This is a genomic window from Winogradskyella arenosi, assembly GCF_003337305.1.
Lineage (GTDB): Bacteria > Bacteroidota > Bacteroidia > Flavobacteriales > Flavobacteriaceae > Winogradskyella > Winogradskyella arenosi.
Map to the genome: position 1 here is coordinate 942,216 of NZ_QPJO01000001.1, position 57,671 is coordinate 999,886.

The following is a 57,671-nucleotide window of genomic DNA, read 5'->3' on the forward strand; positions in this document are numbered from 1 at the left end:
GAGCAAGTATTAAGAACCATTACCAGAAGCTCTAAACGTACTCAGGCTAAGAATAAGAAAGAACGAAAGGCTTTAGAGGAGGAGGCTGTTGTACCTGATGTAGACAGTGATAAAGATGAACGTCAACAAGCCTTAGACGATCGTAAATCGGAGCGTGAAGCACAACTCGCCGCTAAACGCGCAGAGCGTGAAAAAGCAATTGAAGACCGTAAAAAAGCACAAGAAGCTTTAAGAGAAGAGCGAAGAAAAGAGGCTGAAGAACGTCGTATTAAAGCAGAAGCCTTAAGAAATGGAACGGAAACTTCTGAAGACTCAAGTACTAAAAATGCTGAGGTTGCTTCTAAAACCGTACAAACGGATAGTGTTTCGACTCCTTTGAAGCTGATAAAATCAGACAGTACAAAAGTAGAGGCGGTTGTTAAAAAGGATTCTGTAAAAACAGAGAAACCCAAAACAGCTGCAGAGTTAGCCGCAGAACAACGTGCTAAAAAATTAAAAGAACGCGAAGCACGCCAAAAAGCCTTAGAAGAGCGTAAACAAAAAATAATTAATCAAAGGTTACAAGCGCGTAAAGAACGCGAAGAACAAGTAAGAATAAGCGATTCTATAGCCAAAGCTAAGAAAAACCAAGACAATAATTAATAACAAGTAATACATTAAAATCAATTTAAATCAAATGAAACATTTAAAATCTTTATTATTTGCAGCAGTACTTTTTATCGGAGCTACAAGTTTTAGCTCAGCGCAAAGCAGTGTTGCCCATATTAATAAGCAAGAGTTAATTAAATCAATGCCAGCTTACGCTCAAGCACAAGCTGAGATTGAAAAATTAGGGAAAACCTATGAAGCGCAAATACAATCTTCAATTAAAGAATTGGATACGAAGTTAAAGCAATACAATGCTGAGGCAGAATCTAAGACTGAAGAAGAAAACATGAAGCGTATGCAAGAGGTTGAAGGGATTAAGCAGAGCTTAGGTGAGTTTCAGCAACAAGCACAAAAGGATTTACAGGAAAAAGAATTTAACCTTTTAAAGCCTATCGTTGCTAAAGCAGATAACGCGATTAAAGCCGTTGCTAAAGCGCAAGGAATTAAGTACGTTGTAGATGCTGCAATGTTAATCGTTGCCGATGGTAAAGACCTTATGGCAGATGTTAAAAAACAATTAGGAATGTAATCCTGATTAAAATAAATATTTAGAAAGTCGCTTAAACTTAAGCGACTTTTTATTTTTGTACCCATGAGTAATAAGCAAGCTATAGGACTATTTGATTCGGGCATTGGTGGAACCTCCATCTTTAAGGAAATCCATGACTTATTGCCTTATGAATCTTGTATTTACTTAGCCGATAGTAAAAATGCCCCTTATGGTAACCGCTCTAAAGAAGATATTCTTCGTTTAAGTATTAAAAACACGGAATACTTAATAGATCAAGGTTGTAAAATTATTGTTGTGGCTTGCAATACGGCAACTACCAATGCTATTGCGTATTTAAGGGCAACTTATAAGCTGCCTTTTATTGGCATTGAACCCGCTATTAAACCGGCGGCCCTAAATACCCAAACTAAAGCTATTGGAATTTTAGCTACACAGGGAACGTTGAGTAGTCAGCTGTTTCATAAAACAACAGATCTTTACTCTAAAGGAATTAAAATTATTGAACAGGTAGGCGATGGTATTGTTTCCCTTATTGAAACCGGGAGGTTAGAGTCTGATGAAATGAAAGCATTATTAGAAATCTATTTAAAGCCCATGTTAGAGGCGGATATAGATTATTTAGTCCTTGGTTGTACGCATTACCCGTACTTAATTCCTACACTCTCTAAAATGCTGCCTAGCCATATCAAGATTATAGATTCGGGTAGAGCTGTGGCCCAACAAACTAAGGCAGTGTTGGCACAAGAAAACTTATTATCAAGTAACACACAGAAACCAAATATTCAGTTGTTCTCAAATAGCGATACCTCGATTTTAGAAGCTATTGTTAAGTATCAATATAAAGTTTCTTATTTAGATTTTTAGTAAGGTTTTAGTCCTTTGTAACACTAAGGAAGCATGACGTTACTTTTTGTTTATAATGCGAACTCCGGAAAATGGAATGGTTTATTTGATATGGGCCATAAGATTTGGAGCCCTTCAACCTATTCCTGCCAATTGTGTTCCCTAACGCATGGCCTGTTTACAGAGCATAAGCTTTGGAAACGTTTTAGAGCAGAGAGTGTTGTAGACATGCAGTTTTATCATAAGGACGAGTTTGAGGCTAAATATCCAAATTTAGAGTTCAGCTATCCTATAATATTACGTCATGAAAATAACGCCCTTCAGCCATTTTTAGAGGCGGAGCGTTTAAATGCTATGGCTTCCTTAGAAGAATTGATAGCGAGCTTTGAAAAAGAGCTTAAATAAGCCGAGGTGAAAGGCTTAGTCTTCCTTAAACCAACTCGAGTATTTTATATAGTTATTAGCAATACGATCAATCTCACCTGAGATTAAATCTTCGCTGATATCTTTTACTTTTTTTGCCGGAATACCAGCGTAAATACTTCCAGATTCTACATGGGTGTTTTTTGTAACCACTGCACCTGCGGCGATAATACTATTGCTCTCCACAACACAATCGTCCATAACAATACTTCCCATCCCAATAAGCACGTTATCTTTAATGGTACATCCATGGACTAAGGCATTATGACCAATAGAGACGTTATTTCCAATTGTGGTTGGTGATTTTTGGTAGGTTGCGTGGATTACGGCACCGTCTTGTATATTAACTTTATTGCCTATAATAATGCTGTGGACATCACCTCTAATTACGGCGTTAAACCAAATACTACACTGTTTACCTAAACTAACATCGCCTACAATAGTAGCGTTTTCTGCAACGTAGCAATCTTCTGGAATTTGTGGGTGTTTCCCTTGTACTGGTTTTATAAGTGGCATAATGGGTAGGTTTTAAATAGACCCTTAAAGATAAAGCTTAAAACCCAATTTTATTTCAATTTTAAGCAAAAAAAAGAGTAGCGTAGGCTACTCTTTTTTTTAAATGCTATAATGAGAAAACTATACGTTTTCTGCGTCCCTTAAGCCTTGGATGTACTCAGCTTTCTGAACTTCTCTTCTTCTCTTTACAGAAGGTTTAGTGAAATAACGAGACTCTCTAAGGTTCTGCATAATTTGCACATTTCTGTGTTTACGCTTGTAACGCTTAAGTGCACGTTCTATATTTTCTCCTTCTTTAATTTCGATTTTAATCATTATATCGATATATTTTTGTTAACTAATTCTTGCAAATGGTCGGCAAATATACTCTAACTATTTGAAAATAAAAAATTAATTGAAACTTTTCAATATTTATTTTCAAAATTGCATATTTCACTACAACTAAAAGTTAAAAGCGTCGTGGTGAAAGTACTATGCTTAGGGTATGGGCTTTGTTTTCAGAACTTATCTAAATAACAAGGCCAAGCCTATGCTTTACCCTAAATAGGTCTTTAAGATTTTACTTTTACTCGCATGTCTTAATCTACGAATCCCTTTTTCTCTAATTTGTCTTACACGTTCGCGCGTTAGGTCGTAAATACTTCCAATTTCTTCTAAAGTCATTGGGGGTTGATCACCGATACCAAAGTTTAATCGGATGACATCACTCTCTTTTTGCGTTAAGGTTTCTAAGGCACGTTCAACTTCAACATTTAAAGATTCGCGCATTAAATCTCTATCAGGTCTTGGAGACTCTCCAGAACTTACAACATCATATAAACTAAAGGTTTCACCATCTTTTAACGGTGCATCCATAGATAAGTGACGTCCCGAATTCTTCATGGATTGCTTTACTTCTCGAACACTAAGGTCAAGTTCTCCGGCAATTTCATCAGCATTTGGTGGTCTTTGGTTAATTTGCTCTAAATGTGAAAAGGCTTTATTAATTTTATTAATAGTCCCAATTTTATTCAACGGCAAGCGCACAATACGCGACTGTTCTGCTAAGGCTTGTAAGATGGCTTGTCTAATCCACCATACGGCATAAGAGATAAATTTAAAACCTCTTGTTTCATCAAAACGTTTTGCCGCTTTAACTAATCCGGCGTTACCTTCATTAATTAAATCGGGTAGTTTTAAACCTTGATTCTGATATTGCTTAGCAACGGAAACAACAAATCGTAAATTGGCTGTTGTTAATTTATCTAATGCAGCTTGATCACCTTTTTTAATAAGTTGTGCTAATTCCACTTCTTCATCAGCAGTTATCAACGGAATCTTACTTATATCTTGTAAATACTTATCTAAAGATTTGTCTTCCCTGTTGGTAACTTGCTTGGTGATTTTTAATTGCCTCATGTATTCTTTGAAATTTTGTGAACCTTCAATGTAATCTAATTATTAAGAATTCCAAAAAATTATAGATTTATTAACATAGTTTGAATGAAATTTGTTATTTTTTGCAACCATCAATTGGTTTTAGTGCTATCCTGAGCTGTGGTTGTTTTCTTACTACCGCCTAAAAGTCCGCCTAAAATATTGCTAACACCCTCTTTTACTTTATCTTTCGTGGTTTGATCTTCAGTGGTTTCTGTTGCCGTTGCCGTAGAATCTGTTTTAGTGTCCTTATTATTTCCGTTGGTCAATCCACTTAATAAGTTCTTAACTTTGTCTTTTCCTTGATCAATTAATTTCTGTTTTTCAATTTCAATTAACTGTTTGGTTAAATTGGTTACACCAGAAGCGAGGTCGGTTTGCACGTTAGGGCTAGAAAAAGTTCCGCCTATATTAGCCGTAACAGGGATGCTTAAGTTGCTAACTTCACTATCGTTAATTTTTCCGATTAACTGATTTACATCTCTACCCAAATATTTTGCGGGTACCTGTAATACGGCATTATAGTTCATAGTATTACTAAAGCTATGTGATCCTGAAATTTCAATAGGAATGTCTTTATAGCTTAACGTAAAAGGTTTTACGGCCACATTACCATTTTTAAAACTTAAGTTAGCTACAATGTCCTTCAGGTTTAAACCCTCAAGATCTATAAAATCTAATTTGCTGTCTAAGCTGGTGAGTAATGGGCTATTGCTTGTGTTTATCTCATCCGTTAATATTTTTGCTAAAGCACTACCAGAAATTGTACTTAAATCTGGTGCAAAGCTATCATCTAAATAACCGCTGATATCTATAGTGGAATTAAATTTACCTTGTAATACCTTGGCAATTGGAGCGAGTGCTTTAAGCATTTCTAAGTCTGAAAAAGATTGAGAGATATCAAAGTTTTCCATTCCTAATTGAACATCAAAGGTTGGTTTCTCGCCCTTGGTAGAAACATTTCCGGTAATCCCTAATTGGCCATTAAAAATATCTGTAGTCATATTCTCTAAGCGTGCCGTTTGATCTTTGATGACTAATTGCCCTTTTACATTTTTTAGATTTAAGTTATCGTAAACCACTGTTTTTGCATTAGCCGAAATGGTACAATCTAAAAAGGCCGGAATTTTAAGGGCTTCAGCATTAGCCGAAGTCGTTGTGGTGTTGTTTTCTGAAGTTTCTTGTGTTGTGGTCTCTTCTGTCATAAAATCGGATAACGCGAAGGTATTCGAATTTAAGCTGAAATTTCCCTTTAAGTTTTTATCGCTTAGCATAAAACCAAGTAAGTTATTGATGGTTCCTGTCGCTGAGAAATCACTATTTCCGGTATAGGCATCAAAACTATTAAGACTAACGGTTCCGGGTTTAAAGGTTAAGTTGGCGCTGTTGATTTGAATGGGGTTTAAGATTTCTTCCGAAGAAAACACAAAATCAGAAAGTCCTATTTCACCGGTACTCTTAATACGTTGGTAAGCGTTGGTCTCAATGGCTTCCATGTCAAACGAGGTACTCATATTGGCTTTTAATATTCCGCTGAGCTCATTCTCTAGTTCTATAGGATAAGCTTGAGACAGGTGCCCTAAGTTTAAAACACCTTCTAATTGAGCTGCCACAAGCATGTTTTTAGTCACATTTTTAAGCGAAGCTTTGGCCTTAAAAAGATCTTCATCGATCTGAAAATTAAATTTGTCTATATTCACAAAGGTGTCATCAACATTCCCTGTACTGTTTTTTATAGAAACGTCTATCCCAATATTTTTAACGCTCTTAGGAAGTTGAGGAAACTTAAAAGATGCATTTTCAGAAAGTAAATTAATATCTAGGGTAGGAATGGTTTCTTCAGAAACTAAACCTTTAACGATGCCATTAACAGTAAAGTTTCCGGTAGTACTAACATCGGCAACATCTTTAGCGTAGGCTTCTGGGATAAGCGCTAGGAAATCTTTAAAGGTAGCGCCTGGATTTTTAAAACTCAGGTCTATTTGTTGTCCGGCTTCAACCAACTGTATATAGCCGTCAAACTCTAAAGGCAGCGCATTGATGAAGGCTTTGTTTTCTTTAAAGGTGTATTTCTGTTGGTCTAAATCTAAATCGATTAAGGCGTCTAGCTTTACGGTATTATTACTTAAATAAGCGGTGCTGTCCATTACAAAACTAACATGAGCCTCTGTTTCGGTATCTAGCTCTGATGTGTTTCCTGAAAAAATACCGGTTCCAAAATGATTAATTTCAGTAAGATAAAAGGCCATATTAGAAGTGTCATCTATATAGGTAAAGGCGCTATTGTTTAGCTCGTAATGCTCAATATCAAAACTAAAACTTGCAGTGCTTTCAGATGCTGTGGTAGTTGATTCAGGGGTTGTACTTTCCTTCACAATATCGTAATTCACGGCTCCGGTATTATTTGTTTTAATCACTAAAAGCAGTTCGTTAGCAATAATTTCATTGACTTCTAATGGGGTATCGGTACCATTTAATAATTGCATCATGCCCATTTCAAACGAAAGTGACTGTGCTGTGGCTAAGGTTTCACCTTCAAAAGGCGCACGGTTTATAATCTTTAAATTGTCTACGCTGATTGAGGCTTTAGGAAAACTACTTATGAGACTAAGACTAATGTCATCAAATGATAAATCTGCATTTAAGTTTTCATCGGCATAATTTTGCACAATGCTGTCTATTTTAGATTCTAAGACGAAGGGTATTGCAATTAGAATGGCTAAAAATAAGACGGCTATAATTCCAATGATTTTTAGTAGTTTTTTCATAAGGTCTATTAAGTTGTTGAATTTTCATTTGTAATATATACGCAAATTTCTGTACAAAAGTTGCTTGTTTTACGAAGTTTAAGAAGATTTTAATGATTTATTCGCTCTAAAAAATGTTTCGTCTTTATTATAAACGGGCTTATAGAAGATTGTGCTCTTAAAGCAAATCTATTTCTTGATTTATTCTAAGGTGGAAGCGCTTGCGGAATAGAAACACACCTAAATACAGAAACGGCGTGTCTAATATAGCGACAATCATTTTAAAAAGAAAGCCACTAACAAGCAAACCTTTAAAGTTGTCCCAATCAATAATACCAAAGCTACAGAGTAGCGTAACAATGGTTAAGGTGTCTATAAATTGTGAAAACCAAGTTGAAAAGTTATTTCGAAGCCATAAATGTTTGCCTTTGGTAAGGCGTTTCCAGAAATGATAAATCTGAATGTCTACAAATTGAGCAAACAAATAGGTGAGCATGCTCGCAAACACTGCAATGGTTGTGTTTCCAAAAACGGTATAAAATAATTCATTGTCTACATAAGACCATTCCGTAGCCGGGACCTGAGCCGCCACATAAATGATGAGTAAGGAAAATAAAGACGCAAATATACCGACCACCACTATATCATTAGCGCGCTTTTTACCATAGATTTCGCTGATAAGATCTGTAATAAGAAAAGTGATTGGGTAGGGCAGAATCCCCACAGAGATTTCAAATAATTTAGTGCCAAAGATTTCTATATCTAAAGGGTACCAATAAAAGAATTTCTGAAAAATTAAATTTGAAACAACAAGAGACGTAATAAATAGACCAGCAAGTAGCAGATAGATGCGTTGTGCTAAAAGTTTGTCTCTTAATGTCATTGAGATGCTATTGAAGTGAGGTGTAAATATAAAGAATTTGTTTGAGCCAGTGCGTCGTTAGGCCAAGTGACTCATGCGGAGTTCTTGTTCCTTGGGGTCAAATTCTAAAGTTGTAGGATTTATCTTGTTGATAGCCTTGTGGGTAGGGGTTTGAGTGGGGTGTTCTTTTTTATAGGCTTTAAAAGCCTTGTCTTAATTTTTTATTTTTTATTTGAAAGAACAGTGCTGAAATCATTAGCATAATAGGTTTAGTTTTAGTTATTTTGTCCCTCCCGATTCGTCATAGAAACGGCATCCATTTATGAAGCCAAGCAAAACCATTCACATCGCATTAGGAAGTAACAAAGGGCAGAAATTGCAGTATTTGCAACAGGCCATTGATGCTGTTTTTGAGCATGTAGGTGTGGTTAAAAAGATCTCTTCAGTATATAAAACCCCAGCCTTAGGATTTGATGGTGATGATTTTTATAATGCTTGCATCACGGTTGAAACAGAATTAAAGCCCAAGAAGGTTTTAAAGGCTTTGCAGTCTATTGAAACGGCTTTAGGAAGACAATCTAAAACAACGGAAGGGTATGCCTCTCGTGAAATTGATTTAGATATTTTGTTTTTTGAAGATGATATCCTTCAAGAGAACACCTTAACGATTCCGCATGCCGAGTTACACAAGCGTAAATTTGTGCTGCAGCCGCTAAGAGATATCACTACCGATTTTCAACATCCTGTGCTTCAAAAATCATTAGAGCAATTATGGGAAGAATGTGAGGATCCTTCGGTGATTGAACCACTTAATGATCAACTTGAAAACCCTGTAGATTCGTTTCGCTTTAAACGCTATAATTATATTGCTATTGAAGGGAATATAGGGGCCGGTAAAACCAGTTTAACACATAAGATTGCAAAAGATTTTAATGCTAAAATTATTTTAGAACGCTTTGCAGATAATCCGTTTCTGCCAAAGTTTTATAAAGAACCGGAGCGTTATGCCTTTACTTTAGAGATGTCATTTTTAGCCGATCGCTATCAGCAGATCAGTGATGATTTGTCGCAGCTCGATCTCTTTAAGGATTTTATGGTGAGTGATTATGATGTGTTTAAGTCCTTAATCTTCTCTAAAATTACCTTGGCTGAAGATGAGTTTAGGTTGTATAGAAAATTGTTTTACCAAGTTTATAAAGATATTGCCAAACCAGATTTGTATGTGTATTTATACCAAAACACAGAACGTTTACAGGCCAATATTAAAAAACGCGGACGTAATTACGAGAAAGATATTAAAGACGATTACTTGGATAAAATTAATGCAGGTTATCTCGATTTCTTGAAGAGCCAGCCAGAGATGAACGTGAAAATTATTGATATCTCTGATAAGGATTTTGTAAAGTCTCGTGAAGATTATTTATGGCTTTTGAATCAAATTAGTGAGGCGGCACTTGTACCTCAATCTTAATAATCACGTTAAGGCTAGACCTCGTTTTGATAAAGTAGTGTTACAATTTGTCCTTTTTGATTTGTGGGAAGGCTTACCGTGAGTTGCTCTACATGCTTTACGTTAAGATGAAACGGCGGTTTTAAGAGGTTAACACCACTGTTTTGCTTTAGTCGAATTCCTAAACTTGAAATTTTATCTTTATTAGCTTCAAAATCACCTTGTGGGATATGTTCGGTTAAGATAATATAGGGGTAGCGTTTTAATTTCTGAACAATTTTAAGGATTTCAGCATTAGATAAATGTTGAAGCACCTGCCGAATGATAATGCAATCGGCTTCAGGTAAATCATTCTCTACAATGTTTAAACAGCGGAATTCTAAATTTTCAGCTTTAAAGACAGTTTTGTTTCTTTCAATTAAGCTTTCAACAATGTCAATACCAATATAAGTCTTGCTGTATGGTATAAGCTGTTTTCCAATATTAAAATCACCACAACCCAAATCGCAAACTGTTAAGTTGTTATGATGTGCTTTTAGAAAGGAGGTCACGGCCTCTATATAAGGTTCGGTAATGGCGGTGTGATGCGAGCCTTCTCCAGAATAAAAATCAAAGTCTTTGCCGCCCCAAAGGTGCTGCTCGTAAATCTGTTCCATGACAGCTTTAGTGGGCCAAGGTGTTTTCATTTCTTTTATTTATAGTCTTGCTATTATTTAGAACCTTGCTATTTTGAACAACCAACATTTAAGAACTCACCTTTAACTTCGAAAATACATCCCAAATCACCACACCACAACTCACTGAGATATTTAAAGAATGTTTTGTACCGTATTGCGGAATTTCTATAACAACATCACTAGCGTCAACAACGTCTTGGGCAACACCTTTAACCTCGTTTCCAAACACAAACGCATATTTGTTTTGCGCTTGCGGTTTAAACTGATCTAACATGGTCGCGTTTTCCGCTTGTTCAATGGCACAGATTTGAACCCCGTCTTGCTTTAATTTTTCAATGACCTCTAAAGTGTGTTCGGCATATTCCCAAGCTACGGTTTCAGTACTGCCTAAGGCTGTTTTTCTTATATCGTTGTGCGGTGGTTGCGCCGTAATACCACAGAGGTAAATCTTTTCAATTAAAAAAGCATCACTAGTTCTAAAAACCGACCCAATATTGTTTAAGCTTCTAATATTATCAAGTACAATAATAATTGGTGATTTTTTAGCAACTTTAAATTCTGAAACTTCTAATCGGTCTAACTCTTCGTTTTTTAGTTTTCTTTTCAATTGAGCTTAATTTTTTAATTTAATTTATAAAACAAGCCTAAAGCCTCTTTAAGGGGATAATGGTTAAAACTACCGTTTGGATTTTTTTAACCGTAACATTGAGACTGTTCCCAATAGGGAGCTTTAGGGTTGTCATTTTTTATTTTACGGGACCCCTACGGTTTTAAAAACCTTAAAGGTCTGAAAAGTGAAATTATAAACATCTGTAAATAACTTCTAGTCTTTCGGTTTCAATAAGCCTTAAAATATAAGTAATTTAGCAAACTTGCAATGTTCAAATATTTACAAGACAAAAATATAACTTAAAACCAGATTACCATTGGCTAAATCCGCAAAAAAAGTAACCCCGTTAATGAAACAATATAATGCCATAAAGGTGAAATATCCTGATGCTTTATTGTTGTTTAGAGTCGGCGATTTTTACGAAACATTTGGTAGTGATGCTGTTAAAGCATCTCAGATTTTAGACATTATTTTAACTAAGCGTGGCGCTGGTAGTGAGAATGAAACCGCGCTAGCAGGATTTCCGCACCACTCCTTAAATACCTACTTACCTAAATTGGTAAGAGCCGGAGAGCGTGTGGCGATTTGCGATCAGTTAGAAGATCCAAAACAAACCAAAACGATTGTAAAACGTGGGGTAACCGAATTGGTAACGCCAGGTGTGGCTTTTAATGACGATATTTTACATTCTAAATCCAATAATTTCTTAGCGGCAGTTTATTTTGAAAAGGACTGCATCGGGATTTCATTTTTAGATATTTCTACAGGTGAATTTTTAACCTCTCAGGGGCAGGCCGAATATATCGATAAGTTATTGCAGAACTTTAGTCCAAGTGAGGTATTAATCTCCAAGAAAAGCAGGAAGCTGTTTTCAGAAACCTTCGGAAATGATTTTCATACCTTTTATCTAGAGGATTGGGTGTTTCAAGCCGATTATGCCCATGAAACCTTAACCAAACATTTCAATACAAAAACCTTAAAAGGCTTTGGAATAGAAGATTTGTACGAAGGGATTATCGCTTCTGGTGTGGTTTTACATTATTTGGGGGAAACACGTCATAGTAAATTAGAGCATATTGCTACGGTTTCAAGAATTGCTACTGATGATTATGTGTGGATGGATAAATTTACCATCCGTAATTTAGAATTATACCATTCTACCAATGCCAATGCGGTGACCTTAATTAATGTTATAGATAAAACAATATCCGCCATGGGCGGCCGAACTTTAAAACGTTGGTTGGCCTTACCGCTAAAGCATGCCGAAAAAATTAAACAACGTCATGAGGTTGTAAAATATCTCTTAGATAAAGAGACCGTTCTTCAGAAGATTCGAACGCAAATAAAACAAATTGGAGATATTGAGCGCCTTATTTCAAAAATAGCTACGGTTAAGGTATCGCCACGAGAAGTCATTCAGCTTAAAAATTCTTTAGACGCTATTGTGCCTATAAAAGCGGTGGCGGAAACCTGCGATAATGAGGCTTTAAAAGTTTTAGGTGATAATTTGCACCGTTGCGATTTGTTACGCGATAAAATTAAAGAAACCTTAAATGAAGAAGCACCGGTTAATGTGCTCAAGGGACATACAATTGCTGTTGGTTTTTCAGAAGAGTTAGATGAGTTAAGAGGCTTGTCGCAATCTGGGAAAACCTACCTAGATAATATGTTGAAACGCGAAAGTGAACGCACAGGGATTACCTCCCTTAAAATAGCGTCTAATAACGTTTTTGGGTATTATATAGAAGTTCGCAATTCGCATAAGGATAAGGTGCCTGAAGAATGGATTAGAAAACAAACCTTAGTGAACGCCGAACGCTACATAACCGAAGAGCTTAAAGAATACGAAGCAAAGATTTTAGGGGCTGAGGAACGTATTTTAGCAATAGAGCAGCAATTGTTTGGTGAGTTGGTAACGTGGATGCATCAGTTTATTGTTTCCGTACAACAAAACGCACAGTTAATAGGGCAGTTAGATTGTTTATGTGGATTTGCAAGCTTGGCTAAGAGTAATAAGTATGTGTATCCGCGAATTGACGATAGTTACGATTTAGAAATCAAAGAAGGACGCCACCCGGTTATAGAAAAACAATTACCAATTGGGGAGCCTTATATTGCTAATGATGTATTTTTAGATAGAGAAACACAGCAAATTATTATGATTACCGGACCTAACATGTCGGGTAAGTCGGCCATATTAAGACAAACGGCCTTAATTGTTTTATTAGCACAAATAGGAAGTTTTGTGCCTGCTGGCGAAGCGAGAATCGGTTTGGTTGATAAAATTTTTACGCGAGTTGGCGCTAGTGATAATATCTCCATGGGGGAGTCTACATTTATGGTAGAAATGAATGAGACGGCTTCAATTCTTAATAATATATCAGATCGTAGTTTGGTCTTATTAGATGAAATAGGAAGGGGAACCAGTACCTATGATGGTATTTCTATTGCTTGGGCTATTAGTGAGTATTTACACGAGCATCCTTCAAAACCGAAAACACTCTTTGCAACGCATTACCACGAGTTAAATGAAATGAGTGAAACCTTTGGTCGGATTAAAAACTTTAACGTGGCTGTAAAAGAATTAAAAGACAATGTGCTTTTTGTTCGGAAACTGGTTGAAGGCGGAAGTGAACATAGTTTTGGTATCCATGTTGCAAAAATGGCGGGTATGCCACAACAAGTTATTCGTCGTGCAAATAAAATTTTATCGAAATTAGAGAAATCGCATTCTAGTGAAGAACTTACGGATAAAGTGAAGGGCTTAAAGGACGATTTACAGTTGAGCTTTTTTAACCTTGACGACCCCTTACTCGTTGAAATTAAGGACGAAATCATTCATACGGACATCGATACCTTAACCCCTGTTGAAGCCTTAATGAAGCTCAATGAGATAAAGCGAATGTTGATGAAGAAAAAGCCAGTTTAAAATTTTTTTAATTTTTTTTCGAAAAAAGTTTGGTGGTATGTAAATAAAGTGTAAATTTGCACCCGCTTACAGGGCGAAACGTTCATTAAAATTGCGAAAGTAGCTCAGGGGTAGAGCATCACCTTGCCAAGGTGGAGGTCGTGGGTTCAAATCCCATCTTTCGCTCTGAATACAAAAATATACCAATTGATTACATTCATTTGTAATTATAATGCTGAAGTGGTGGAATTGGTAGACACGTTGGACTTAAAATCCAATGTCCATTAGGACGTACGGGTTCAAGTCCCGTCTTCAGTACTAAAGCCTTTATCGAAAGATAGAGGCTTTTTTTAGTTTTATACCTTACGGAACTTCGGTTTTGGTATTAAAAAGCGAGAGGCTATTATCTACAAGTTAGCTTTTCAACTTACACAATATAAATCACCTTTTCATCTTCCTCAATACTATCATTAAATCTAAACGGACGTTTTACGCCTGAAATATCTACGATAACCAATGGAAGAACAGTCTTGTTTTTACTAAATTGGGTTTTTACCCATTCGCGAGTGGCAATTTTTTTATCGCTCGTTACCTCTACTTCCTTATAATTTAAGTCTTGTGTCTTTTGAATCCAAGGCTGAAGATCTACTTTTCCTGAGAATAGAGTTGATGCTGATACGGACTGTAATAAGTTGATGCTACCACCGATCTCTGTAATGGGAGAAATTACAATATATTTTTCTGGAATATAAAAGGTGTCATTCACCAATTGCGAGGCTAATAGATTTATTTCATTATTGACAGTTAGGGCTAAAAAGGTTCTAAAGTCTTTAGCTGAAGCTTCTTTTAGTGTGGCTTCGTCTAAAATATTACCATGCACGCAATTGAATCCTTTGTGCTTCGCATTTTCACAGATGCCTTTATTCGCATCAATAAAAACGACCTTATTGTGTTCTGATAAATGTTTTCCTAATAATAAGGCAAGTGGATTGGCACCTAATATTAAATAGCCTTCTCTAGAGAATTGTTTTACGAGTTCGCCGCGTTTCTTAAGCCAGTTGGTAGACCAGGTTAACAAAACAGGAACGGATAGTGTCGTAATGATGGCCATAAAGACGAGAATAGAGAAGATTTCCTGAGAGATAATCCCTTTTTGCAGTCCAATACCAGCAATAACAATTTCTACGGCTCCACGGCCGTTCATTCCGGTACCTACAGCTAAGCCTTCGCGCCAGCCATTGCGACTAGGAAGATAGAAAATAACGGTACCTAATATTTTACCGGCAAAAGCAACGCCTACAATAGCTAATAATAATCCTAAATCGGTTTGAAAAACATCTAAGGTGACATGAAAACCTGCGGTAACAAAAAATATTGGAGCCATAAAACCAACTGAAACATCGTGGAAGACATGAGTAATATCTTTGGTGATTTGATCCTTAAACACCCCATCTTTAATAAAGACCCCAGCAATAAAGGCCCCTAAAATTCCATGAAGACCTACAAGTTCAGCAAGTTCAGAGAGTCCAAAAACAATAAGTAACAATAGTGTGAAATAGGTGGTGCGGTTTTCTATATTTTTTTTGGCCATCCATTGTCCAATTCGGGGCAGGATATAAAGTCCAAAAGCGGTAGAAAAGCCAAAAAACAGAATGATTTTTCCTATAATTAATAAGATTTCAGACATGTTTACCGCACCGGCATCAATAAAACTAGAGAGTCCGGCAAATATGATTAAGGCTAATGTATCTGAAATTAGCGCGCCCGCCATAAGGACGTAAGCAATACGGGTGTCTAATAGGTTTAAGTCCACTAAAATCCGACTTTTAGTCGCTAGAGAAGTGACCCCAACTGCAATTCCCACAAATAGGCCGGCCATGCTAGTACCTCCCGATAAAGTCACCACGTAATACCCTAAAGCAAAAGGAACCACAAAGCCACCTACAGCAGCGAGAAGTCCTGCCCATGAGGCTTTTCCAAGATCCTTGAAATTAATCTCCATACCAATGTAGGCCATGAGTAGTATAACACCTGCTTCTGCTAAAATAACTAGGGTGCTAGAGCTCTCTACAAATCCTAATAACGGGGGGCCAATGATTACCCCGATAAGGAGTTCCCCTAAGATTGCTGGGTAACCAATACGTTTAATTAAGGCGCCACCTCCCCATGCGGCGAGAAGCACAATGAATAAGTTTAAAATGTCAAATCCTTCCATAGTTGTCTCGTTTTGTTCTTGTGTATTGTTATAAATATCGCAAAATTTTCTTACAATACCGCACGAGATCAATGATTTAGTCCTTAATTTTGCGCGGAATAAGGATGGCTTTCGGGCTTTTCTAGGTTTTGGGAAAGGTTGAGGTTTTTGACTTTCATTATTAGGACTTGATGAGCATTAGCATATGGCGGCACTTCTGCTTATCGATAAGTATTACGGGCTTGATACTCTTTTTTTTTGGGGAATCGAAACTTTTCAAAATAGGGGTTATAGGAGTTTCTTGACTTGTGATTTTAGTTGGTTATTACAACCCGTATTTAAAACCATAAAGCTTCGGAGTAGTTGGTATTGCTGAGAATAATATGATATGACGAGTTAAAACCATGGCTTCATTTCTCTCAATTTTATTATAATTAGTATACATTTATACCCTTTACTGTTATTCTGGATATTTTGAATAATGATAAATTGATTAATTTAACATGATATTTTCAATCTGCTTTTCATGCTTCTTCTAAAGAATTTTAAAATTTATGTCTACGGTCTTTGTGTGGCACTATGTTGTGGTTTAGCTTCTTACGCGCAAGAAATTCCACCTATACAAATATTTACCCCTCAAGATTATAATGCTGAAGATCAGAATTGGGCCATTTCCCAGTCGGATAGCAACTTTATATATGTGGCTAATAATCGTGGGTTATTAGAGTATAACGGGGCTTTATGGAAACTGTATAATTCACCAAACGATGGAATTTTACGTTCGGTTAAGGTGGTGGGAGATCGCATTTATACCGGTGGGTATATGGATTTTGGGTATTGGACCAAGAACAATAAGGGGACTTTAGAATACAGCTCTTTAAGTAAAAATAAAAACTTTTCAATTCGAGAAGATGAGGAGTTTTGGGGCTTGCTGCATGTTGAAGGGTTTGTGTTGTTTCAGTCTTTTGAGCGTATTTATATCTATAATATACACGAAGATCGTTTTGATATTATCAATTCAGATTACCGCATCAACAAGATGTTTAAAGTTGGTGAAACGGTCTATTTTCAAAAAACGGAAGTCGGTATTTTTAAGATTGAAAATGGAAAGAAGATTTTAATCCTACCCGAAGATGCTATTTTAGGCTACGAGTTGGTTAATATTTTTCCATTAGCTCATGGCTTATTGATGCAATCTAAGGAACATGGATTTTATAAATTTGAAAATAATTCGGTTTCTAAATGGGAGATTCCGTCAGATCCCTTGTTATCCACGTTGAGTGTTTACAGTAGTATTCGGTTGGCAGATGGTGGGTTTTTATTAGGAACCATCGCTAATGGTATCATTCAATTGGATGCGTCAGGGGCTGAGGTTTTAGCGATAGATCAATGGAAAGGCTTAAGTAATAATACCGTTTTGTCTGTATTTGAAGATAGTTATGGCAGTGTATGGCTAGGTTTAGATAACGGTATTAATTTGGTGAATTTAAAATCCCCTTTTCGCGTGTATACCGACAGTCACGGGGTCTTGGGTACGGTTTATGCAGCGGCCAAAACCGATCGTTTTCTTTATTTGGGGACAAATCAGGGCTTATTTTATCAGGCTATTGATTCTAATGTACCCTTTAAAATGATAGACGGCACTAAAGGCCAAGTTTGGAGTTTGTCTATGGTTCAGGATGATTTATTCTGCGGACATGATAAAGGAACATTTATTATAGAAAATACTACTGCCACGCAGGTGTCTGATATCATCGGTACTTGGGGAGTTAAACCCATTAAAGGACGGCCTAATCTACTGATTCAAGGAAACTATAAAGGGTTGAATGTGTTAGAAAAAAATGATGGTACTTGGCAATATAGGAATCGACTTCAAGGATTTAATATCTCATCAAAGTATTTTGAATTGTTAAACGCTCATGAGGTTTTTGTAAGTCACGAGCATAAAGGCGTCTATAAAATTACATTAGATTCAAACTATAGAACTGTAAAATCTACACAAAAGATGCCCGTGGCTCAAGGTGTGAAGTCGGGAATGGTGAAATATAACAATGACATTTTATACAGTAATCGTTTAGGGGTTTATAAATACAAGGCTTCTGCTGATGCATTTCAAAAAGATTCGGTATTAAGCGCTTTATTTACAGGCGATAAATATATATCGGGGAAACTCTTTAATGATGTTGTGGGGAACAAGCTTTGGGGCTATTCTAAAAGTGAGTTGGTGTTTGTGGAACCAGGTAAACTCTCCTCTGAACCCGAGATAAATGTTATTGCGCTTTCTAGTGAGGTGCGTAAAAGTAAGTCGGGTTATGAAAATATCCTGTACTTAGGGCCTAAAAACTACCTTATAGGAACCACGGATGGATTTCTTAAAATAGATCTAGATAAAGTAAAGGAACGTCCATTAGAAATACATTTAAATAGCGTGAATTATGGTGCCTATCCGGATCAGATGTCTCCTTTAGATTTATCTAATACTGAGCCGTTAAGGAATAAATATAATAATGTACGTTTTAATTATAGCGTTACAAACTACAACCAGTTGTCAACTTCAAAATTTCAAAGTCGTTTGTTAGGTTTTTATGATGATTGGAGTGATTGGTCTACAGAGTCTGAAATATTTTACAAGAATCTACCTTATGGTGAATACACCTTTCAAGCGCGAGCTCTCACCGATGGTGTGCTGTCTAAAAATATTGTTTCTTATGTCTTCAGTATAAAAAAACCATGGTATTTAACACCTTTGGCTATTGTGCTGTATGTTGTTGTCGTTTTACTGATTATCTATGTGCTATACTTCTATAATAGACGTCATTTTAAAAAGCAGCAACTGAAAATTATTGAAAAGAAAGAACGCGAGCTGGCTTTAGAACAATTAGAAAGTCAGCGTCAACTGATTCAGTTTAAAAATCAGAACTTACAGTTGGATATCGAAAATAAGAATAGAGAACTTGGTATGGCAACCATGAATTTGGTAAAGCGAAATGAGTTATTAGGGAATATAAAGGAACAGTTAGCGAATAGTAAAAGTATGCCCGAGGTTAATAATGTAATCAAGTTAATTAATAAGAGCATTAATAATACGGGAGATTGGCAATTGTTTGAAGAAGCTTTTAACAATGTTGATAAGGATTTTATGAAGAAAATTAAAGCCTTGCACCCGTCGATAACAGCGAGTGATTTACGACTCTGTGCCTACCTAAGATTAAACCTTTCTTCTAAGGAAATAGCACCACTTCTTAACATTTCTCATAAAAGTGTTGAGGTAAAGCGCTATCGTTTGCGTAAAAAGTTAGAATTAGACCACGATCGCAGCTTATCGAGCTATATTATTGAGTTATAGCACCTATACATCCTTCTTTTTTACCTATACATTACCTATACAAACGCTGTTTTTAGCTGCTTTAGGTTAAAAGTCCTCATTTTAATTAGAGGGCTATAAATAATGTTGAAACCATAAAATAAAGGGGTATTTAATGTGATATTTCTATTTTAGACCGTTCTTTTTTGTGCTGTATGTTTTTTGTAGTGTTTGGTTTTAAGATAACATTAAGAATTTGTTATAATTTGCATAGTCTAAACTAAGAACTATGAAAATAAAACTTTTCGCGCTCTTCGCTTTCATTTTAACAATGGCAGTAAACGGGCAAAATGTAGATGTATCTGGTACGGTAATTGAACAAGGTTCAGGACAGCCTTTACCGGGTGTAAACATTATCCTTAAGAACACTTCGAAAGGAACAACAACAGATTTCGATGGTAACTTCACTCTTACTGATTTACCAATCAATTCAATTTTAGTAATTTCTTATATTGGTTTTGTACCACAAGAAATTACAATTAAAGACAGTACGCCACTAGCGATTACTCTTGTAGAAGATACAGAGTCTTTAAGTGAGGTGGTGGTTATTGGTTATGGAACGCAGAAAGTCACGAATGTCTCGGGGGCTATCTCTACTGTGAAATCCGAATCCATTGAGAAATTAAATCCAACGCGTGTGGAAGAAGCACTACAAGGAAATGCTTCAGGGGTATCCGTGGTGCAAAGTGGTTCTCCAGGAAGTAAGCCAACGGTATTAGTTCGTGGTATTCCTTCGTTTTCAGGTACAGACCCTGTAGTTATTATAGACGGTGTGCCACAAACCTTAGACGATTTAAACTCTATTAATTCTTCAGACATTGAATCTTTAAACATTTTAAAAGATGCCGCTTCTACAGCGATCTATGGTGTTAAAGGGGGAAATGGTGTAATTGTAGTGACTACCAAATCGGGTCGTAAAAATGAAAAGGTACAGTTTTCATTCAACACCTATTCAGGAATCCAGTCGGTAGATAGAAAGTTAGGCCTATTAAACGCAACAGAATATGCGGCCTTATTAAATGAAGGTAGTGTCGTTGCCAGTGGAGAACTTATTTTTCCAGATCTTTCCGTTGTAGGTAAAGGGACGGATTGGCAAGATGAAATTTTTAAAGAAGCTAGTATTACCTCTTATGCGCTTTCAGCACGTGGTGGTTCAGAAAAAATTAGCTATTTCTTATCAACAGGTTACCTTAGTCAAGGGGGTATTGTTGGTGGTGAAGATAAATCTAACTTTAACCGTTTAAACTTTACGGCGAATGTTGATTTTCAATTGACCTCTAAGTTGAAATTCATTTTAAACGCGAGTTATGCAAATATTAAAAGCCAATCTATTGCTGAAAATTCTTTCAACTCTATCTTAGGTAATGCCATTAACTTTGATCCTACAGTAACACCATATAATACAGATCCAAACGATTTTGCGACTTATGGTTATAGTAACTTATTGTTGTCGGAAATTTTTAATCCTGTACAACGTTTAGAAAACACCTATAACGAAAGTAATGGGAATAAGTTATACGGGAAATTTGAATTACAATACGACATCCTTAAAAACTTAAAAGTTACGTCTCGTTTTGGATATACCAAGTGGGATCAGGTAGGGAAAAGTTTTACGCCTTTAGCGTATTACGGACCTAATAACGTGTCTAGTGATTATAATCCTGATGGAACCGTAAAAACAGAAGAAGTTGTCAATTCAGACGGAACTACAAGTATAATTCCTTCATTTCACAATAGTGTAAGTGAAAATACGGTGTCTAACTTTAATTATACCTTCGAGAATTTCTTAAGCTACAACTTTAACTTTAATGAGATCCATAATTTCGATGTGGTTCTTGGGGTTTCAACAAGTAAGTCTACAGGTGAAGGATTTGGCGTAACACGTCAGGATGTACGTGATAATTCATGGGTTTGGGCTGATATAAGTGCGGCAACCGGAATTAATACGGCTTTAAATACAAATGCCTATACCGGATACAGTTATCAAGACTTAGAGCGTAGAAATATGTCTTACTTCAGTAGAATTAATTATGACTACCAAGGCAAGTACTTAGCGTCATTCTCTGCAAGACGTGATGGTTCAATGGCCTTTGGTGATGACAACAAATTTGCCAATTTCTATGCGGGTTCTTTAGGTTGGATTGTGACTAATGAAGACTTCTTTAATGTAGAAGCGATTAATTTCTTAAAAGTAAGAGGAAGTTACGGTACCGTTGGTAATGAAAATGTAGATCCGCAGTATGTTGGAATTACTGTAGGAGGTCCAAGTTACAATTCTACAGCCAATAGTAATGGTTATACCTTTGGAGATGAATTTGTTTCTGGAGCTACAGTAAACTCGTTTAGTAACCCTACTTTAAGTTGGGAAGAGCAAACCCAATACAATTTTGGTTTTGATATGACCTTCTTGGATAATCAATTCTCATTAACGGCAGATTACTTTAATAAGTCGGTTGAAGGTTTATTATTTACCGATGCACCTCCGCTTTATGCTGGGACTTCAGAGCCGGTAACGTCTAATATAGGGAGTACAGAAAGTAAAGGAGTTGATTTAAGTTTAGGCTATACCAATTTTGGAGCTAAAGATTTTAAGATTAATACCTCTGTAACGTTTACAACGTCTAAAAACTTAGTTACAGAAACCAATAGTGACGGTACGGCCTTTGTAGCCGGAGGCTCTTATTTTAATGGACAACCTCAAGATGCCACACGTTTTGAAAAAGGTTATACACCAGGTTATTTTTATGGCTACCAAACCAATGGTTTATTCCAAAACCAAGCCGAAATTGATGCCCATGCCACACAGTCTGGTGCACAGCCAGGAGATATTCGTTTTGTAGATATCAACAATGATGGTGTTATTGATGACGCAGATAAAACTAAAATTGGTGATCCGTTCCCAACGTTTACCATTGGATGGAATTTAAGTTTAGAATACAAAAACTTCGATTTCAATATGTTTACTTATGCTTCTGTAGGTAATGATATCTTTAAAGCTTACGAGCGTAATGCACAGTTTACAAACAAAGACAGAAGTGTTTTAAATCGTTGGACAGGGGAAGGCACAACAAATGATGCTAATAACCCAAGATACACTTTTGAAGATACAAATAGTAATATTAGACCTTCAGATAGATATGTAGAAGATGGAAGCTTTATTAAAATTAAGAGTTTAACATTAGGTTATACTTTACCAGAGGATTTAAATATTTTCTTTAGTCAAGTCCGTCTCTATGCACAAGCAAAAAATTTAATAACGCTTACTGAATACACGGGGTATGATCCTGAAATATCAGGTGGAATTTTAGACACTGGTATTGATCGTGGTGCTTATCCACAAGCGAGAACATTTTTATTAGGTCTAGACCTTAAATTTTAACATCCAAAAAATATAGTAGTATGAAAAATATAAAAAACAGTATTGGATTAATCATCATACTTTCAATCTTTATGGGTTGTTCTGATGTTGTAGAATTTGATCCGCATGATGAATACGAAGTAACAGAATTAGATTATTTACAAACAGAGTCCGATTATAGAACGATGGCTGTTAGCTGTTATACCCCAACACAATGGTTAAATGGCGTTATTGTCCTAGGAGATATCGCTTCAGATAATGCCGTTGCTGGTGGAGAAAATGCCTCAGATGTGGTGTCGTTACAACAAATTGATAACTACCTTATTTTAACCAATAACAGTACACTTGAAGATTTATGGCAGTCGGCTTATGAGGGGGTAAATAGAACCAACTATTTAATAGATCATAAAGATGTCAATCTTTTAGGAAATGTAGTGGATTTTGAAGGGAAAGATGCACTTTATGGTGAGGTTTACTTCTTAAGAGCCTTCTATTATTTTAACCTGGTTAAAATGTTTGGTGATGTGGTGTTATTTACAGACCATAAATTAGGGCTAACAGATTTCGGTACGCTACAACGCTCTCCAAAAGAAGAGGTTTATGCACAAATGGAAATCGATTTACTTCAGGCTATAGAAGCCTTACCAACGTCACAATCGCAAGAAGGTAGAATTACCAAATATGCAGCACAAGCCTTATTAGGAAAAATATACCTATATCAAGAAAAATTTGACGAAGCGGTTCCTGTATTACAAGAGGTGGTTAATGGTCCTTTTAGTCTAGTACCTAACATGGACGATATTTTTTTACCAGAAGGTGAAAATGGTGTAGAATCTGTGTACGAAGTACAATACTCAAACGGACAACCTTATTACAATTGGGGTGGTCAAACAAGAGGTCAAGGAAATTATGCCGTACAACAATGTGGGGTAAGAGGATTGAGTGGTACTGCAGATATGCCTTACAATTCAGGTTGGAGTACTAACTTACCAACTCAAGATCTTGCTAATGCGTATGAAGAAGGAGATCAAAGAAAAGAAGCCACAACATTTGATGTAGAAGCTTATGCGAACAACAATCCAAGTTTGAATGTGACTTACCAAGTAGCGCCTTATAAAAACACAGGCTTATACAATAAAAAGTATTTACCTAGAAAAGGACAAACAAGCGGACAAGTGGAGCTAAACTACGATAACAACCAACGTACCATTCGTTATGCTGAAGTATTGCTTATGGCGGCAGAAGCTAATTTAAGAGCGTCTTCATCAAACCAAGCTTTAGCACAGACCTATTTAGATATGGTTAGAGATAGAGCTTTTGGTGATCAAGACCATAGAGTTACTGCAACCGTTCAAGCTATCTGGGACGAAAGACGTTTAGAACTAGGAATGGAAGGTGACCGATTCTTCGATTTAGTAAGAACAGGGCAGGCCAACAGTGTTTTAAGTAGTAGAGGTTATAACCCTGCGACTAACGGACTTTTCCCAATTCCTCAGAGAGAAATTGATATTTCTAATTTGACGCAAAACGATGGATACTAAAAAAATAAAACTCATGAAAATATTAAAACATACTTTAAGATTATGTCTTCTAATGCTGGTTTTATTTAGCTGTTCAGAAGATGATTCAAATACCGATTTTGTAGATAGCATTGAAGCACCAACTAATGTTTCTGCTCATGTGGTCGTTACACAAGACAATACAGGTTTAGTCACCATTACACCATTAGGTGAAGGCTTAACAAGCTTTGAAGTTGACTTTGGTGATGGATCTGAAGGTTCAGAAAAACTTCAAGCCGGTGCTGGCGTTAGTCATACTTACGAAGAAGGAACCTATGAAGCTTCGATTACAGCTTATGCTTTAAACGGACTTTCAACAGTGGTAACACAAACCGTTGTGGTGGCTTTTCAGGCGCCAGAAAATTTAGTCGTTACTATAGAGAACGATGCCGCAATTTCCAAAACGGTTAATGTTCAGGCTTATGCCGATTTTGCAACTTTCTACGAAGTGTCTTTTGGAGAAGATCCTGATGCAGAACCAACCATTCTTAATAATGACCAAACGGCGTCTTACACCTATCAAGAAGCTGGGGTGTATACCATAACTGTGGTAGCCTTAAGTGCCGCGATTGAAACAATAAGTTATTCAGAAGAATTTGAGGTGACTGAAATTGTTCAGCCTTTAGTTTCTGCACCAACACAGCCTTCTAGAGTAGCTACCGATGTAGTGTCTATTTTTAGTGATGCTTATACTGATATTGAAGGGGTAGATTTCTATCCAAACTGGGGACAAGCAACAACTTTTAATCTTTTTGATTTAGATGGCGATGCAATGCTTCAGTATACCAATATAAATTACCAAGGCATTGACTTTTCTGGAACGCCACAAGATGTTTCACAAATGGAATATATTCATATTGATGTTTGGACCTCAGGTGAGAGCGAAGCAAAACTGTCTCCTATAAGTTCTGGTCCTAATGAAACCGCTTACGATTTAGATTTAACAGCACAACAGTGGTCGTCTTTTGATATTCCTCTGTCGTATTTCACAGATCAAAATCCTTTAGTCGATTTTTCAACAATCATTCAATTTAAACTTGAAGGGAATCCTAGTGGTGAAACCTTATTTGTAGACAATTTATATTTCTATAGAGAAGGTGAAGCGCCTTCAGATGGTGTAACCCCAATTACTTTTGAAACCGAATTTGAGTTAAGTAGTTTTGATGGTGGTGCCATAGCACTAGTAGAAAATCCGGATACCAACGGAAATGCCTCTGCAACAGTGGCACAAATGATAAAAGGTGGCGGACAAACTTGGGCCGGATCTAAAATTACAATGCCTGCTCCTTTTAATGTTGATGGATCAATGGTGGTCACTGCAAAAGTATGGTCGCCAAGAGTAGGCTTAGAGTTGTTAATGAAAATGGAAGATGATGTGGCTTGGCCAGATGTTACTGCTACAGCAGAGATTACAGCAACCACCACAGTAGCGAATCAATGGGAGACTTTAACTTTTGATTTTTCTGGCATTGATACGGCTATCAATTGGTATAACCTCGTGTTGATAATGGACAATAATATTATGGGTGATGGTAGTGTAGATTACACCATTTATATCGATGATATTTCTACAGATCCAATGTTAGATTTCGAACCCGATTTTACCTTAAGTAGTTTTGATGGTGGCGCAATGTCAGTCATAGCAAATCCAGATCTTAATGGTAATCCTTCAGCAATGGTTGCTGAATTGGTAAAAGGAAATGGACAGTCTTGGGCAGGGTCTAAAATCACTGTACCAAGTCCTTTTGAAGTTACAAGTGCTTCAGTAGTGACTCTAAAAGTATGGTCGCCAAGAACGGGCTTAAACTTATTATTAAAATTTGAAGATGATGTCGCTTGGCCAGACGTAACAGCAAGTGCAGAGGTTACAGCCACAACAACTGTAGCCAATCAGTGGGAGACGTTAACCTTCGATTTTTCAGGAATTGACACCGCTATAGATTGGTATAACCTAGTGTTAATTATGGATAACGAAATCGTTGGTGATGGGTCTTCAAACTACACCATTTACCTTGATGATATAACACTAAATTAAAACTTAAAGACATATGAAAAATATAAAATATACTTTAATGGGATGTCTAGGACTCTTATGGGTTCTTTGGGGATGCCAAGAAGATGATGCTGAATTTGGAGACATCGTAGCGCCAACTAATTTAGTGGTAACCGCTGATATTGTAGGGCAAGATGATGCTAATCCTTATGGCGATGGAAGTGGTATTGTTAATTTTATGGCCGTTGCAGATCACGCACTGAGCTATAGATTTATTATTGATGGGGTAGAAAATAACACCCTTTCAGGAAACTACGAAGCACTATTTACAGACCTTGGTGTTAATACTTACGATGTTACTGTAATTGCTTACGGAACAGGTGGAGCCTCTACATTAACTTCAGTTTCTGTAGAAGTCTTTGCAGACTATTCACCACCACAAGAATTATTAGATAAATTAATTGGTGATGGTAACAACGTATGGCGAATGAAAGCAGAATCAGCAGGACACTTTGGTCTTGGTCCTGTAGGCGGAACCGTAGTTTCAGAATGGTATGGTGCCGGAGCCTATGAAAAAGTAGGTGTTGGGATGTACGATGATCGTTTTATGTTTAATGCCGATGGAACTTTTACGCATATCACTAACTATACTAATGACGATCCTACAACAGATACATCAGGTACTATTTTTGGTCGTGGAGGTTTAGTTACTGAAATTGCTTCAGGAGGAACAGAAAACGGTGCTGATGTTGAAAATGTACCTTATAACGATTATACTGAAGAATGGACGCTTATAGCGCCAGGAGGTGCAGAAACAATTAGTTTATCAGGGACGGCTTTTATCTCTTACTATACCGGTGGAAATCATAGATATGAAATCTTTGACCGTTCGGTTCCTAACGAGATTACGTTAAAAACAACGGATGGTAATGGCGATTTTGACTGGTGGTTTATTTTAACAACGGAGGAAGAAGCTGAAGAAGAATCCTTTACAACCATTTACGATAATTTAGTGTGGGCGGATGAGTTTGATACCAACGGTGCTCCTAATGCAGCTAACTGGACCTACGATCTTGGTACAGGAAGTAATGGTTGGGGTAACGGAGAAGCACAATCGTATACCGATAATGCAGAAAATGTTAGTGTTGAAGATGGTTTCTTAAAAATCACCGCGAAGGAAGCTAACGGAAGTTATACCTCAGCACGTCTTAAATCCGAAGGTTTATTTGAATTCACCTACGGTAGAGTTGAGGTTAGAGCTAAATTACCAGCCTCTATCGGAACTTGGCCAGCAATATGGATGTTAGGTGCCGATTACCAAACCAATACGTGGCCAGCCTCTGGAGAAATAGACATCATGGAGCAAAAAGGACAAGATAAAAATACGGTTCTAGCAACCGTACACCATCCTGCCGTTTCTCCAGGAGCAGGAGATTCAGGAAGTATAGCATTAACAAGTTCTACCACAGAATTTCATAACTATACGGTAGAGTGGACCCCTGATGAAATTATCTTCTTAGTTGATGATACCGTATTTCATACCGTAGAAAATTCAGCAGACTTACCCTTTGAACATGACTTTTTCCTCATCTTAAATGTGGCAATGGGCGGAACCCTAGGCGGTGATATAGACCCAGCATTTACAGAAGATAGCATGGAGATTGATTATGTAAGAGTGTATCAATAATAGAGTTATCGTTGTTTTGTAATAGTTAGTTTGGAAGTGGCCCAATGCATTAGAAATCCATTGGGCTACCTTTCACCATCTACACATATTTTTTTAATAAGAAGTAAGCCTTGCACGGAGACGCTAGTTTGCAATAGTGCCGCTTACTCTAGAATCAATAATTTAGTAAATGACTAAAAATCCCATTTATATCGGAACCCAAAAGGCTTCATTAGAAAGTACGGAAGTTAAAGGTGAATTAGTACGTCTTGACCATCAAGAATTCTATAAAATATCAAATAGTGATCAAATGAGACCCTTTTTTATGAGTCTCGTGAGCAATTCTAACCATTGGATGTTTATCTCTAGTAATGGAGGCTTAAGTGCAGGACGAAAAAATTCAGAATATGCCTTATTCCCTTACTATACGGATGATAAGATCACGGAGTTTGCCGATGTTACTGGGCCAAAAACTATTTTTCAAGTTCACAAAGCAGATAAAACATTTTTATGGGAACCGTTTTCAGAGGCCTATAAAGGCGTGTATACTATTAAAAGAAATTTGTACAAAAACACCTATGGAAATAAAGTTGTTTTTGAAGAAATCAATACGGATTTAGGCTTAAGCTTTAAATACGAATGGAATTCAAGTACGCTTTATGGGTTTGTAAAAAAATCGACCTTAACAAATACAACGTCAGAAAAGGTTGAGGTAACCCTTTTAGATGGTTTACAAAACATTGTGCCATTTGGTATTGGCGCCGATATGCAAAACCAATATAGCAATCTGGTCGATGCTTATAAGAAAAACGAATTACAAAAAGATACGGGTATTGGCATCTTTGCCCTAAGTGCTGTTATAGTAGATAAAGCAGAACCAAGTGAAGCCTTAAAAGCTAATATTGTTTGGTCTTTAGGTTTAGATCATCCGAAGTATCTTATCTCTTCACTTCAATTAAATAACTTTAGAAAAGGTTTAGAAATTGAACAGGAAGAAGATGTCAGAGCTGAAAAAGGCGCGTACTTCGTGTCTTCAGATTTAAGCTTAGACGCCGGAGCAGAACAGACTTGGATGTTTGTGGCTAACGTTAATCAAACGGCTGGTCATATCTGTGACATTTCAGAACAAATTAAAAACGATTCTCAACTTTGGGCTACCGTACAAAAGGATATCGATGCCGGAACGCAAAACCTTATTGAAATTGCTGGTGCTGCAGATGGGGTACAACTTGGAGAAGATCAATTAAGAAATACAAGACATTTTGCAAACACGCTTTTTAATGTGATGCGTGGTGGTATTTTTGATGATAATTACACCATTGAAAAAGCCGATTTTATAACTTATATCAACAAAGCGAATACCATTGTTGCTAAAGATAAAGCAGAAGTTTTAAAGGCCTTACCAGAACTATTTACGGTACAGGACCTTAAGGCGCTTGCAAAAAAGGATAGTAATTCTGATTTTAAAAGACTTTGCCTTGAATATTTACCCTTAAAATTTAGTAGAAGACATGGAGACCCGAGTCGTCCGTGGAATAAATTCTCAATCAATACCACTAATGAAATTGATGGTTCTAAAATTTTAGATTATCAAGGGAACTGGAGGGATATTTTTCAGAATTGGGAAGCCTTAGCGCATGCCTATCCTGAGTTTATAGAAGGTATGATTCATAAGTTTTTAAATGCCACAACTTTTGAAGGTTACAATCCCTACCGTGTTACTAAAGACGGATTTGATTGGGAGGTCATCGAAGAAGACGATCCTTGGTCTTACATTGGGTATTGGGGCGATCACCAAATCATCTATTTACTTAAATTCTTAGAGTTTATAGAAAAACATTATCCTTCAAGCTTAGCGGCATCTTTTAAAGACAATGTTTTTGTGTTTGCTAATGTGCCTTATAAGATTAAAAGTTATGAAGACACCTTAAAGAATCCAAAAGATACAATTGATTTTGACCACCGTTTAAATCAAGAAATTAATGAAGAACGCGCAAAGCTAGGTGTTGATGGAGCGTTATTAAAAGACCAAAATAAGGCCATTTATAAGGTCAACTTAATAGAAAAACTATTAGTAACCGTTTTAGCGAAAGTCTCTAACTTTATTCCTGAAGGCGGAATTTGGTTAAATACACAGCGACCAGAATGGAACGATGCTAACAACGCGCTTGTTGGTAACGGGGTTTCCATGGTAACCTTATATTACTTAGAACGTTTTTTAAATTTCTTTGAAAACGTGGTTTCTAATGCCACCTTAGATACGGTTGAAATTTCAGAAGAATTACATGTGTTTTTCACTGAAGTCGTCGCAACCTTAGAGCGTCATAAAGAGGTATTAGGTGCTGCTATTTCTAATGCAGACAGAAAAACAATTTTAGACGGCTTAGGGCAAGCAGGTAGTGTATACCGTATGGCCATTTATGCATCTGGTTTTAAAAATGAAAAACAATCCATTTCTAAAAACGATTTATTAGACTTTTTTAGAATTACGAAACAATATTTAGAGCATACTATAAAGGCAAATAAGCGTTCAGATCATTTGTATCATGCTTATAATTTAATGACGGTTGAAAACGATAAGGAAGTCTCTATCTCTTATTTATCTGAAATGTTAGAAGGCCAAGTTGCCGTCTTAAGTTCTGGTTATTTAACGTCTGAAGAAGCCTTAGAAGTTTTAAATGCCTTAAAAGCAAGTGCTTTATTTAGAGCCGATCAGTACAGTTATATTCTGTATCCTAATAAACAATTACCACGTTTTGTAGACCGAAATAATATTCCAGATACTACGGTTAATGCCTCTCAATTATTACAAGAATTATTAAAAGCAAATAACAAACAAATCATTGAAAAGGATGTTTTAGGACAGTATCATTTTAATGGTAATTTCAATAATGCTAACAGTTTAAAAGCGGCTTTAAATGAATTACCGGAAGACTTTAAACTTTTAGTAGACCAGGAACGTGCTCAGCTTTTAGCTGTTTTTGAAAAGGTATTTAACCATAAATCCTTTACAGGACGTTCTGGAACCTTTTATGGCTATGAAGGTCTAGGATCAATCTATTGGCATATGGTGTCTAAGTTATTATTAGCCGTACAAGAAAATTGTATTAAAGCGATTAATGCTAACGAAAATGAAGCGGTTATTGGTGGATTATTAGACCATTATTACGAAATAGGTGAAGGTATTGGAGTTCATAAATCCCCAGAATTATACGGGGCATTTCCAACGGATCCTTATTCGCATACGCCAGGCGGAAAAGGGGCACAGCAACCTGGAATGACAGGTCAGGTAAAAGAAGATGTATTATGTCGTTTTGGAGAATTAGGTGTTTTTGTTGAAGACGGAAAACTCTACTTCAATCCAAGACTTTTAAGAAAGGACGAGTTTTTAAAATCGGCCTCAGAATTCACATATACGACGATTGATAAGGTTTCTAAAACGCTTCAATTAGAGAAAGATACCCTTTGTTTTACCTATTGCCAAGTGCCAATTATTTATCAATTAGCTTCAGAAAATAAAATTGAAGTGGTCTTAAATGATGGAACGGTAACAAGCTTCAACGCTTTAAAACTGGATGAAAATAGTAGTGATCACATTTTTAAGCGTTCAGGAAAAATAGATCATATTAAAGTGGCTATTCAAAAATAAAAATAGAGACATGAATTCAATTATAAAATCAGCGGTATTTATTTTAGTATGGTGTCTTGCGTATTCATGTCAGAATACAAAAAAGGAAGAAAGCAATTCAAAACCTGTGGAGCAAGTACAGGTTTTGAGTGCTAAAGAAATTTTAGGAAATCCGGAGTATGTGGCCATTTCTTATGGAGGGTATAGAACTAATACGCGGGAGGTGCAGCCAACGCTTGCCGAGTTAAAAGAAGATATGCAGCTTCTAAACGCTATGGGAATTAAGGTGCTCAGAACCTATAATGTGCATTTTGATCAGGCGGCCAATTTGCTAAAAGCGATATCAGAATTAAAAGCGGAAACTCCAGATTTTGAAATGTATGTGATGCTAGGCATCTGGATTGATTGCAAAAATGCCTTCGGAACGGGAGATGGAGAAGCAATTCATACGGAAGAGAGTGCACGTAATGCTGTTGAGGTTAATACAGCTGTAGCTTTAGCTAACCAATATCCGGATATTGTAAAAATTCTGGCGGTGGGTAACGAAGCCATGGTTACTTGGGCCACGAGCTATTATGTAACCCCTAATATTATATTAAAATGGGTGCAGCATCTTCAAAACTTAAAACAAACTGGCGATTTACCGTCGGATTTATGGATAACAAGTTCAGATGATTATTCTTCTTGGGGAGGTGGCGATGCGAGTTATCATACAGAAGATTTAAAGCAACTTGCTCATGCAGTAGATTATATTTCTATGCATACCTATCCGTATCATAATTCACATTACAATCCTGAATTCTGGAAAGTCCCTGAGGAAGAGGAGTCGCTATCAGATCAAGAAAAAATCGATGCTGCGATGTTAAGAGCTTTACATTTTGCACAATCTCAATACGATAGTGTGGCTAATTATATGAAAAGTATAGGAGTAGAGAAACCTATTCATATTGGAGAAACAGGTTGGGCTTCCATTTCTAATGGGCATTATGGCGAAACAGGTTCACGTGCTACAGATGAGTATAAGCAAGGCTTATATTATAAACATCTGCGCCAATGGACCCAAAAGGCGAACATCAGTTGTTTTTATTTTGAAGCGTTTGATGAGCCGTGGAAAGACGCCAGCAATGCCTTGGGGTCAGAAAATCACTTCGGATTAATAAATCTTGAAAATGAAGCTAAATATCCGCTTTGGACTTTGGTTGATGAAGGGGCCTTTAAAGGCTTAACACGAAATGGAAAGCCAATTACCAAAACCTTTAATGGCAATGTTGAAAGCTTAATGGAAACCGTTTTAGTGCCCAACACCGATTATCCGAAATAAACGTTTACAATCATGAAAAAAATAGCAATACTAATGGTCTTTTTTATGGCTTTTGTGTCGTGTAAAAATGAGACCAAAAAAGAGAGTCAGCCTGTACAAGAAGCAGTAGTTGACACTTCAGTTGTTTCTGTTTCAGGACGTCGACTCATGGTCAATGATCAGGCCTATTTAATTAAAGGGATCTGTTACCACCCCGTGCCAAAAGGCAGTCCTAATAAAAGAGATTTTTCCACCTTAAGCCAAGATTTGGAGTTAATGGTTGAAGCCGGAATCAATACCATAAGAGTGTATGCGCCAATCGCAGACAAAAATGTTTTAGATCAAATTGAAAAAGCAGGGCTTAAAGTCATCATGGGCTTTGGCTACAAACAAGGTGGGCATTACGATATCTATTCAGGTACATTCATTGACCTGGTAAATACATTCAAAAATCATAATGCCATATTAATGTGGGAATTGGGGAACGAGTATAACTATCATCCGGAGTGGTTTGATGGCGATATTAAAAATTGGTACAAGGCTATGAATGCTGCAGCAGCCTTAATTCATCAAAATGATCCGTCACATCCAGTTACAACAGCACATGGCGATTTGCCAAATGAACTCGCGCGATCTATGAGTCCTAATATTGATGTTTGGGGGATGAATGTCTACCGTTCTATCCGTCCAGAAACCATTTTTGAACAGTGGAAAGACCTCAGTTCAAAACCAATGTATCTGTCAGAAACCGGAGCCGATAGTTATATGCAAATTGCAAATGAAGGGTATACGCAGGGCGTCAATGAAAAAGCGCAAGCCGATGCTACAGCTATCATTTTAGATAAAACCTTTAATAATCAGGAAATCTGTTCAGGGGTCACTTTATTTTCTTTTACCGATGGCTGGTGGAAAGCCGGAAACAATGCGGTGCAAGATACCGGAGGTACGGCACCAAATAGTACAGGTGTGCCTTTTGATGGCAGTCCTAATGAAGAATTTTGGGGTATTGTAGATATCGATAGAAACAAAAAAGAAGTTTTTACGGTGGTAAAAAATCGCTATTCAACAGTAGAACATAAGAATAATTAAATCACAGAAATATGAAACGAACAAAGATCAGCCTTGTGGCGCTCTTAATTCTAACGGTAGTGGGTTGTGCTCCTGAGAAAAAGGACAACACTTTAAATGTTGAAGTTTATGAAACTTCAGAACGTGGAAATAAATTAACAAGAATTACTGAATTTACAGACGTAGATTCTGCGGCCGCCGTTACAATACGACCAGAGCAAACGTTTCAAACCATCACAGGATTTGGAGGGTCTTTTACAGAGTCTTCAGCTTACCTATTAAACAAGTTAAGTAAAAAGAATAGAGACACCATTTTACAAGCTTATTTTGCTGAAGATGGAGCACGATATTCTTTAACAAGAACGCATATTGCCTCTTGTGATTTTTCTTTAAATAACTATACCTATGCGCCTGTTGCTGGTGATATGGATTTAGAACATTTTAGTATTGATGAAGATCGTGAAGATCTCATCCCTATGATTAAAGATGCTCAAGCCATTTCAAAAGATGGGTTTCATATTATTGCATCACCTTGGTCATCTCCACCATGGATGAAAGATAACAAGGCCTATGTAGGAGGGAAATTATTACCTGAATATTACGATACGTTTGCGCTATACTTTTCTAAATATTTAGACGCTTATAAAGCTGAAGGTATTGATATTTGGGGGTTAACACCAGAAAATGAACCTCACGGAAATGGTAATAACTGGGAAAGTATGCACTTTACGCCAGAGGAAGAAACAGACTTTGTACAAAATCATTTAGGTCCTAAGTTAGAAGCTGATGGTAAAGGGCATGTTAATATTTTAGGTTACGATCAAAATAGAGGCGGTTTAAAAGAATGGGTTGATGAGATGTTTAAAGACGAAGCTTCATCAAAATATTTTGCTGGGACAGCGATCCATTGGTATGAAAGTACCTATGAAGTTTTTCCTGAAACCTTACAATATGCACACCAAAAAGCACCTGAGAAATATTTAATAGAAACTGAAGGTTGTATTGATTCTGAAATTCCAATGTGGCAAGATGATGCTTGGTATTGGAAAAAAGAAGCAACCGATTGGGGTTACGATTGGGCAAAGCCAGAAAACAAATATTTGCACCCAAAATATGCGCCGGTAAATCGCTATGCCAGAGACATTATTGGTTGTCTTAACAATTGGGTAGACGGTTGGGTTGACTGGAATATGGTTTTAGACCGCCAAGGTGGACCAAATTGGTTTGAGAATTGGTGTCTAGCGCCAGTCATTGTAGATCCAGATGCAGATGAGGTTTACTTTACGCCTTTGTATTATACCATGGCTCATTTTAGTAAATACATCAGACCAGGGTCTAAAGTTATCGCTGTAGAAAATGGCGCTGACGCTATTATTGTAACGGCAGCTCAGAATCCTGATGGTTCTATTGCTGTAGTGGTTTTCAATGAAGAAAAGGAGGCGCAGAATTTTAGCCTTACGCTAAACGACAAGCACATCAATTTAAAGATTGATGGTCAAGCCCTACAAACTATTGTCATTCCTAAAGCATAAGGCTTTCTGATAAAAATTAATGTGATAAAATAAAAGTTATGTCCATCGCATCCCAAAAAGTTCCCTTAGGTCAAAAAATTGCTTTTGGCGCCGGAATGCTTGCTAACCAAATGTTTCCTGCCGTTATCGGTATATTTATAGTTGTTTTGGTAAAAGACCTAGGGTTTCCTGGGTGGATGTGGGGCGTGGTGTCTTTGGCACCGAGAATTTTTGATGCCATTACAGACCCTATCATGGGGTACATTTCAGATAATACCAAATCCCGCTGGGGAAGACGCCGACAGTATGTATTTATTGGGGCCATAATTATGGGGATTTCCTTCATTATTATGTGGCAGTTATTCAGAGATAATTCTCTAGATTATAATTTTATCTACTTTTTATTAACCTCCTTTTTGTTCTATTTGGGGTTAACAATTTTTAGTGTGCCTTATGTGGCCATGGGTTATGAGATGAGTGATGATTTTCATGAGCGTACCAATATTATGGCGGTGGCACAGTGGATTGGTCAATGGGCTTGGGTTATAGCACCATGGTTTTGGGTAATTATGTATGATCCGGAGTGGTATCCTTCTGCAGATGTCGGCGTGAGAGAATTGGCGATTTGGGTTGGTGTTATCTTTGGGGTATGTGCTATGTTGCCCGCTATTTTTATAAAAAGTAAGTCTACAGTCAATGAAAATTATTCGCCACTAACTATGGCTACTATCGGGGGGAGCTTAAAAGAGATTGGAAATAATTTTGTGGAAGCCTTTCAATCGGTACCCTTTAAAAAACTTTGTTTTGCGACTTTCTTTGTGTTTAATGCCTTTAATACCGTAGCGAGTTTTACCTTTTTTATCATCGTCTATTATTTGTTTAATGGAGATGCCGGCGCGGCAGGGATTTGGCCAACCTTATTTGGAAGTGTTGGAGCTTTAGTGACCACGTTTATCGTTATTCCTATTGTGGCTAAACTCTCTAAAGTGCTCGGGAAGAAAAATGCTTTTATGGTCACACAAGGAATTTCCGTTGTAGGCTATATTATGTTGTGGTTTTTATTTGTGCCTGGAAAGCCCTATTTGTTTTTATTTGCCCTACCTTTTTTCTCCTTTGGTATCGGAGGTCTTTTTACGCTTATGATGTCTATGACCGCCGATGTCATTGATCTTGATGAGTTAAAAACAGGAAAACGTAGAGAAGGTGTTTTTGGAGCTATATATTGGTGGATGGTAAAATTTGGTTTTGGTATTGCCGGAGGATTAAGTGGCCTTATTTTAACTGTGGTTGGTTTTGATTCTGCAGTTGAAATACAAACCGAAAGTGCCCTTATAGGATTGCGTTTATTCTTTTCAGGCTTTCCTATTGCAGGGACCTTAGTGGCTATGTATATTATGCGTAACTATGATATTACAGAACAACGGGCAGGTGAAATTAGAGCGGCTTTAGATCAGCGTAAGAAAGCTTCAACACCGAAATCTTAGATTTATTATTATAATTAAATGCTAAACCTGTTTATAGTTTAGCAGCGGGCTTATATATTGCGAAAAAAAGCGAAGAATTTTAGATTTTGAAATAATAAAATCGGTGAATAACTAGGTTTTAAAATTTTTAAAAGTAATTTTAAAGAGCGTATAACATATGCTCTTTTTTATTTCATTAAATAACAATATCAATGACAACACTTAAAGAATTAGCTGCGCTATTAAATATTTCGGTTTCTACAGTCTCAAAGGCTTTAAATGATAGTCATGAAATTAGTGAAAACACCAGGATTCGTGTTAAAGAACTCGCCACGAAACTTAATTATAAACCCAATAGAATTGCCCAGCAATTAAAGACCAATAAATCCAAAACAATTGGGGTTATTCTACCAACGGTTACAAATCCATTTTTCGCAGAAGTTTTACACGGTATAGAAAAGACAGCTAACGCTAATGATTACGATATCATTGTATGTCTTTCTAATGAAACCTTACATAAAGAGCAACGCAGTTTAGAGTTGTTGTCTAACGGTAGTGTAGACGGCTTTATCATTGCGGTGGCCAGAGAGAGCCAAGTAGAACAACAGACTGAGCATATAAAAGCGACGCTAAAAACGGATACCCCCGTGTTAATGTTTGATAGAGTGGTTCATGATGTGGATTGTAACAAGGTGATTGTCGATGATTTTCAATCGGTTTATGCAGCTACAGAACATTTAATTGTCCACGATAAAAGAAAGCATATCTTATTGGTGAGTAATATTGAAGAGCTTAGTGTTGGAAAGCTCCGAATAGAAGGGTATACAAAAGCCTTAAACGACCATAAATTGGAAGCCCAAATTCTAAACTTAGATCATGCTGGTGATGGCGATGTAGAACGTAAGATTTATGATTATCTAGAGGCCCATCCTAATGTGGATGCTATTTTATCTATAGATCATATTACGGGTATTGTGGCCATTAATATGGCGAAGAAGTTAGGGCGTGCCATTCCATCAGATTTGTCTGTTGTTGGTTTTGGCTATGAGCATACCCAAGTATTATCGAGTCCTAAAATATCAATCATTCATCAAAAAGCCTTTAAAATGGGCGAAATATCGACCAAATTATTAATTGATAATATTAAGGATAAGACTTTAAAATCGAGAACCGTGGTGGTTCCTAGTGAACTTAATCTTAGTGAATCTGTAGAGGTTCATCCTCAATTTTAAGCATAAAAAAAGCCTGATGTGAATCAGGCTTTTTTTATGCTTAAGGTCAATTATAGGCCTTTTGTCTTATTCATCGCATCGCTTCCTGCTTGTTTAGCATCTTCAACGGCTTTGTTACCTGCAGCTTTCACTTTGTCAGCAGCATCGCTACTCGCTTTCTTTGCGTCTTCAACAGCTGTGTTAGCCGCGTCTTTAACGTCATCAGCCATTGTTTCTGCACCTTCTTCAATACTCTCAGCAGCATCGCTTGCAGCCGCTTCAGCATCTTCTAAAGCTTCACTTGATGCTTCTCCTGCATCATCAACAGCGTCTTCAATAGATTCACTAGCCTCTTCCATTGCATCTTCTGCTTCATCCATTGCATCTTCTGCCTCGTTCATTGCATCTTCAATCTTATCTTCTGTTTTTTCTTTAGTATCTCTACAAGATGTAAATGATAATCCTAAAACAGCAATTAGAGCTAAACTTAATACAACTTTTTTCATTTTAATAGTTTTAATGTTAATTTATGTTAAGGTACGAAAATATTTTTAATGGAGAACTCCATAAAATTTTTAATGTATTTCGCGTACGGCTTTGATATATACGTTAGTGCTATTGCCTTTGGATCATTGCAAGTTCAATTTTTTACTGTAAATTACAGAAGTCTATAAATCCAACTAAATTTTTGTAGTGGTCCCCACGACCTTAGCAGAAGGACCAAAATAGATATTAAGACCCTTTTTAATTATGACTTTAAAATTTAAATATTTCTCACTCATTGCTATTTTATGTTGGTCGCTTTCTTGCTTCGCTCAGAATAACAGAAACGAGAAAAAAATACTAAAAGCAGTTGACAAACATGTAGAGAACGCTATTTCTTTATTGAAGACTTCCGTGTCTATAAATAGTGGTACTATGAATTTTGAAGGTGTAAAAGCTGTAGGCCAGTTGTTTCAAAAAGAGTTTGATGCCTTGGGATTCACGACAACATTAACCTCGGGAGAGGCTTATGGTAGAGCAGGTCATCTCATCGCTAAAACCACAGGCAAAAAAGGACCAAAGGTCTTACTTATAGGCCATTTAGATACGGTTTTTGAGTTAGAGAGTCCGTTTCAAGCGTATACCATGCAAAATGACTCCATCATGAAAGGCCCAGGTGTTGCTGATATGAAAGGCGGTGATGTTATTATCATTTTGGCTATGCAGGCCTTAAGAGATGCGGGACTATTAGACGATATGTCTATTGAGATTATCATGACTGGTGATGAAGAAAAAAGTGGACGACCGCTGTCTTTATCAAAAAAGGACCTTATTGATGCCGCCAAACGTTCCGATATTGCTATTGGTTTTGAAAATGGGGATAATAATCCAAAAACGATTGTGGTGTCTCGTAGAGGATCTACAGATTGGAAGCTTACCGTAAAAGGTAAACCTGCGCACTCTTCGCAAGTTTTTACCGAAACCGTAGGCGTTGGGGCTATTTTTGAAACGTCTAGAATCTTAAATGCTTTTTATGAACAATTGTCCACCGAAAAAGATCTAACCTTTAATCCTGGATTTATTCTAGGTGGAACAGATATTGAAGGTAATGCTTCTGGGACTGGGGGAGAAGCGCTAGGGAAAACCAATGTGGTAGCGCAAGAAGCCATCGTTCGTGGGGATTTAAGAGCTGTTTCCTTAAAACAATTAGAGCAAGCGAAGCGTGTGATGCAAGAAATCGTTTCAGAACATTACCGGCAAACCTCTGCTGAATTGATCTTTTCCGATGGAGGATATCCACCATTGAGTCTAACCGAAGGCAATCAAAAATTATTAGGCTATTACAATACGGTAAGTGAAGATTTAGGATTTGGAAGTGTTGAGCCTGTAAATCCTAGAAAAGCAGGCGCTGCTGATATTTCTTTTACCTCAGGATATGTAGATATGGCTATTGATGGTTTAGGCCTTACAGGCGGTGGTGGCGATCATACCATTAATGAATCTGGAAACCTAAATACTATTGCTACACAAGCTAAAATAACAGCGGTGCTCTTGTACCGATTGGTGCATTCTAAATTTTAAGCTTTTGAAGCTTTAAAATAAGCCATAATTTTATGTACAGCGCCACGATGACTACGGATATAGGTTTGCGTAATATCGCCTTGATTTTGCCTAACAGTGTCGTTGTTAATTAAGTTTTCAAGCGTATTTGTAAACGCTTCAGGAGTAGCAACGCTCGTCACACCACCCAATGTAATAAGGGCTTTAGCTTCAGGGAATTTTTCGTAATTCTTACCAATAATAATAGGCATACCAAAAACGGCAGGTTCTAAAATATTATGTAATCCCGTAGCTCCAGCGCCACCACCAACGTAAGCGATGTCTGCGTAGCTATAGGCCTTACTTAAATAGCCTATGGTATCTAAAATAAAGACTTGATACTGTTCTAAATGGTCTGCTGATTCCAATTCAGAGTAGCTTATGGTTTTAACCTTTAGTTGTGCTTTTAATGAAGCGATATAACTCGGTTTTATATTGTGAGGCGCAATAATATATTTAACATCAGACGTGATAGACTGGTTGATGAAATCGAGATATAATTTATCATCTTCAGGCCAAACACTTCCAAAAGTAACACAGCGATTTTGAGCTTTAAAAGTGTCTATAAAATCAATCCTATTGTCTATATCTAATTGGTTAGAAACACGATCAAAACGGGTGTCTCCAGAAACGGAAGTGTTAGTATAACCGATATTACGGAGTAAGGCTTTAGAATTTTCATCTTGGGTAAAGATATGGTTGAAGGCTAATAATGCCGATTTCATATAGACGCCATACCATTTGAAAAATGCTTGGTTGTCTCTGAATACGGCTGAAATTAAAACCGCTTTTAATTTGCGTTTTTTTAATTCGTGTAAAAAATTAGGCCATATTTCATACTTTACGAATACGGTATAATTAGGATGAACCAGATCTAAAAATGTCTTAGCATTGCTAGGTGTGTCTAAAGGCATGTAAACAACAATATCTGCAATTTTAGCGTCCTTTCTTACCTCATAGCCCGAAGGAGAGAAAAAGGAAAGGACCACCTTGTAATGAGGGTATTGCTGCTTTAAAGCTTCAAACACCGGAAGGCCTTGCTCATACTCGCCTAATGAAGCGCAATGGAACCAAAAGGTTTGGTCGGTAGGTGAAATGGCCTGTTTAAGTTTTGAAAAAGTCTGTTTTCTTCCCTTAACGCCCTGATTTAATTTAGAATTGAATAGAGCAGCACATTTTATAACCCAACTTGCGATATAAATTCCTATGGAATAGAATAGTTTCAAAAAAAAAGATTTGTGCTAAAATACATTTCTTTCAATTAATTACATTGCCATAGCGCTTACAATTTCGTATTTTCGCTTAGAGCTTTTTGCTCATCTATTTAAGATTATAAATGTAAGCTTTACAATGAAAAAAATACAAATGGTTGACCTTCAAAGTCAATATGCCAAAATTAAAGATATAGTAGATCCATCGATTCAAGAGGTCATGGATAGCGCCGCTTTTATTAACGGACCCAAAGTTCATGAATTTCAGAAAAATCTTGAAGATTATTTAGGGGTTAAGCATGTTATTCCTTGTGCTAACGGTACCGATGCTTTGCAAATTGCCATGATGGGCTTTGGTTTAAAACCAGGCGATGAGGTAATCACTGCAGATTTTACGTTTGCCGCTACAGTAGAGGTGATTGCGTTATTACAATTAACACCCGTCTTAGTTGATGTTGATCCGGTAACTTTTAATATTGATGTGGAAGCCATCAAAAAAGCGATTACACCAAAAACAAAAGCTATAGTACCGGTACACTTGTTTGGATTGCCAGCAAATATGGATGCTATTATGGATTTGGCTAAAGAACATAATTTATTCGTTATTGAAGATAATGCCCAAGGCATTGGTGCCGAATATACACATCGCGATGGTTCTAAAACTAAAACAGGTGCGATTGGTCATGCGGCATCAACATCGTTCTTCCCTTCTAAAAACTTAGGATGTTATGGTGATGGCGGTGCTATTTTTACTAATGACGACGATTTAGCGCATACTATTAGAGGTATTGTAAATCACGGGATGTACGAGCGTTACCACCACGATGTGGTTGGGGTAAACTCACGTTTAGATTCTATCCAAGCAGCGGTTTTAAATGCAAAATTACCGCATTTAGATAACTATAATGCAGCTCGTCGTCGTACAGCTCGAAAATATAATGAAGCCTTTAAAAATCATAAGAATATAATTATTCCAACAGGTTTAACGACCTGCGAAGGCATTTGTGATACTTGCGATTGCCATGTGTTTCATCAATATACCTTAAATCTTGTTGATGTTGATAGGGATGCTTTGGTAGCGTACTTGCAAGAGAAAAATATCCCTTGTGGGGTCTATTACCCAATTCCTTTACACCGTCAAAAAGCCTATAAAGATGAGCGTTATAATGAAGCAGATTTCAAGGTGACTAATGCTTTGGTAACGTCTGTAATCTCATTACCAATGCATACAGAATTAGACGATGAACAAATTACTTTTATTACCGATACGGTTTTAAATTTTATCAATTCATAGGACACGTTTAAAACCGTCAAGATGTTACGATCATGGCGGTTTAACAAACTTAGGAATTTTACATTGAACGAACGCAATAAAGAAAAAAACATGAAAATTTTAGTTACAGGTGGTTTAGGTTTTATAGGATCGCATACCGTTGTAGAATTACAAAATGAAGGCTATGAGGTTGTTATAATAGATAATTTATCTAATTCTACGATTGAAGTTTTAGATGGCATCACCGCAATTACCAATAAAAAACCACTTTTTGAGAAATTGGATTTAAAGGTGAAGGCTGATGTTCAGGATTTTTTTAAGCGTCATACGGATATTCAAGGGATCATTCACTTTGCGGCCAATAAAGCGGTAGGAGAGAGTGTTGCCGAACCTTTAATGTATTATGAAAATAACATTAGCACGTTAATTTATCTGCTTCAGGAATTAAAGGGCTTAGAGAAGAAGAATTTTATTTTTAGCTCGTCTTGTACGGTTTATGGTCAAGCTGATGAATTGCCTATTACTGAAAATGCACCGGTTAAACCAGCCGAATCTCCATACGGAAATACCAAGCAAATAGGGGAGGAAATTATTAGAGATACCTGCCGTGTTAATGGCGATATTAAAGCGATTGCTTTACGTTATTTTAACCCTATTGGTGCTCATGAATCTACCGAGATTGGAGAACTACCTATTGGAGTGCCTCAGAATTTAGTGCCTTATATTACACAAACAGCTATTGGAATGCGCGAGCAACTTTCTGTTTTTGGTGGTGATTATCCAACCTCAGATGGAACTTGTGTAAGAGATTATATTCATGTAGTGGATTTAGCTAAGGCACATGTGGTAGCACTACAGCGCTTGTTGGATGTTAAAAATGACTCTAATTATGAATTCTTTAACCTAGGGACCGGAACAGGAAGTACGGTTTTAGAAGCTGTACAATCTTTTGAACGTGTTTCTGGAAAGGCCTTAAATTATAAAATTGTAGACCGAAGAGAAGGTGATGTTACTGCGGCCTATGCAGAAACGTCTAAAGCCAATAGCGTGTTAGGTTGGAAAACGGAATTAACATTAGATGACGCTATGGATGCGGCATGGAAATGGGAGCAAAAAATAAGAAGTAAATAAGCCTTTCAACGGCTTTCCTTTTAAAATAGAAGAAAACCCATTGTGGCGACTTAATGTTAATAATTAAAAAATCTTAATTATTAAATGTGTAATGCAGCTTAGGGTTAACTAAGAATATGCTAAGGGTTATGGGGTCTCATTTTTGATGTCATAATCCAATAGCTTGTTAATCAGTATTTAACATTGATTTCTTGGAGTTGGTCATCTAAATTCGTTACTTTGTACGGAATGATAATTGAACAACATGAAATTGATTAGTATTAAAAGAGAGACCAAAACAGAAGGTCGATTCACCAGAAAAATGGGCGCATTACAAACTAATGTGACTTACATCAAGAAACAATTTTTAAGTATTCCTTACAAAACGCTTCACAAATATCGTGAAACGTACTACGGCGAAGTTAAAGACTGCGAAGACTGCCTATTAGCACGTTAATCTAACGCTTTTTCTTTTTTCTTATTGGTAAACACACCACTGAATAGAAGCATAACCATCCCTGTTGTTACCGATAAATCGGCAACATTGAAGATTCCGGTTCTAAAGACACCACCTAAATTAATGTAGAAGAAATCTGTTACTTGGCCAAATACAATACGGTCAAATACATTGGCAATACCACCTCCTACAATACAACAAAAGGCAATAAGACTCAGTTGGTCTAAGGATTTAGTTTTAAGAATGTAATAGACAACATACCCTAATACAAGGGTGGGTAAAATAAGAAGAAACAACAATCTTAGTGTTGGATTCATATCACTACCCATGCCTAAAAAGGCCCCTTTATTTTCAACCCAAATGAGCTGAAAATAGTCTTTGATGACATTGATTTGTCCTTTACTACCTCTTATCATCGTGGTTCTCACAATGACCTTTGAGATTTGATCAATAGCAATATTGAAGATAATCAGTAGCGTTATAAAAAGATTCCTATTCAAAGTTTTAGGGTTTAGGCGTTTGTATCTAAGGTTGCAGAAACTGTTTCTGCTTCGCGATTTATTTTCTTAACCAAACCTTGTAATACTTTACCAGGCCCTACTTCTGTAAATAAGCTAGCTCCATCATTAATCATTTGTTGTACAGATTGTGTCCAACGCACGGGAGCTGTAAGTTGTGAAATTAAATTAGCTTTTATTTCATTTTCATCTGTAATTGCAGATGCAGTAACATTTTGGTAAATAGGACAGTTTGGTTTACTGAACGTTGTGTTCTCTATGGCTGCTGCTAACTCTTCACGAGCAGGCTCCATTAAAGGCGAGTGAAATGCACCACCAACAGGAAGCACAAGTGCACGGCGAGCGCCAGCTTCTTTTAAAGCCTCGCAAGCTTTATTAATAGCTTCTACTTCTCCAGAAATCACCAACTGACCTGGGCAGTTATAATTGGCTGCAACCACTACACCGTCGATAGTTTTACAAACCTCCTCAACTACGGCATCTTCCAATCCTAAAACGGCAGCCATTGTACTTGGTTGTAATTCACAAGCTTTTTGCATGGCTATAGCACGTTGAGAAACTAGCTTTAATCCATCTTCAAACGTTAAGGCCCCTGCAGCTACTAAAGCTGAAAATTCACCTAATGAATGTCCGGCTACCATATCGGGTTTAAAACTGTCGCCTAAAGTCTTCGCTAAAATCACCGAATGTAAAAATACCGCTGGTTGCGTAACTTTGGTTTCCTTTAAGTCCTCCTTAGAACCTTCAAACATGATGTCTGTAATATGAAAGCCTAAGATTGTATTGGCTTTTTCAAATAATTCTTGTGCTAATGGAGAGTTTTCATAAAGATCTAAACCCATTCCTGTAAATTGAGCTCCTTGACCTGGAAATATATATGCGTTCATTGTTATCTAAATTTATGATGCGAAAATAATAATAATTTATTTAAACAACTCCTATATAAAGTGGCATTCACAGCTTTAATTTTTAACTATTAAAACGGAGAAATAAACGGGCGATTCTGTGGTGTAATTTGGATACGTAGAGCTTTGTTTTCGTTTTATTTCTGAAGGACTTCAGGAAAATTAAAGCCTTAAGTATGTCGCTATGCTTGGTTTTAAAAGGAAGAACCTAAAAGAGTATCAGGTATTTAGAAAACGCTAAGAGTTGCATGTTGAAAAACCAGCATTCACGTTGTTGCGAATCTTTTTTAGGTAAATAATCTAAAGCGGGCGATGCCTTCTTATCAAATCATATTTGTCCTTATAAGAAGAACTAGGAATGAAAACTGAGTTGTACGAGGATGATAACTTGAGCCGTGACAAGAACAACAGCAAGCGCTATAAATACCCCAATTAATAGAGAATTTTTTTTCAAAAGTAAGTAGGTTAAAGATTCTAAAACAATATTAAGCCATTGTTTAAACTCTAAAAAAAAAATGTCGTGAAGTGAGGAGTTTTGTGCGAGAAGAGTTTAAAAACCGATGTCGTTCATCGTTTAATATTACCTAAGAACCTTAAAAAAAACAGGATAAGATAATTTGCTTATAGAGCGTTGTAAGCGTTCTTAAAAGCGGTCTTATAGGTGTTCGATATAGGGATTTCGTGCTCTGCAATATGGATTATAGCTCCTTTAACGCTGTCTATTTTGGTCAGTTTAACAGCGTAAGACCGATGAACACGGCAGACGTCTGTAAGTTTATTAGCGGTTATAAAACCGTCAATAGAATCTCTTTTTAAATACTTTTTAGTGCTGGTGTGTATTTCTATATACTTGTCTGAAGAGGAAATAAAAAGAAGCTCTTCTTCTTTAACCTTATGCAATTCATGACCTATTTTAATGGTAAAATAACTATGGTTAATGGCATATCTGTTAAGGACAATATTTATTGTAGAAAAAATATTAGCTTCATTAAATGGTTTTAATAAATAGCCATCTGGAGTAAGTTTTGAGGCTTCTTTTACGGTGTTGGCATCTGCAAAAGAAGTGAGAAATATAAACGGGATCTGTAACTGCTCATTGATGTATTTTGCAATCTCAAAACCTTGGTTGCTCCCATGCATGTTGATATCTAAAATAGCGAGGTCGGGTGGGTTAGTTTCAAGAGCTTTAATGGCGCTTTCTGCATTGAAGGCAATAGCTGTAACGTCATAGCCTAAATCTTCTAAAATACTATTCAGCTGTTCCGAGATGAAAACATCATCATCTGTAATTAAAATTTTGGATTTAATGTTATCGGGCATGAAAGGTGATTTTTAGGTCGAATCCGTCGGAATTATCAATATCTAGCTTACCAAGTAATTGTCTAGTTGAAAGTGCATTAATTAACTTTAAACCAAATGATTGACTCGATTCAATAGTGGTGCCTTCCGGTAAGCCACAACCATTATCCGTATATCGAAATGCAATGTCTTGTTCTAGTTTATCAATAGAGATATTTACTTGTTTTTGGCTGGTTTTAGACCAAGCGTATTTTATACTGTTGGCAATTAACTCATGTAAAATAAGGCCTAAAGTTTGGGCTTGCTCAACGTCTAACCAAAGTTGAGTGCCGTGAACGGTAAAGGCATCGTCATCAGTCTTTATAGGGTCTAACAAGAGCTTTACAATGTCGTTAAAATAGTCCTTGACGTCAATTTGTTTATAATTCCCTTTAAGATACATTTTTTGATGTGCGAGTTGCATGGCATCAATTCGGGTTTTACTATCTATCAAGGCTTTTTTAGCAATGTTATTCTCTGTGTTTTTAGATTTTAGATATAAGACAGAAGACACCACTTGCATATTGTTTTTAACGCGATGGTGTACCTCCTTTAATAAGATTTCTTTATCGTTTAAGGCTTCCTTTATAACCTTATTCTTTTTAGATAATACGGCTGCAATTTTCTTTTTTTGATGGTAAAAATAGGTGATGCATATAACGAGAAGAATAAGTATAATGATGCTAGAAATTGCCGTGTAGTTTCTTAACCTGTTTCGCTCTTCTTTTTTATCGTATTGATATTGAAGTAGCTTTATTTCATTGGCTTTATTGATACTATCGGCAAGGGACTTCTTCTGATAAATGTCTTGCATTTCTAATCGGATAATATCCCTTATCCCTTCCTCATTTCTTATTTGATTATTGTAGTTGTTGTAGGCTTTGTAATAGGTGAGTGCTTTTGTTAAATCACCTCGTGCTTCATAAGCTAAAGCTAAACCTTCACTTGCTAGTTTTAGAGGTTGCAAATGGTGATTGTCTTTGGCTATGCGGTAAGCTTTTTGGTAGTATCTGTAGCTTTCGTCGTGCCGATTAAGTTTATGATCTATTTTCGCTGCAATGATATAGGCTTTATCTAAGTCTTCTTTAATTTTTAAATCTTCAAGCTGTGTAATAGCAAGTGTAATATTGACTTTGGCTTCTTTTAAATGGTTTTGCTGTAAATACACCTCGGCTAAATTGGTTCTTACTTTGGCTTCAAGTAAGGATGCTTCAGTAGTTAAAGCCACACGAAGCGCTTCCTTATAATTTTGTAAGGCCCGATCGAGATCGTTAAGTTCTAAATTTAATTCGCCTAATTTGTTTAAAGATCGAATTAGCCTGTTGTTATTGTTCAGTCTTTTTGCGTAAGAAATGGCCGTTAAATAATGCTTTTGCGCAGTGCTGTACTCTTTTATAGAAAGGTTAATATTTCCTAAGTTCTCATAGATCGACGATTTAAATCCGCCAAACTTGTGTGTCGTACAAAAATGCAAGGCCTCTTGAAAAGTGGCTATACTTAATTTATATTGGCCTTGGGCTTCATAAATTTCTCCAATATTAATTTTAGCACGGGCATATTCTACATTGAGTTGGTGTTTATTGGCATAGTCCAAACACTTAAAATGATACTCTAAAGCGAGGTCAGAGTTGCCTTGACTGTTTTTTAAATTCCCGAGGTCACCGTATAGTGTTGCGACCCCTTCATACATCTGGTTGATAAGGGCTAAGTCTAAACCTTCTTTTAAAATGCGCTCTGCCATATCAATCTGGCCTAACATTAAATAGGAATGGCCCAAAAAATGATGGGCTTGCGCAATTTTATCGTGTTGGGCTGTTGTTTTGGCTAAATCTAAATACTCACCACTAATTTTTAAGCCTTGATTGAAATCTAAATAAACCGTTTTCCAACAACAATAACGATAAGCACTAAGCCTGTCGTCTACCGGAAGTTTATAGTATGAAGCAATTTGGTAGGCAGAGTCTATAAGCTGTTGTTTCTTAACAGGGACTTGACTGAATCCTTTTAGAGACCAACAGAGGGCTAATAAAATATAGACAAGTTTCATGGATTCAGGCGTTTTAATTAACGCAATTTAAAAATTAGTGGTTGCGGCTTCTGCACAACGCTCACCATCCATCGCAGCAGAAATAATACCGCCAGCATAACCGCCACCTTCACCACAAGGGTATAAGTTGGTGATTTCAGGATGTTCTAAACTATCCGTCCTCGGAATATTAACAGGAGAAGAGGTTCTCGATTCTACACCTATAATATTAGCCTGTTCCGTATAATAGCCTTTCATTTTTTCACCAAAAGCTTTAAATCCTTTTCGTAAGGAGCCCCCAATTATTTTAGGTAATAGGGAATGTAATGGGGCCGATTTTAATCCGGGTTGGTAAGAGGTTTCATTTAAAGAATTAGACAATCGACCTTCAACGAAATCCGTAAGTCTTTGTCCGGGTGCAGACTGACGTCGTCCACCAGATGTAAAGGCTAAGCGCTCTAAGTCTTTTTGGTATTCTAAGGCTTTTAACGGCCCAAAGTGTTCGTATTTATGGAGGTCTCTTTCGGCCTTAATTTCAGTAACAATACCAGAATTGGCAAATTTATTGTTTCGTTTTGAAGGAGACATCCCATTCACAACCACTTCGCCATTCGCTGTAGCGGCTGGAACGATAAATCCACCAGGACACATACAGAAGGAATACACCCCTCTGTCATTAACTTGTTGTACCAAACTGTATGAAGCTGCAGGTAAGAGTTCATCGCGTTGCTCACCTTTACAGTGGTATTGAATACCGTCTATAATCTCTTGAGGATGTTCTACACGAACGCCCATAGCAAAAGATTTTGCTTCGAGTTTAATGTTTTTATCATTCAGTAAATAAAAAATATCTCTTGCCGAATGCCCTGTCGCCAAAATTACTTTTTCGGTATCTAATTCGGTACCATCAAGAAGTTGAAGGGCTACAATTTTCTGATCTTTAATGCTGAAATTGGTCACGCGGGTTTCAAAATGAACTTCACCACCGTAACGGATGATGGTTTCTCTTATATTCTGAACCACTTTGGGTAATTTATTCGTTCCAATATGTGGGTGAGCATCCACTAAAATTTGATCCGTAGCTCCATGATAAACTAAGTTTTCAAAAATTCGTCTAACATCACCTCGTTTTAAACTTCTAGTGTAGAGTTTACCATCACTATAGGTTCCTGCTCCGCCTTCGCCAAAACAATAATTAGAATCTTCGTTTACAAAATGATCCTGATTAATCGCTTTTAAATCTCTACGACGTTCTTGTACATTTTTTCCACGCTCTAAAACAATAGGTTTATAACCGAGTTCTATGCAACGTAAGGCAGCATACATTCCGGCAGGACCAAATCCAATAATATGTACCGGATTGGCTTTAGAAACGTCTTGATAATTAAATTGGTATTCAGAATTTTCAGGAAGCGGTTCATTGATATAAACTTCAACCTTGTAATTAAACATAATTTGTTGTTTACGTGCATCAATAGATTTTCTTAAAATCTTGATTCCCGTTATTTCAGAAGGTTTCATACCCAGATCGAAAGCCGCTTTTTGGAGTAAGCCATCGGCTTGTCGTTCTTGGTTTAAATTGATGCGTAGTTGTAAAGCTTTTATCATGTTGCAAAATTAAATAAAAGAAACGTTATCAAAACCCTTTAATGAGCAATAAGTTGAGCTGTGGATTATTAAGTTTTTTCCATAAAAAAACCACGTTGTTATAACGCGGTTTTTTTTAAGAATGATTACGAAGTATTTAAGATTTTGATTTAGGTTGATCTCTATTCATTTCTGTGATGTCTATCTCAGAAGGTTCATAATTTAAAAAGTGTTTACTAAAATGATCTGCTCGCAACCAAAATGAATACTCCGTCATGCTACCAAAACTATGACGTTGTCCAGGCATAAGCATAAAATCGAAACGTTTATGAGCTTTTATTAAAGCATTAGCCATACGTATCGTTCCACCAGGGTGTACATTGTTATCTACATCTCCAGTAATAAGCATTAAGTGTCCTTTTAAATGCGAAGCTAAAGATTGGTTATTATCTATAAGGTACTTGTACTTTACGTTACCATCATCATCCATTTCTTCTTGAACACCATGATGTGTTTCACTCCACCAACTATTGTAGATATTGTTGTCATGGTTTCCGGCTGAAGAAACGGCGGCTTTGAAGAAATCAGGATACACTAACATTGCTGCTGTAGACATAAATCCACCTCCAGAGTGCCCATAGATTCCTACTTTATTAATATCAATAAAGTCATGTTGGTCTGCTAATTGTTCGGCAACATGTCTTTTATCGGCCAATCCGTAATCTCTTAAATTACCATATCCGAAGTTGTGGTACCATTTAGAACGGTCTGGATGTCCACCACGGTTTCCGGTTGTAACCACGATAAATCCAACTTGTGCCATACGATCTAACCGATCCATACGCACAGAGAATGATTTATTTACAGCTTCAGTTTGAGGTCCTGGGTAAACGTATTCTAAAAGCGGATATGATTTGGTTTCATCAAAATCGAAAGGTTTATACATCACCCCATAAATATCCGTAATTCCGTCGTCTGCCTTTACTTTAAAGGTTTCAGGGAATCGGTAGCCGGCCGCCATAAGTTGTGATAAATCGGCCTCTTCTAATTCCATAATAAGTTTTCCGGTATTAGATCTTAATTCCGATTTAGGAACCGTATTCACTCTAGAATAATTACTGACGAAATAGGCATTAGAGTCGGCCATATTTGTACTGGTATTGTAATCTCCAGGATTCAGAGCTTTTAAGCCTGTTCCGTTTAAGTTTATCTTATATAAGTGTTCGTAGTACGGATCTTGATCTTTAGGAATACCATGAGCCGTGAAATATAAGGTTCTACTTTTTTCATCAACACCAATAGCACGTTCTACGTGAAATGATCCTGAAGTAATTTGATTTTTAAGACGCCCTTCGGTATCATATAAATAATAATGTGCCCAACCCGAACGCTCAGCCCAATGTAACATTTCGGTCTCGTTGTTTAGTAAAACTAAAGGACGCGATTCTATATAGGTATTAAAACGCTCTTCAATAAGCACTTTTGTAGCTCCAGTATTAATGTCTGCTACACAAATGTCAAACTTCTTACGATCTCTACTAATAGTATTGTAATAGATTTTACCTTTTTTAGATAAGAGAAGTGCAGGTGCAAAGTCGTCATCATAGCTCGATTTTAAGCGGGGTTCACGGTAAACCTGAATGCTTTGTTGCTTCACGGTATCTAATTGTACTTGGATACTGCTTTTAGATGGAATATCAAAAACATGAAGTTCTGTTTTGTAATACTCATCTTCTCCTGGCATATGGTATTTATAAGTTTCTAAAGTAGGGCGTTTGCTAGAGGTGGTATTTATAACCCAAAGATCTTTTATGTGTCTAGAATCGGTTCTTTGGAAAACAAACTTTTTGGAGTCGTGAGACCAAATTCCACGTACGGCTTTACGCTTGTCCTTGTTTTTTACTTTGTCTTCATTGGTTTCTCCACGACCGCTACCTCCAAAACTGTAGTTTTCTTCACCATCTTGTGTCCATTGGTTTTCTACAATAGTAGAATCCTTTTCATTTTTAACGGCTTTTAAAAAGTTAGCCTTATCCATCCAATACAAATTGTAGTGCTTTGAGAATAAAACAATGGAACTGTCTGGCGCAATGTTGGCCCATTTTTTCCAATGTTCTTTTTCTTTCTTTTTATGATCTAAAACTGTTAAGCCATTACCGCCTAATTGGTACTCAAAGTGGTAAACTTTATTTTCTTTTTTAGGCTTTTCCTTTTTTCGCTTTTTAGTTGAAGTTGTATCGGTTTCCTTATCGGCATCCTCATTTGAAGGTTCGGCATCTACTTGTTCTGTAGAGGTAACATAGAAACGGATAGCGGTTTCGTTATTTACAAATTCGAAATCAAATTTTGGTAAATGCTGAGCATCATAGGGGTCTTTAGTGATTTCCGTAAGCCATTGTGCCATTTTTTCGTTGTCGAAAAGTGTTTTTTTACTACGCTTATCTGCATCTACGATATAATACTGAGAGCCTTCTGAAGTTTTATATTGGTACCAAAAGCGGTTTCCATTTTTAAGCCAATGAGGACGTACTGAAGTTGAGTGTACGAGTTTGGCTAAGTTGGTTGGCGAGAATTTTGCTGCTGCTCTGTAATTAGGTGTTGGGGTGGGGTTTTTAATGTCACTATTTTGAGCGTTTATAACACAAAGAAATAAACTAAAAAACAGGAGACTTAGTGATTTTTGCATGCTTTGTAAAATTGTTTAAGAGGTCTAGATTTTAATTCTGACTAAATTACTTTGAATATTATAAAATTAGGAGATATTTAACATTAGCCTAACGAATTCTTTGGCTTAGTGCTGTGCTTATAAGACGATATTAGTATCTTTAAATTTCTAAAAAGACAATAACATTGCGTTGGTTTAAAAAAGATCCCCTTCAGATTATAGGTTTTCGAAGTTACGGAACCGATACCCATTTTTATGCTAGAGGTCGTGCTCTAGAAGATGAATCTATTGATTTAGAAGATCAGCATATTTGGCACCTTATTGTGAATACCTGGAAGCGTTTTGAAACGGATGAAATTAAAGGTGTAGGCTTAGATCTAAAATTACCTGATAACACTATTATTAAAGTTACAACCGACGATAGTGGTTATTTTCTTGCGCAAGAAAACATCAACGGCTTAAAGGCTTTAGCCAATGATGAAGGGTGGTTATCCTTTGAATTATCTTATAACGATGCGACTATTAAGCGTACCATTCAGAACCGTAATCGATTTCCTTCTGAAATTTTAATTCCGTCGCCTAAGGCCGATTTTGGTGTGGCCAGTGATATTGACGATACCATATTACATACAGGTGTGGTGTCTATTTTAAAATGGCGTGTAATTTATAATTCTATTTTTAGGCATGCCAAACATAGAATCCCTTTAGAAGGTTCTGCGGAATTTTACCATAAACTACATCGTGGAGCGTCGGGTAAGAATGCTAATCCTATTTTTTACGTAAGTCATAGCCCTTGGAATTTATACCGTTATTTAGAACTTTTTTTACGACAGAATAATTTTCCGAAGGGCCCTATATTATTGCGAAGTTTGGGGAATTTACTTCGTAAAAAACCTCAGGATGAAAAGCCGCAAAAACAAAAAGAAATTTTAAACCTCCTTAAAACTTATCCTAATTTACCCTTTATTTTAATTGGCGATAGTGGAGAACACGACCCCGATATTTACATGGAAATTGCAGAAGAATTTCCAGACCGCATTTTAGCCATCTATCTGAGAAGTGTAAAACATAAAAAGAAGATGATTCGGGTAAAAGGACTGATAGAAAACTATAAAACCACTCAGGTTTTAATGGTTGAAGATAGCAAGGAAGCTATCGCCCACGCTAAAGCACATGGGTTTATCGCTTAAACTATGTTGTAGGTTAGCCCAATATATGGGATGAGCTGTGGTAGGATTAATAAGTAATGATTTTAAAATCTGGGGCGCTTTAGAATAAACCATTGATTTCAGCATCAATTCTATTGATAATGCCACCTAAATCTTCCGGATTAGCCACAAAGTCTAAATTATCTACATCAATAATTAAAAGATTGCCTTTGTTGTATTTAGAAATCCAAGCTTCATAACGCTCATTAAGTCGACTTAAATAATCGATACTAATAGAGTTTTCATAGTCACGACCACGTTTTTGAATCTGATTAACCAAATTAGGGATAGAACTACGTAAATAGATGAGTAAATCAGGACCCTTTACATAAGATTCCATAAGTTCAAAAAGAGAGGAATAATTTTCAAAATCACGGTTGGTCATTAAGCCCATAGCATGCAAGTTAGGGGCAAAAATATGCGCATCTTCATAGATGGTTCTATCTTGAATAATGTCTTTCCCGCTTTCGTGAATGATGTTAACTTGTCTAAATCTGCTATTTAAAAAGTAAACCTGAAGATTAAAACTCCAACGTTCCATCTGATTGTAAAAATCATCTAAATACGGATTGTCAACGACATCTTCCAACTGTGCTTCCCATTTAAAATGTTTAGCGAGTAATTTTGTGAGCGTTGTTTTTCCAGCTCCTATATTTCCTGCAATAGCAACATGCATAACTTAATTGATTTTTAGTTGGTAATGACGTAGTACATTTTCGTGGTAAAGATACAAGGTTTCATTGGTTACCAAAAACTGTTTTATTAACAAATTAGGTTGTTCCAAAGGGTATATACTGTTGTCGTTTTTTTTAAGGATATATAATTTGTCTTTAGATTTTAAAACCAAATGGGCCTCGCTAAAAGCTAAGCGTTCATATTCAAGATTCGGGAGTTTATGGATAAGACTTCCGAAGTAATTATAGACATAAAGAAAACGCTCTGTAAGGAGGTAACAGTAGTTGTAATCGCTCTTAAGGTCTAAGACATTAGAGGGGATAGGCACGGTTTTAAGCTTTGTTTTTTGAGCTTTATAATCATAGAGTTCTAAATAATTATAATCTTGATTAAACAACCAAAGGGTGTTATGGTAGCCCATAGAAATGAACGATACATTACGGTAAGGTTGTGTAAGATTAAAGTCGATTTTAGAAATTTCGGCCAAGCGATTATCCAAAATAATAACCGTATTAAAATCCTTATAAAAAAGATTCATTTTTAAAGGATTAAAGGTATTGGCGGAAGTGATTTCACCAAGCTGAAAATTGGAATAGGTAATGGTTGTATCCTTTGTTTTTTTATGAAATGAATTGTTATCCGTACTGTAATAAAGTGTTTTAAAATTATCGACCCCAAAAATGGTTTTTGCGTGAAGTTGGGTTGAATCTATAAGCCTTGTTGAAAATGTGTTTTGACCTTTAGATTGTGAAAAGCCGAATACGCTAAAAAAGATAAAAATATAAAACAGCTTCTTCATGGCTTTTGGTCTTGTAAGGATGAAAAATACAAAATTTGAATGATTCTTTTAGACATCAGTCTTGGCTTTCTTGGGATGAAGCTGTGATGTACTCATAAAAAAACACCTTAACCAATGAAGGATAAGGTGTTTGAAATTAAAAATGAAGGGATTTTTTTAAAAACTTACGGTTTAATAACCTTGAAGTTTTTAGTGGCTTTACCAGAGTTTACAGTAACAATGTAAATTCCAGAGGCCAAATTAGAAAAGTCAACACTTGTTGACGTAGCGTTTATGGTTTTAGTTAGTACAGCTTTACCTAGCAAGTTGTTTACGGTAACCGTTTCAATAGGTTCATGGTAGTTTAAGTTTAAAACCTCATTAACCGGGTTTGGGTGAAAACTAAATTGTGATTCATCAAAATCTTGAACACCTAAAGTTGAGGCATCGTAAGCCGAAATTCTGAACTTACCGAATTGCAAAGCCCAACCCCAGACTCTAATATAAACCGTTTCACCTGGTGTTTTATCTGTAAATAAAACACCAGCTAAAGGATCCCCTCCAATAACAAATTGGTCATTACAGTAAGCTGTTGTTGTGTTTGGTGGTGGTAAATTATAATAATAAGGTTCTAAGGTTTCAGCACCACAAGATCCTGTATACATTTCCATAACCGTATCATTAATGTTGGTTTCTGTAGGCTCAAGGCGTGTTTCTACAGTAAAGTTTCCAGACTCTGGTACAACAACTGTAAACCAAACATCTCTACCGCGTGTTGTAAAGTCTAAAGTTCCACAACTTGGGTAGTTAGACTCGTAAGCATCTACAGTTGCAGAGGTGTTGGTAGCAACAATATAATTGTCTTCAAAACTCTGTCCTACAGTAAGTGCAATTGGTGTAGCACAGCTGTCATTTGTTGGAGCAGGTGGTGATTTGTAAGCACATAAATCGAAATAAATAGCTTGTGAAGATTGTGATGATGTTACACTGATATAATACGTTTCTTCAGCATTTAAATTGGCCAATACAATATCTTGACACTGTACGGTTGGTGAAGGGTAATCTTCAGATAATGCATTTAAGTATCCTGGTGTTCCGCTGTAAACTCCAATATAAGTTGGTGCAGATCCATTAACTAAGGTTGTTTTAAAAGTGTATTCTGCAGTTTGTGATGGCGTAAATTTATACCAAACATCTGGATTAGATGTACTACAGATGGTTTCGCTACTATAGGTTGCACTTGTCGTATATCCTAGAGATGGGTTTTCACAAAGTCCAAAAGTAGACTCTTCTAATCGGTCTGCGTTTAAAGCTTCATCATTAAGTGGAGCTTCAGGGAAAGGATAAACACAAAGTCTATACTGAGTATTTTCAAAAGCACCTCTTAAGTGAATATAATAGGTTTCACCACTGTTTAAAGTCATATTTGAGTAACGTGTAGAACAGCCTGTTGTGGTCGTTAAATTACCTGGTGTTCCTGTGAAAATGGCAATTCTTACATCGTAAGTACTTCCGTTTAAGGCTTCGGTTTCAATAGCGTAAGTTTGGGTTTCGGTTGGTGTAAAAGCGTACCATGCATCAATCCATTCGTCATATTCAGGACTTAAACATGTAAATTCTTCAGATTTAGTAAAACCAGCAAAGTTTCCAGTTTTTTCATTTTCACAATTAAAATTTACAGAAGCATTCATTGGAGTGGCATCAATAGCTTCATCAGTTTGCGCGCTTACAAAATAGCTTAGCGAAAGCGCAACGATTAAAAGTAACTTTTTAGTCATAGTTAGATGTGATTTTTGTTCAAACAAAATTCAAAAAATAGAATTGCAAATTGTTATATTAAGATTCCATTAACTTATCGTTAACCTATAAGGCCTTTGTAAAGTGTGTTATAGTAAATATGTTTACGCTAAAT

The 57,671-nt window shown here is 36.6% G+C and carries 41 protein-coding genes and 2 tRNA genes (1 of these 43 only partly in view); 24 read left to right on the forward strand and 19 right to left on the reverse strand.

The features are described from left to right. The 4 genes from DFQ08_RS03950 to DFQ08_RS03965 form a co-directional block, all read left to right on the forward strand. Positions 1 to 642: the 3' portion of an OmpH family outer membrane protein gene (locus DFQ08_RS03950; RefSeq protein WP_245935361.1), read on the forward strand. 507 nt of this gene lie to the left of the window's left edge; only the last 642 of its 1,149 coding nucleotides appear in the window; its start codon lies beyond the left edge, outside the window; the stop codon is at positions 640 to 642. A gap of 34 nt (positions 643 to 676) precedes the next feature. Further along, entirely contained in the window at positions 677 to 1,177 is a 501-nt protein-coding gene (locus DFQ08_RS03955; protein ID WP_114308478.1) for an OmpH family outer membrane protein, read from the forward strand. 63 nt (positions 1,178 to 1,240) lie between these two features. Then, entirely contained in the window at positions 1,241 to 2,023 is a 783-nt protein-coding gene (murI, locus tag DFQ08_RS03960; protein WP_114308479.1) for a glutamate racemase, read from the forward strand. A gap of 33 nt (positions 2,024 to 2,056) precedes the next feature. Beyond that, on the forward strand, positions 2,057 to 2,407 hold the full coding sequence (locus DFQ08_RS03965) for a GTPase (RefSeq protein WP_114308480.1): 351 nt from the start codon (positions 2,057 to 2,059) through the stop codon (positions 2,405 to 2,407). Positions 2,408 to 2,422: 15 nt separating this feature from the next. On the opposite strand, the gene DFQ08_RS03970 is transcribed toward DFQ08_RS03965, so the two are convergent. The 5 genes from DFQ08_RS03970 to DFQ08_RS03990 form a co-directional block, all read right to left on the reverse strand. After that, the gene (locus DFQ08_RS03970) at positions 2,423 to 2,941 is read right to left on the reverse strand and encodes a gamma carbonic anhydrase family protein (protein WP_114308481.1); all 519 of its coding nucleotides are present in this window, start codon (positions 2,939 to 2,941) and stop codon (positions 2,423 to 2,425) included. 120 nt (positions 2,942 to 3,061) lie between these two features. Beyond that, the gene (gene rpsU / locus DFQ08_RS03975) at positions 3,062 to 3,256 is read right to left on the reverse strand and encodes a 30S ribosomal protein S21 (RefSeq protein ID WP_114308482.1); all 195 of its coding nucleotides are present in this window, start codon (positions 3,254 to 3,256) and stop codon (positions 3,062 to 3,064) included. A gap of 219 nt (positions 3,257 to 3,475) precedes the next feature. Further along, positions 3,476 to 4,339 (reverse strand): sigma-70 family RNA polymerase sigma factor, encoded by an 864-nt coding sequence (locus DFQ08_RS03980; protein ID WP_114308483.1) that lies wholly within the window; start codon positions 4,337 to 4,339, stop codon positions 3,476 to 3,478. A 110-nt stretch (positions 4,340 to 4,449) separates the two neighbouring features. Further along, on the reverse strand, positions 4,450 to 7,125 hold the full coding sequence (locus tag DFQ08_RS03985; RefSeq protein ID WP_114308484.1) for an AsmA-like C-terminal region-containing protein: 2,676 nt from the start codon (positions 7,123 to 7,125) through the stop codon (positions 4,450 to 4,452). A gap of 157 nt (positions 7,126 to 7,282) precedes the next feature. Continuing rightward, a complete protein-coding gene (locus DFQ08_RS03990; protein ID WP_114308485.1) occupies positions 7,283 to 7,987 on the reverse strand; it encodes a queuosine precursor transporter in 705 nt (234 codons plus the stop codon). Between the two features lie 301 nt (positions 7,988 to 8,288). Between DFQ08_RS03990 and folK the strand changes: the two genes are divergently transcribed. Then, positions 8,289 to 9,437, forward strand: coding sequence for a 2-amino-4-hydroxy-6-hydroxymethyldihydropteridine diphosphokinase (folK, locus tag DFQ08_RS03995; protein WP_114308486.1), 1,149 nt, complete (start codon positions 8,289 to 8,291; stop codon positions 9,435 to 9,437). A 14-nt stretch (positions 9,438 to 9,451) separates the two neighbouring features. Here the strand turns inward: folK and DFQ08_RS04000 are convergent, their stop codons facing one another. Further along, the gene (locus DFQ08_RS04000; RefSeq protein WP_245935362.1) at positions 9,452 to 10,102 is read right to left on the reverse strand and encodes a class I SAM-dependent methyltransferase; all 651 of its coding nucleotides are present in this window, start codon (positions 10,100 to 10,102) and stop codon (positions 9,452 to 9,454) included. 58 nt (positions 10,103 to 10,160) lie between these two features. Continuing rightward, positions 10,161 to 10,700: an RNA methyltransferase gene (locus DFQ08_RS04005; RefSeq protein ID WP_114308488.1), complete on the reverse strand. Its 540-nt coding sequence runs from the start codon at positions 10,698 to 10,700 to the stop codon at positions 10,161 to 10,163. A gap of 319 nt (positions 10,701 to 11,019) precedes the next feature. Between DFQ08_RS04005 and mutS the strand changes: the two genes are divergently transcribed. From mutS to DFQ08_RS04020, 3 genes are all read left to right on the forward strand, one after another. Beyond that, positions 11,020 to 13,632, forward strand: coding sequence for a DNA mismatch repair protein MutS (gene mutS / locus DFQ08_RS04010; RefSeq protein WP_114308489.1), 2,613 nt, complete (start codon positions 11,020 to 11,022; stop codon positions 13,630 to 13,632). Between the two features lie 93 nt (positions 13,633 to 13,725). Then, positions 13,726 to 13,797 (forward strand) — tRNA-Gly (locus DFQ08_RS04015). A gap of 48 nt (positions 13,798 to 13,845) precedes the next feature. Continuing rightward, a tRNA-Leu gene (locus DFQ08_RS04020) sits at positions 13,846 to 13,929 on the forward strand. Positions 13,930 to 14,038: 109 nt separating this feature from the next. Here DFQ08_RS04020 and DFQ08_RS04025 read toward each other — a convergent pair. Continuing rightward, positions 14,039 to 15,826, reverse strand: coding sequence for a cation:proton antiporter (locus DFQ08_RS04025; protein ID WP_114308490.1), 1,788 nt, complete (start codon positions 15,824 to 15,826; stop codon positions 14,039 to 14,041). Positions 15,827 to 16,331: 505 nt separating this feature from the next. Between DFQ08_RS04025 and DFQ08_RS04030 the strand changes: the two genes are divergently transcribed. The 11 genes from DFQ08_RS04030 (at position 16,332) to DFQ08_RS04080 (ending at position 37,947) form a co-directional block, all read left to right on the forward strand. Then, the gene (locus DFQ08_RS04030; protein WP_114308491.1) at positions 16,332 to 19,151 is read left to right on the forward strand and encodes a helix-turn-helix and ligand-binding sensor domain-containing protein; all 2,820 of its coding nucleotides are present in this window, start codon (positions 16,332 to 16,334) and stop codon (positions 19,149 to 19,151) included. A gap of 247 nt (positions 19,152 to 19,398) precedes the next feature. Continuing rightward, entirely contained in the window at positions 19,399 to 22,548 is a 3,150-nt protein-coding gene (locus DFQ08_RS04035) for a SusC/RagA family TonB-linked outer membrane protein (RefSeq protein WP_114308492.1), read from the forward strand. A gap of 20 nt (positions 22,549 to 22,568) precedes the next feature. After that, on the forward strand, positions 22,569 to 24,068 hold the full coding sequence (locus tag DFQ08_RS04040; RefSeq protein ID WP_114308493.1) for a RagB/SusD family nutrient uptake outer membrane protein: 1,500 nt from the start codon (positions 22,569 to 22,571) through the stop codon (positions 24,066 to 24,068). A gap of 13 nt (positions 24,069 to 24,081) precedes the next feature. Continuing rightward, a complete protein-coding gene (locus DFQ08_RS04045; RefSeq protein WP_147269439.1) occupies positions 24,082 to 26,121 on the forward strand; it encodes a hypothetical protein in 2,040 nt (679 codons plus the stop codon). A 13-nt stretch (positions 26,122 to 26,134) separates the two neighbouring features. After that, the gene (locus DFQ08_RS04050) at positions 26,135 to 27,766 is read left to right on the forward strand and encodes a glycoside hydrolase family 16 protein (protein ID WP_114308495.1); all 1,632 of its coding nucleotides are present in this window, start codon (positions 26,135 to 26,137) and stop codon (positions 27,764 to 27,766) included. A gap of 169 nt (positions 27,767 to 27,935) precedes the next feature. Then, positions 27,936 to 31,394: a hypothetical protein gene (locus DFQ08_RS04055; protein ID WP_114308496.1), complete on the forward strand. Its 3,459-nt coding sequence runs from the start codon at positions 27,936 to 27,938 to the stop codon at positions 31,392 to 31,394. A gap of 10 nt (positions 31,395 to 31,404) precedes the next feature. Next, positions 31,405 to 32,694, forward strand: a complete 1,290-nt coding sequence (locus tag DFQ08_RS04060) for a glycosyl hydrolase family 17 protein (protein ID WP_114308497.1) — start codon at positions 31,405 to 31,407, stop codon at positions 32,692 to 32,694. A 12-nt stretch (positions 32,695 to 32,706) separates the two neighbouring features. Beyond that, positions 32,707 to 33,762 (forward strand): glycoside hydrolase family 2 TIM barrel-domain containing protein, encoded by a 1,056-nt coding sequence (locus tag DFQ08_RS04065; RefSeq protein ID WP_114308498.1) that lies wholly within the window; start codon positions 32,707 to 32,709, stop codon positions 33,760 to 33,762. Between the two features lie 11 nt (positions 33,763 to 33,773). Then, positions 33,774 to 35,273, forward strand: a complete 1,500-nt coding sequence (locus tag DFQ08_RS04070; RefSeq protein ID WP_114308499.1) for a glycoside hydrolase family 30 protein — start codon at positions 33,774 to 33,776, stop codon at positions 35,271 to 35,273. A gap of 38 nt (positions 35,274 to 35,311) precedes the next feature. Further along, positions 35,312 to 36,736: an MFS transporter gene (locus tag DFQ08_RS04075; protein WP_114308500.1), complete on the forward strand. Its 1,425-nt coding sequence runs from the start codon at positions 35,312 to 35,314 to the stop codon at positions 36,734 to 36,736. Positions 36,737 to 36,927: 191 nt separating this feature from the next. Beyond that, a complete protein-coding gene (locus DFQ08_RS04080; RefSeq protein WP_114308501.1) occupies positions 36,928 to 37,947 on the forward strand; it encodes a LacI family DNA-binding transcriptional regulator in 1,020 nt (339 codons plus the stop codon). Positions 37,948 to 37,997: 50 nt separating this feature from the next. Here DFQ08_RS04080 and DFQ08_RS16100 read toward each other — a convergent pair whose 3' ends face one another. Then, positions 37,998 to 38,432 carry a hypothetical protein gene (locus DFQ08_RS16100; RefSeq protein ID WP_181858353.1) on the reverse strand — a complete coding sequence of 145 codons (435 nt, stop codon included), beginning with the start codon at positions 38,430 to 38,432 and terminating at the stop codon, positions 37,998 to 38,000. A 244-nt stretch (positions 38,433 to 38,676) separates the two neighbouring features. Between DFQ08_RS16100 and DFQ08_RS04090 the strand changes: the two genes are divergently transcribed. Further along, entirely contained in the window at positions 38,677 to 39,990 is a 1,314-nt protein-coding gene (locus DFQ08_RS04090; RefSeq protein WP_114308502.1) for a M20/M25/M40 family metallo-hydrolase, read from the forward strand. Here the strand turns inward: DFQ08_RS04090 and DFQ08_RS04095 are convergent. Next, positions 39,987 to 41,234 (reverse strand): 3-deoxy-D-manno-octulosonic acid transferase, encoded by a 1,248-nt coding sequence (locus tag DFQ08_RS04095; RefSeq protein WP_114308503.1) that lies wholly within the window; start codon positions 41,232 to 41,234, stop codon positions 39,987 to 39,989. The genes DFQ08_RS04090 and DFQ08_RS04095 overlap by 4 nt on opposite strands. Before the next feature lie 124 nt (positions 41,235 to 41,358). Here DFQ08_RS04095 and DFQ08_RS04100 point away from each other — a divergent pair, with 124 nt between their 5' ends. From DFQ08_RS04100 to DFQ08_RS04110, 3 genes are all read left to right on the forward strand, one after another. After that, complete coding sequence (locus DFQ08_RS04100) at positions 41,359 to 42,513, forward strand: DegT/DnrJ/EryC1/StrS family aminotransferase (RefSeq protein ID WP_114308504.1); 1,155 nt, start codon at positions 41,359 to 41,361, stop codon at positions 42,511 to 42,513. Positions 42,514 to 42,603: 90 nt separating this feature from the next. Further along, positions 42,604 to 43,623 carry a UDP-glucose 4-epimerase GalE gene (gene galE, locus DFQ08_RS04105; protein ID WP_114308505.1) on the forward strand — a complete coding sequence of 340 codons (1,020 nt, stop codon included), beginning with the start codon at positions 42,604 to 42,606 and terminating at the stop codon, positions 43,621 to 43,623. 244 nt (positions 43,624 to 43,867) lie between these two features. Next, positions 43,868 to 44,059, forward strand: coding sequence for a hypothetical protein (locus tag DFQ08_RS04110; RefSeq protein WP_114308506.1), 192 nt, complete (start codon positions 43,868 to 43,870; stop codon positions 44,057 to 44,059). On the opposite strand, the gene lspA is transcribed toward DFQ08_RS04110, so the two are convergent. From lspA to DFQ08_RS04140, 6 genes are all read right to left on the reverse strand, one after another. Further along, positions 44,056 to 44,559 (reverse strand): signal peptidase II, encoded by a 504-nt coding sequence (gene lspA / locus DFQ08_RS04115; protein ID WP_114308507.1) that lies wholly within the window; start codon positions 44,557 to 44,559, stop codon positions 44,056 to 44,058. The two genes, DFQ08_RS04110 and lspA, sit on opposite strands and share 4 nt — an antisense overlap. Before the next feature lie 11 nt (positions 44,560 to 44,570). Continuing rightward, the gene (gene fabD / locus DFQ08_RS04120) at positions 44,571 to 45,464 is read right to left on the reverse strand and encodes an ACP S-malonyltransferase (protein WP_114308508.1); all 894 of its coding nucleotides are present in this window, start codon (positions 45,462 to 45,464) and stop codon (positions 44,571 to 44,573) included. 639 nt (positions 45,465 to 46,103) lie between these two features. After that, positions 46,104 to 46,802 carry a LytR/AlgR family response regulator transcription factor gene (locus tag DFQ08_RS04125; protein WP_114308509.1) on the reverse strand — a complete coding sequence of 233 codons (699 nt, stop codon included), beginning with the start codon at positions 46,800 to 46,802 and terminating at the stop codon, positions 46,104 to 46,106. Next, the gene (locus DFQ08_RS04130; RefSeq protein ID WP_114308510.1) at positions 46,792 to 48,867 is read right to left on the reverse strand and encodes a tetratricopeptide repeat-containing sensor histidine kinase; all 2,076 of its coding nucleotides are present in this window, start codon (positions 48,865 to 48,867) and stop codon (positions 46,792 to 46,794) included. Before DFQ08_RS04130 ends, DFQ08_RS04125 begins: the two co-directional genes overlap by 11 nt. A gap of 27 nt (positions 48,868 to 48,894) precedes the next feature. Further along, positions 48,895 to 50,454, reverse strand: a complete 1,560-nt coding sequence (locus tag DFQ08_RS04135; RefSeq protein WP_114308511.1) for an NAD(P)/FAD-dependent oxidoreductase — start codon at positions 50,452 to 50,454, stop codon at positions 48,895 to 48,897. A 136-nt stretch (positions 50,455 to 50,590) separates the two neighbouring features. Next, positions 50,591 to 53,119: a S9 family peptidase gene (locus tag DFQ08_RS04140; protein WP_114308512.1), complete on the reverse strand. Its 2,529-nt coding sequence runs from the start codon at positions 53,117 to 53,119 to the stop codon at positions 50,591 to 50,593. A 164-nt stretch (positions 53,120 to 53,283) separates the two neighbouring features. Between DFQ08_RS04140 and DFQ08_RS04145 the strand changes: the two genes are divergently transcribed. Continuing rightward, positions 53,284 to 54,288, forward strand: a complete 1,005-nt coding sequence (locus tag DFQ08_RS04145) for an App1 family protein (protein WP_114308513.1) — start codon at positions 53,284 to 53,286, stop codon at positions 54,286 to 54,288. Positions 54,289 to 54,367: 79 nt separating this feature from the next. On the opposite strand, the gene DFQ08_RS04150 is transcribed toward DFQ08_RS04145, so the two are convergent. The 3 genes from DFQ08_RS04150 to DFQ08_RS04160 all read right to left on the reverse strand — a co-directional run bounded on the left by DFQ08_RS04150 (position 54,368) and on the right by DFQ08_RS04160 (position 57,537). Then, the gene (locus DFQ08_RS04150) at positions 54,368 to 54,982 is read right to left on the reverse strand and encodes a deoxynucleoside kinase (RefSeq protein WP_114308514.1); all 615 of its coding nucleotides are present in this window, start codon (positions 54,980 to 54,982) and stop codon (positions 54,368 to 54,370) included. A 3-nt stretch (positions 54,983 to 54,985) separates the two neighbouring features. Beyond that, positions 54,986 to 55,780, reverse strand: a complete 795-nt coding sequence (locus DFQ08_RS04155) for a hypothetical protein (RefSeq protein WP_114308515.1) — start codon at positions 55,778 to 55,780, stop codon at positions 54,986 to 54,988. A 164-nt stretch (positions 55,781 to 55,944) separates the two neighbouring features. Then, positions 55,945 to 57,537 carry a T9SS type A sorting domain-containing protein gene (locus DFQ08_RS04160; RefSeq protein WP_114308516.1) on the reverse strand — a complete coding sequence of 531 codons (1,593 nt, stop codon included), beginning with the start codon at positions 57,535 to 57,537 and terminating at the stop codon, positions 55,945 to 55,947. Positions 57,538 to 57,671: the final 134 nt, after the last annotated feature.

Bases quoted from the DNA above. Each gene is read 5' to 3' on its own strand.
- DFQ08_RS03955 (WP_114308478.1), top strand. From the start codon at position 677: ATGAAACATTTAAAATCTTTATTATTTGCAGCAGTACTTTTTATCGGA.
- murI (WP_114308479.1), top strand. From the start codon at position 1,241: ATGAGTAATAAGCAAGCTATAGGACTATTTGATTCGGGCATTGGTGGA.
- DFQ08_RS03965 (WP_114308480.1), top strand. From the start codon at position 2,057: ATGACGTTACTTTTTGTTTATAATGCGAACTCCGGAAAATGGAATGGT.
- DFQ08_RS03970 (WP_114308481.1), bottom strand. From the start codon at position 2,941: ATGCCACTTATAAAACCAGTACAAGGGAAACACCCACAAATTCCAGAA.
- rpsU (WP_114308482.1), bottom strand. From the start codon at position 3,256: ATGATTAAAATCGAAATTAAAGAAGGAGAAAATATAGAACGTGCACTT.
- DFQ08_RS03980 (WP_114308483.1), bottom strand. From the start codon at position 4,339: ATGAGGCAATTAAAAATCACCAAGCAAGTTACCAACAGGGAAGACAAA.
- DFQ08_RS03985 (WP_114308484.1), bottom strand. From the start codon at position 7,125: ATGAAAAAACTACTAAAAATCATTGGAATTATAGCCGTCTTATTTTTA.
- DFQ08_RS03990 (WP_114308485.1), bottom strand. From the start codon at position 7,987: ATGACATTAAGAGACAAACTTTTAGCACAACGCATCTATCTGCTACTT.
- folK (WP_114308486.1), top strand. From the start codon at position 8,289: ATGAAGCCAAGCAAAACCATTCACATCGCATTAGGAAGTAACAAAGGG.
- DFQ08_RS04000 (WP_245935362.1), bottom strand. From the start codon at position 10,102: ATGAAAACACCTTGGCCCACTAAAGCTGTCATGGAACAGATTTACGAG.
- DFQ08_RS04025 (WP_114308490.1), bottom strand. From the start codon at position 15,826: ATGGAAGGATTTGACATTTTAAACTTATTCATTGTGCTTCTCGCCGCA.
- DFQ08_RS04030 (WP_114308491.1), top strand. From the start codon at position 16,332: ATGCTTCTTCTAAAGAATTTTAAAATTTATGTCTACGGTCTTTGTGTG.
- DFQ08_RS04035 (WP_114308492.1), top strand. From the start codon at position 19,399: ATGAAAATAAAACTTTTCGCGCTCTTCGCTTTCATTTTAACAATGGCA.
- DFQ08_RS04040 (WP_114308493.1), top strand. From the start codon at position 22,569: ATGAAAAATATAAAAAACAGTATTGGATTAATCATCATACTTTCAATC.
- DFQ08_RS04045 (WP_147269439.1), top strand. From the start codon at position 24,082: ATGAAAATATTAAAACATACTTTAAGATTATGTCTTCTAATGCTGGTT.
- DFQ08_RS04050 (WP_114308495.1), top strand. From the start codon at position 26,135: ATGAAAAATATAAAATATACTTTAATGGGATGTCTAGGACTCTTATGG.
- DFQ08_RS04055 (WP_114308496.1), top strand. From the start codon at position 27,936: ATGACTAAAAATCCCATTTATATCGGAACCCAAAAGGCTTCATTAGAA.
- DFQ08_RS04060 (WP_114308497.1), top strand. From the start codon at position 31,405: ATGAATTCAATTATAAAATCAGCGGTATTTATTTTAGTATGGTGTCTT.
- DFQ08_RS04065 (WP_114308498.1), top strand. From the start codon at position 32,707: ATGAAAAAAATAGCAATACTAATGGTCTTTTTTATGGCTTTTGTGTCG.
- DFQ08_RS04070 (WP_114308499.1), top strand. From the start codon at position 33,774: ATGAAACGAACAAAGATCAGCCTTGTGGCGCTCTTAATTCTAACGGTA.
- DFQ08_RS04075 (WP_114308500.1), top strand. From the start codon at position 35,312: ATGTCCATCGCATCCCAAAAAGTTCCCTTAGGTCAAAAAATTGCTTTT.
- DFQ08_RS04080 (WP_114308501.1), top strand. From the start codon at position 36,928: ATGACAACACTTAAAGAATTAGCTGCGCTATTAAATATTTCGGTTTCT.
- DFQ08_RS16100 (WP_181858353.1), bottom strand. From the start codon at position 38,432: ATGAAAAAAGTTGTATTAAGTTTAGCTCTAATTGCTGTTTTAGGATTA.
- DFQ08_RS04090 (WP_114308502.1), top strand. From the start codon at position 38,677: ATGACTTTAAAATTTAAATATTTCTCACTCATTGCTATTTTATGTTGG.
- DFQ08_RS04100 (WP_114308504.1), top strand. From the start codon at position 41,359: ATGAAAAAAATACAAATGGTTGACCTTCAAAGTCAATATGCCAAAATT.
- galE (WP_114308505.1), top strand. From the start codon at position 42,604: ATGAAAATTTTAGTTACAGGTGGTTTAGGTTTTATAGGATCGCATACC.
- DFQ08_RS04110 (WP_114308506.1), top strand. From the start codon at position 43,868: ATGAAATTGATTAGTATTAAAAGAGAGACCAAAACAGAAGGTCGATTC.
- fabD (WP_114308508.1), bottom strand. From the start codon at position 45,464: ATGAACGCATATATATTTCCAGGTCAAGGAGCTCAATTTACAGGAATG.
- DFQ08_RS04125 (WP_114308509.1), bottom strand. From the start codon at position 46,802: ATGCCCGATAACATTAAATCCAAAATTTTAATTACAGATGATGATGTT.
- DFQ08_RS04130 (WP_114308510.1), bottom strand. From the start codon at position 48,867: ATGAAACTTGTCTATATTTTATTAGCCCTCTGTTGGTCTCTAAAAGGA.
- DFQ08_RS04135 (WP_114308511.1), bottom strand. From the start codon at position 50,454: ATGATAAAAGCTTTACAACTACGCATCAATTTAAACCAAGAACGACAA.
- DFQ08_RS04140 (WP_114308512.1), bottom strand. From the start codon at position 53,119: ATGCAAAAATCACTAAGTCTCCTGTTTTTTAGTTTATTTCTTTGTGTT.
- DFQ08_RS04150 (WP_114308514.1), bottom strand. From the start codon at position 54,982: ATGCATGTTGCTATTGCAGGAAATATAGGAGCTGGAAAAACAACGCTC.
- DFQ08_RS04155 (WP_114308515.1), bottom strand. From the start codon at position 55,780: ATGAAGAAGCTGTTTTATATTTTTATCTTTTTTAGCGTATTCGGCTTT.
- DFQ08_RS04160 (WP_114308516.1), bottom strand. From the start codon at position 57,537: ATGACTAAAAAGTTACTTTTAATCGTTGCGCTTTCGCTAAGCTATTTT.